Source organism: Stappia sediminis (assembly GCF_009826895.1).
Classification (GTDB): Bacteria; Pseudomonadota; Alphaproteobacteria; order Rhizobiales; family Stappiaceae; genus Hongsoonwoonella; species Hongsoonwoonella sediminis.
Map to the genome: position 1 here is coordinate 167,428 of NZ_WUMV01000001.1, position 56,412 is coordinate 223,839.

A 56,412-nucleotide genomic window follows, 5' to 3' on the forward strand; every position below is an offset into this window, starting at 1 on the left:
AAAGGTTGAGCGGGCGCGATCGGGATTTTTTTCGTTTTGGCGGCGGCGATTTTTCGCGCCGCTGGAGAAACCGCCTGATCGAGAGCGGAGCGGCGGGCTTCGCGCGCCAAGCGGGTACATGACGCCGATCGCGAATCGGCGGAGCCGGAGACAAACATGGTAGCCAAGGCAACTCAGGCGGAAGAAACCCAGGAAACACCATCTGAAAATTCAGACGGTCCGCTGCTGGACCTTTCGGATGCCGCGGTAAAGCGGATGATAAAGCTCGCCAAGAAGCGCGGCTATGTGACCTATGACGAGTTGAACGAGGTTCTCCCTTCCGAGGAAGTGACCTCCGAGCAGATCGAGGACACCATGGCGATGCTTTCCGACATGGGCATCAACGTGGTGGAAGCCGAGGAGGCGGAGGAAGCCGCTTCCGAGGAAGAAAGCGAGGGTGGCGATCTCGTCGCCGCAAGCAGCGGCGCCGTTGCCAAGACGACCACGGCGCGCGAGCCGACGGACCGCACGGACGATCCCGTGCGCATGTACCTGCGCGAGATGGGATCGGTGGAGCTTCTGTCGCGCGAGGGCGAGATAGCGATCGCCAAGCGCATCGAGGCCGGCCGCGAGGCGATGATCGCGGGCCTTTGCGAAAGCCCGCTCACCTTCCAGGCGATCATCATCTGGCGCGACGAGTTGAACGACGGCAAGATCTTGCTGCGCGACATCATCGACCTTGAGGCGACCTACGCCGGGCCCGACGCCAAGGCCGGGCCGGCGGCGGCCAACGACGATGAGGAAGAAGAGGAAGAGGCCTCGGCGAAGCCGCAGGGCGACGACGAATCCGGAGAATCCTCCACCGATGGCGAAGATGGTGAGGATGACGACGACGAATTCGAGGCCAACGTCTCGCTTTCGGCGATGGAAGCGGAGCTGAAGCCGCAGGTTCTCGAAACCTTCGACCGTATCGCGGATGAGTACAAGAAGCTGCGCCGCCTGCAGGATCAGTTGGTCGAGAACAAGCTCGCCAACAAGACGCTGTCGCCTTCCCAGGAGCGCCGTTACAAGAAGCTCAAGGAAGACATCATCGTCGATGTGAAGAGCCTTTCGCTCAACCAGCATCGTATCGACGCGCTTGTCGAGCAGCTCTACGAGATCAACAAGAAGCTCATGGGCTATGAGGGGCGGCTCGTCCGCCTTGCCGAACGCCATGGTGTCGACCGGCTCGATTTCCTCAAGCAGTACCAGGGCAACGAGCTTGACCCGAACTGGATCCGCAAGGTCGCCAATCTTTCCACACGCGGCTGGAAGGCGTTCGTGGCGGGCGATAAGGACCAGATCCGGGACCTGCGCCAGGAAATCCAGACGCTTGCCGCCGAAACGGGCCTTGAGACCGCGGAATTCCGCCGCATCGTCTCCATGGTGCAAAAGGGCGAGCGTGAAGCGCGCATCGCCAAGAAGGAGATGGTGGAGGCGAACCTTCGCCTGGTTATTTCCATCGCCAAGAAATACACCAACCGCGGCCTGCAGTTTCTCGATCTCATTCAGGAAGGCAACATCGGCCTGATGAAGGCGGTCGACAAGTTCGAATATCGCCGCGGCTACAAGTTCTCCACCTATGCCACATGGTGGATCCGGCAGGCGATCACCCGCTCTATTGCCGATCAGGCGCGCACGATCCGCATTCCGGTGCATATGATCGAGACGATCAACAAGATCGTGCGTACGTCGCGCCAGATGCTGCATGAGATCGGCCGCGAGCCGACGCCGGAGGAGCTGGCCGAAAAGCTGCAGATGCCGCTTGAGAAGGTCCGCAAGGTCCTGAAGATCGCCAAGGAGCCGATCTCTCTCGAAACGCCGATCGGCGACGAGGAGGATTCGCACCTCGGAGATTTCATCGAGGACAAGAACGCGGTCCTGCCGATCGATGCGGCTATCCAGTCGAACCTGCGCGAGACGACGACGCGGGTTCTCGCCTCGCTCACCCCGCGCGAGGAGCGCGTGCTGCGCATGCGTTTCGGCATCGGCATGAACACCGATCACACGCTGGAAGAGGTTGGCCAGCAGTTTTCGGTCACGCGCGAGCGTATCCGCCAGATCGAGGCGAAGGCGCTTCGCAAGCTGAAGCATCCGTCTCGCAGCCGCAAGCTGCGCAGCTTCCTCGACAGCTGAGGCGGCACGAAGCGGAAATCATCGAAAGCCCGGCCGTTTTGGCCGGGCTTTTTCTTATGGTAGCGTACTGTCTTTCCCGCATTGCCGGTCATTGCTCCAAGGCGCATAGTTTTCGGGGCGATTTGGGGGCGATGACGGTGCTGGCCAGGACACCTTTGGTGCGCGTGCCGCGCCAAGGGAGGTGTGTCGTGACCATCTACATCGTTTTCGTCAGCTGGACCGATCAGGGGATCAAGAACGTCAAGGATTCTCCCGGGCGGCTCGACGCGGCCAAGAAGATGCTGTCCGACATGGGCGGAAACTTCCGCGAGTTCTATCTCACGATGGGCGAATTCGACATGATGGCGATCTGCGAGGCACCCGACGATGCGGTGATCGCGCGCATGGTGCTTATGCTCGGCCAGACCGGAAACATCCGCACGCGAACGGTGAAGGCATTCCCGGAATCTGCCTATCGCGAGATCATCAACTCGCTCGGGTAACACTTCTTAGCCGGCTCTGCGCAACTTAGGCAGTGCGAACGCCAGAGGTATCGCAAGTGCCGCGAAGCCTGCCATGACGAGGAACACCGGCGGACCCGAGGCTATTGCGGCTTCGCGTGTCACGAGTTCGCCGGTTCCAGGTTCGCTCAGGCCGAATTGCAGCGCGAAGAGGCTGGTGATCGCGGCGCCTATGGCGACGCCTGCGGATGTCAGCGTCGGGATGATGCCCGCCGCGCGATCGCGCTCGGCCCCTTCCGTGGCATAGATGATGGATTTGCTGAGGAAGAGGTAGCTCATCCCGAATCCCGCGCCGCAGGCGATCGAACCGACAGCGAAGAGCGGAAACGACTGCATGAAAAGTGCCCACGCGACGGTGGCAAGTCCGATAGCCGAGGATATCGTGCCGAGGCGAATGAACCGGCGTTGCGCATCCGGATCGCTGACGCCCGCGACGAGCCACGCCGCAATCGTCCAGGAAAAGGCGGTCAGCGTCGAGGCATAGCTCGCCTGTGTCACGCTCAGGCCCCAGAGCGACTGTCCGATGCCGGTGTAATAGACGCCCCGGATCGCGTTGGACGACGACATGATGAGCCTGATCCAGACGCTGAGGCCGAGAATGCCGGCGAGGCGGAAGGCCCCCTTCGGCACGAAGGGAAGGGCGGACCGCCCGTCCAGATAAAGCGTGAAGACGATAAGGCCTAATCCCGCTGCCAGCACCGTCACGATGGCTTTCGGGTCGCTCATCTCTCCTATGAAACTGATGAGCGTGACCGCGATGGCGATCATTAACAGACGGGGGATCGCGGCTGCCTTGGCCTTGTCTGAAATCTCGGCTTTTTCGCGAGTGGCGCTTGGGATCACGGCGAGAGCCAGCATAAGAAGAAGCGCTGTCAGCGGAACATTGGCGAGAAAGGCCGCCCGCCAGGACCATGTCTCGATCAGGATACCAGCCATGAGCGGGCCAGCTCCTGCCGCGAGCGCCCAAACGGCGGAAAGCAGCGAATAGACGGCCGGTACGGCGCGCTCCTCGAAAAGGTCCGGGATTACGATGTAACAGAGCGCCATGATCATGCCTTCGCCGAAGCCCTGCACAAATCTTCCGGCCAAAAGGCCGGGGATCGATAAGGCAAGCCCGGCTACCAGCGACCCCGCGAGAAGCAGGAGCGTCGCGAATATGAAAAGCGGCTTCGCGCCGAGCCGCGCCTTCAATGTGCCCGTCATCGTTCCGGCCACGATCGCCGCCACCTGAAACAGCGTGAAGACCCAGAACGCCCGCTCCTGGCCGCCAAGTTCGCGGATGATGTCGGGAAGGGCTGCGGCCGTGACGAAACCGTTCACCGCGTGCGAACCGACACCGAGGATAAGCGTAAGGCTCGCAAGCCATCGCGCCTGGCCGGTGAGGTCGAAAAAAATACCGGCATATCGCCGCCGGAGGGTGGAATGGCGCGTATCGGAGAAGGACATTTCGCTTACCTCATAAAAAAAGTATTTTCTTTCTATATTCGCCTGATTTTGACAAGGCAACACTTTTTAAATATGTCTGAAATCGCATGGCACGAACGAATGGCCGGGAGCCGCGAACGATGGCGATCGAAACGGACCGGACGAGCGGTTTGATCCTGCAGACGCTGAAGGCGCGCGGGTCGCTCACCGCCGCAAGTCTTGCCGGAAGGCTTTCGGTGACGCCGGTGGCCGTTCGTCAGCATCTCGACCGCCTTCTGGCGGAAGGTCTCGTTCGCTACGAGGACCGCCGCGAGACGGTTGGCCGGCCGAAGCGCTACTGGGCGCTTTCCGAAAAGGGCCACAACCGTTTTCCGGACAATCATGAGGGTCTGACGCTGGAGATGCTCGATGCCGTCCGCTCGGTCTTTGGCGAAGAGGGGCTCGAAAAGCTCATTTGCGAGCGCGAAGCGCGCATGCGTGAGGTTTATGGGCAGGCGCTCACCAGTGCCGGCGGGCTGAAGGCGCAGCTCGAAAAGCTTGCCGAACGGCGCACGCAGGAAGGCTACATGGCCGAGGTCGAAGCGCTTCCCGAAGGCGGTTTCCGTCTTGTCGAGAACCACTGCCCGATCTGCTCGGCGGCCCGCAAATGCCAGGGGTTCTGCCGTTCCGAGCTGGCGCTGTTCCGCATGCTTCTCGGGCCGGATGTGACGGTCGAGCGTGAGGAACACATCATTGCAGGTGCACGGCGCTGCGCCTACTTGATTTTGCCCGTGAAAGAACCCGCCACCTCTGCTTTGGCGGAATGACGTCTCGATCATTCATCGCTTGCAGCTTCTTGCGTCTTGGATACGGTCTTCGCGAAATACCTTGCGAATCGTGAAAGGAAGTCCTCATGCGGGTGATCGTCGTCGGTGCCGGAATTGCGGGCCTTTCCACGGCCTGGTCGCTTGCCAAGCGCGGTGCCGAGGTCACGCTTTTCGAGCAGGGGCCCGTGCCCAACCCTTTGAGCGCTTCGGGAGACCAGCATCGCATCATTCGCCGTGCCTATGGCGGACAAGGCGGCTATCAGCGCCGGATCGACGAGGCCTATGAGGCCTGGGACGAGATGTGGGCAGACCTCGGCGAGAAACATCTTGTCGACACCGGCTTCCTGCTTGTCTCCCAGACGGAAGGGGACGAGGCGGAGGAATACCGCGACGGGCTTGTCGCCGGCGGCTATCCGTTCGAGGAACTGGGGCCCGAAGAGGCCGCGCGCCGCTTTCCCTTTCTTGATGCTGGCACGATCCGCTTTGCCGCCGTCAGCCCGGAAGGCGGGGTGTTGCTCTGCCAGAAGATCGCGGCATCCATGAAGCGCTGGTTGCTTGAAAACGGCGTCGATCTCCGTGAGAACGCGAAGGTCGCGGCGGTCGATGTCGCCGGTTCGGTCTGGCTTGAAAATGATGAGGAAATTACGGCGGACCATGTCGTCGTGACGGCGGGCGCCTGGGTTCTCGGGCTCATGCCGGAGCTGGCCTCCGAACTCACGACGTATCGCACGGCGGTCGCTTACTTAACGCCACCTGAAGACCTGCGGGAAGCCTGGGAAAACGCGCCGGTCATTCTCGATGTGGGTGGCACGGTGGATGGATACGTGCTTCCGCCGGTTGCCGGCACGGGGCTCAAGGTCGGGGCGGGCATTCACAAGTACGAAAGCGCGCCGGATGAAAATCGCGTCGCGCTGGAAGGCGAGGGCGAGCAAATCCGCGATTATTTCGGCCCGCCGTTCGCCCGTATTGCCGAATATAGCGTCAGCGATGTCGTCACCTGCGCCTATACCTTCACGGAAGACGAGCATTATTTCGCGAAAAGCGAAGGCAGGCTGACGGTCGTTTCAGCCTGCTCCGGCCATGGTTACAAGTTCGGCGCGGCGGTCGGCCGGCGTATCGCTGGAGGGGTGCTTTCCGGCGATACGGATGCCATGCGTATCTGGCTCGAGGCGCGGGACTGAGGCGGGCCCGGCCGATAGACTGCCTCAGGGGATCGGCCGGATCATGCGCTTCATCACGCCGTCGCGCAGGATGACCTGGTGCCAGAGTGCGGCAAGCACGTGGATGGCGATCAGCACGATGAAGGCCGGCTTCATGGCTTCGTGGATTTCGCCCGCCTCGGGCAGAAGGTAATAGGCGATCGCGCCTGTTATGGGGGCCGCGAACAAAAGCACGTAGAACAGGAAATGCGCTGCCTTCATTACGAGAACGGCATATGCCGGTTCCTTTTCCGGTGCCGGCGGAACGCCGTGGCGGATGCGCAGGCCAAGACGCGCAATCATCAGGGCCAGAATTGCAAAGCCGGCCCAGATATGGGCGTTCGCAAGGAAAAGGTCGATCGCGTCGACCGCGCGGCCTCTGGCAAGCGCCCTTTCGGCATGCGCGATGGATTCACCGAAAACCAGCTGGAAGACGACAAGGGCGGCAATCAGCCAATGAAGGGTGATTTGCGCAAGGCTGTAGTTCGATGGGGAAGACGTCGACATGATGAACCTCTCGTCCGGCATGATGCCGCCACCGAATTCAGGTGGCGCATCATGCTAGCGAGGCATTGTCGCGGGTTTTTGTCGGAATTGTCGCAAAATGTATTCCGCCGCCGCGTTCAGTCCGTGGTTAGGCCTTCCTCCACCGCGTCGAGAATGAACTTCGGCAGTGCGAAGGCGGCCTGGTGTACTTCCGGTGTGTAGTAGCGGGTCTCGAAGCCGGCTTTCTCGAAGCGCTGTTTAAGCGTTTCGAGCGGCACCTTGCGAAGGTTTGGGTCGTCACTTGCGAAGCCGAGCGCCATGTGCCCGCCGAAATAGGTCGGGATAGCGGCGATATAGGCAGTCGCATCCTTGTAGATTTTCGAAAGATGCCTGATCGAGGAGACGAGTTCGGCCCTTTGCAGGAAGGGCACGCCGTTCTGCGTGACGAGAACGCCGCCGGGCTTCAGGCAACGGTGGACGCCGCGGTAGAATTCCTCGGTGAAGAGGACGGCGCCCGGCCCCTCCGGATCGGTGGAATCGATCATCACGACATCGAAGCGCCGGTCCGTTTCCCGCACGAAACGCGCACCGTCGGCGATCGCAAGGTCGAAGCGGCCGTCTTCGAAAACGGGAGCGTTGAACTCGGAAAAGTGCTCGCGTGAGAATTCGACGACGGAAGCGTCGATCTCGACTTGCGTCAGGCGTTTGACGCCTTGATGCTTCAAGGCTTCTTCGGCCATGCCGCAGTCGCCCCCGCCGATGATGAGAACCTCCTCGGCGTTGCCATGCGCAAGGATCGGCACATGCGCCATCATCTCATGGTAGATGAACTCGTCACCCGTCGTGACCTGGGTGATGTTATCGAGCATCAGGACCTTGCCGAAAACCGGGTTTTCGAAAAGCACCAGTTCCTGGTGTTCGGTGCGCTCCTGATAGAGGATGTCCCGGCATTCATAGCTCACCTGAACGCCGGGATAGAGCGTTTCGTTGAAATGCAGCCCGTTCTTCATGCGATTTCCCGCGCCACTTTTTCGCCGCGCAGGATTTCGCTCACTTCCGTGCGTGCGGGCGCAAAGGCGCGCTTGAGCACCTCGACGCATCGCTCGGGTTTCGCGTCTCCGCACATGAAGACGTCGAAGGCCGCATAGCCTGCTTCCGGCCACGTGTGCACGGAAATGTGGCTTTCGGCGAGCACCGCCACCCCGCTGACGCCCATCGGCTGGAACGGATGCAGGTGGATGTGAAGAAGCGTGGCGCCGGCCTTCTCGACGCATTCCTTCAACGTCTCCTTGATATAGGGGAGATCGTCGAGTTTCGTCGCGTCGTAGAGGTCGATGATGAGATGCGCGCCGGCGCACTTCACCCCTTTTTTCTCGATGAAGTGGTCCAGCCGATCCTCAGTGAAAATCGCTGCGATCGCGGTGTCGCTGTTATCTTCCGTCTGGGTGGTGCTTCTTGGCCCGCTGGAATCGATCTCGTCGATCCCGGCGTCGCGAGCCGCCAAGTCCATCCCCAATTGGAAGAGGCCGTCGTCAGACATGGCGGTCTCCCCAACCAGCAGATGAAACCTGAACTTTCAGGCGGTCTCCGGCCAGTGTGGCACATCCGGCCGGAATGAAAAACTCCGGTATATCCGCAAGTCCGGATATCGGAACAAATCTTGCAAACATTGGCGAAGCGCGCTAATGCGAACCGTGCGTATAACGTCCATGAAAAGCGGACTCAATGATAAATTTCCTTGTCGGAAGATGGTTAGACGCCGAATAAAAACCAGATCGCCAGCACTGCCGTTACACCGGCAATGATGTTGAGCGGCAGCCCAATCTTCACGAAATCGAGGAAACGGTAGTTGCCGGCACCATACACGAGCGTATTCGTCTGGTAGCCGATGGGTGTTGCGAAGCTGGCGCTCGCGCCGAACATGATCGCCATGACGAAGGAGCGCGCATCGAGCCCGAGTTGCTGCGCGAGGCCTATCGCTATGGGCGTGAAGACGACGGCAACCGCATTGTTCGTCACGAGCTCGGTCAGGAGCGAAGCCAGCAGGTAGACGGCCGCGAGGATCACCAGAGGGTGCGCGTTCTCGATCGCCGGCAGAACGCTCTCGACGATCAGGTTTACGGCGCCGGCGTCTTCAAGGCCGCGCCCGACGGCGAGCATGGCGAAGATCAGGATCAGGACGCGCCCGTCGATCGCCTGGAACGCCTCGTCTGAATCGATGCAGCGCGTCAGCAGGATGAAGGCGACGCCGATCATCGAAAGACCCGCGATCGGCATGACGTTGAGCGCGGCCAGAATGACGACGGCAGCGAGCGTCGCGATCGCTATCGGGGCCTTCCGCCGCCGGTAGGGCCGTTCCGTCGGTGCGCTCAGGCCTACAAATGTGCCTGCGGCGGCAAGCCGCCGCAGGCCTTCCGCCGGCCCGGAAAGGACTAGTGTATCGCCGGACCTCAGCCGGATGTTTTCGATAGGGATGCCGGCGGGCAGCACCCTGTGGCGGTGCACGGCGAGGACGGCCGCGCCGAAGCGCATCGGAAGGGCAAGCTGGCGTATCGTGCGCTCGTTGACGGATCGGTCCGGCCCCACCAGCGCCTCGACGATTTGGGGCTCTTCGTCTTCCCGTGGCGGGGCCAGCATGAGCCTCGGCTCGCCGATGATGACGTTTTCATCCTGGGAAAGCGTGAGGATTTCCGCCGCCGGCGCGCTGATCGATATCCGGTCGCCCGCTTTCAGTTCCTGTTTGGCGTATGCGGGAGCCAGCGCCCCGTTCTTGCCGATCATGCCGTGCACGGTAACGGAAGCGGGCGTTAGCGCGGCCGTTGAGCCCAGTTCCTTGCCGATATAGTCCGAATCCGCGGGGATCATGATTTCGGATGAAAACGCCACCGCATCGTCGGAGGCTTCGAAGTCGCCGATGCCGGCGCGGTCGGGCAGGAGCCTGCGCCCGATACCGAGCAGATAGACCATGCCGACGATCGCGACGACGATGCCGACCGGCGCGATCTCGAAAATGCCGAAATGTTTCATCCCTTGCGACTGCGCCACGCCGTCGACCAGAAGGTTCGTCGAGGTGCCGATAAGCGTGCAGGTGCCGCCAAGAATGCCGGCGAAGGAAAGCGGGATCAGGTGGCGGGACGGCAGCTCGCCCATTTCGCCTGCAAGCTTGATGACGACGGGAATGAGCACGATCACCATCGGCGTATTGTTGACGAAGCCGGAGAAGACGAGCGTTCCGAACAGCAGCGCCGTCATGGCGAGCGCCTTTCGCCCACCCAGTTTCTTCGTCAAAAGGCCGCTTACGGCCTCCAGCGTTCCCGTTCGCACCAGCGCGCCGGACAGGATGAACATCGCGGCAATTGTTATGGGGGCGGCGTTCGAAAAGACGTTGAGCGCTTCGCCTACGTTCAGGAGGCCGAGCGCAAGCATGATCGCCGCTCCGCCGATGGCGATCACCTCGGGCGGAAACCGTTCGCTGGCGAAGCCAACGAAAACCAGCAGAAGAACCGCGAGCGACACATAAGCCTGATTTTCGGCGACGAATTGCAGCATCCGGATACTATGATCAAATCGCTTGCGGATTTCGACATTTGTCTTGACGCTTGAGCTTCCGAAAATCGGCGGCAATCAAGCCGATGCCATTGCAATACACGGCTAATCGTGTGTCTCACCCGATAACGGCGTCAGCTGCATCGACTGACGCTGCCGGAATTCATCGAACCAGCGCGTAAGCCCGGGGCTGTCCCGAAACAACGGCAGATCGCGAAATTCGAGCCAGTCCAATGTGGTCGCGAGCGCGATGTGGCCGATGTTCAGGTCACTTTCGGACAGGTTTTCCCGTTCCAGCCAGCGGTAGCTTTCCTTGAGCTTGAGCTCATAGCCCTCTTGAAGCTGAGGGTAGCGAAGCTGCTCCGGTCGCCGGGTGCTTTCCCAGCGAACGGCTATGCCCGCCTGCGCCATCTCCTGCGCCAGCGCCTGCAGGCGAAGGGCAGCCCATCGTTCTTCCGGGTCGGTGGGGATGAGTGGGCGGCCGTCGTGCAGCGTGTCGAAGAATGCGCAGATGACATCGGAATCGAACAAGGCGGAACGGCCGGGCCTCAGGAGCACCGGCACCTTGCCAAGAGGGTTCTCTGCGAAGACCTCGGCATTTGCGTTTGTCGGGCTCGTTTCGTGATGCTCGACCGTCAGTTGGTCTGAAATTCCGGTCTCATGGGCGAATACAAGGGCCTTTCGGGCAAATGGAGAATGCGTCTGATACAGTAATTTCATCAAGGCTCTGCTTATTGCGCTGGAAGGTGCCGTCGTGGGATTTGGGGGGAGCGACGGAACGATGTGTGTTCCCGATATCCTGTGGTCTGCCTAACGCAAAATGGGCGCTCGAACTGCATGGTCACGCTATCGTGACCCGTAAGGCTTTCGAGCGGCCCCATGGCGATGGCCGTTGTCGCCATGGGGCATGTATCGATCGTTCGTCTCTTCCCTGGCGGAGCGGCTCCCCCTGACCTTTTTGTCTTTATTGATCGAGTTCCCAGGTGACGTTGACTTGCACGCTCAGCTCGCTTTCGCCCGCTTCCACGGGCGGTGCGGCGTCGGACACGGCCTCCGCCCTTGCCAGCGCGAAGCCCTTCGGGCGAACGGGGTAGGAGTTCTCGTTGATCGAAAGCACCTTGCCCAGTTTCACTCCGGCGGCCTCGGTGTAGATCTTCGCCTTGCGGATCGCATCGGCCATGGCTTCCTGTCGCGCTTCGTCGCGGCGCTTGTCGCCGTCGCTGACGATGAAGGAGATGCCGTTCACCTGGTTCGCGCCGTCCTTGACCACCGCATCCAGCAGGCCGCCCAGTTTCTCAAGATCGCGCACGCGAATGCTCACGCCGTTCGTCACCCGGTAGCCGACGATTTCCAGTGTCTCGTTCCCGTTCGTCTTCTTGATGCGCTCATAGCGCGGCGAGACGGAAAAGCCCGACGTCTGGATATCCCGCGCTTCGATGCCGGCCGCCTTTATCGTCTTGACGACTTCGCTCATCGCCTCGGAGTTGCCGGCAAGCGCCTCGGCCGCCGTCTTTCCGTCCGTCACGACGCCGCTCGTCACCATCGCCACGTCGGGGGCTGCCGAAACGCTGCCCTCGCCGGAGATGCTGATCGTCGCCGGCTGCTCCTTTTCCTGGGCCGCAAGCGGTGTCGCAAGCATTACGGCGGCGGCGATGGCTAGCCCCAGGGCGCGAAGGATATCGGACGGGCGTGGATGCGTTTTCATCAATCGGACCTTTTGTTTTCAATACGTTGGGTGGAAACAGTCGTGGGTGAATGCGGCGGATCGGTGGCGCTTACGCTTTGGGGTGATTCTCCGTTGAACCGGCGATGTCGGCATGTTCGTGCAATGCCAGCGGTTCGCCGACTTCGCCATCGGCCGAAAGCAGGATCGCGATTGGCCGGGTGGCGGGAAACTGCGCGCAGACGATAAGCCCGAGCACTGTCAGCGGCACGCAAAGCACCATGCCCGTCACGCCCCATAGCGTGCCCCAGAAGGCAAGCGACAGCATGATGACAAGGCCGGAAAGGTTGAGGCTCGTGCCCATCAGCCGCGGCTCCAGGATGTTGCCTATCGAAAACTGTATCAGGCCGAGCCCGCCCGCGATGATCAGGAATTGGCTCAGGTCCTTGAAATAGACGAGCGCCAGCATGCTCGGGAAGATCACGCTGATGAGCGAGCCGATTGTCGGTATGTAGTTCAAAAGAAACGCGATGAAGCCGAATAGCGCCGCATAGGGCAGGCCGATGAAGCTCAGGAGCGCGCTCGTCAGAAGGCCCGTCATGACACTGACGGCGGTCTTTATGTTGACGTAGTGGCGCACGGATTTGCCGACCGCCGCGCGGATCGCAAAGGCGACCTCGGCCCTTTCCTTGGACGTGAAAAGCCGCATGAGCTTGCGGTCGAAGGTCGATTGCTCCATCAGCAGGAAAAGCACGTAGATGAAGACGAGCGATGCCGAGCCCGCCACCGTCGTGATGATGCTGGCACCGGCGGATATCAGTTTGCTTACGATCCCGCTGGGAAGAAGGTCCTGCAATTCCACCTGGTCCTGCAGTTGAAGGCTCGCCATGAGTTCGTTGAAGACCTGTTCCAGCCTTGTCTGGTAAAGCGGCGCATCCCCTGCAAGTTCCGTGAGGTTTGCTGTGACCAGGTCGAACACGAAGCTTGATACGCCGAAGATCGTTAGAAGGGCGGCGGGCAGCGCCACCCAGCCGGGAAGCCTGAACGGTCCGAGCGGCAGTTTCTTGAAGCCTAGCGCGACCGTGTTGATCAGATACCAGGCGACCAGCGCGATGACGAAGGGAAGCAGCAGCGAGCGCCCCACGTGAAGCAGCCAGCCGATCAGCGTCACCGTCAAAAGCGCAAGCGAAACGGTTGCAAGCGAACGCGGCATGTCCGAATCCCGTTGTCTCCTATTCCCTTTCGTAAACTCCCTCGCATCCGATTGCCACCGAAACGGGTGGAAACGCCTCGATCTCCCTCTTTCGCTGGAAAAGCACGGGGCATGATCAAGCGCGCGCTTGCCACCTGTCGCCCGGCTGGTGTACGAAGCGCAGTGAAGGGCCTGTAGCTCAACTGGTTAGAGCCGTCCGCTCATAACGGATTGGTTGGGGGTTCGAGTCCCTCCGGGCCCACCATTTTTCTTTTTCTGTTTTTCCATTCGTTCCGGTCCGCCCCTTCTCAGGAAAGGCGATCTGCGAAATATGGTTGCCCTGCTTCGCAAGTCTCAGCTGGTTTTCAAATTAGCATCACTTAAAAAGACTAGTGAAGTGTCCAAATTTATCAAATTATGCGCCGCGCGTGACAATTTTTATTTGATCTTGTATAGTGCTTAAGTTTTGGCGCGACATTGAAGTAGGTTTCTATGTCTTATTTTAATTTATTGAAGTTTCTTGCTCTTCAGCTTGTGATTTTGTTGGCGCTTAGCTTCCCAGTAAGTGCTTGTGATCCCAATGAGAATTGTAGCAGATGTCTGATTAGTAATCCGTTTGGAGGTTGCACCTTGCGCGGAAACGACCCTGTATGTGAAGCAAGAAAGAAGACATGTCAGGTTGGGGGAGGTGCTGTAACTGGAGCGATATTTTCCGGGCCATTGCGTCAGGGTGGCATTGTTCCCCGAGAAACAGTAAAAAAATGCCTTGAGAGGCCACGAGATTGTTCGAATGAAATAATTGCGAGAGGGGGATATAGTTTTGTTCGCCCGATCATAGACCAATACATTTCTGATTTGCGAAGGCAAGCATCGGGTAAATACTTCAGAATTTCACCTAAATTAAAGAATGATCTTTCTAGATATTTTCGATTTGACTTAAGTTTAGTGAAAATTGCATTTGATATTAATACACGGCATGGGCAACATATCACGATTGGGTACGAAATATACTTTACAAATCGAATCGATTTCGCAACCTGTGCAGGCTTTCAGCTTCTGGCGCATGAACTTGAACATGTCGATCAATACCGTCGTAGAGGCGGGATTGAGCCGTTTATGTCCGAATATGTTATGAAATCCGTGGGGCAAGTGTTGTCACGTCGTTCATTTAACGTGCACGACTATATCGACATCGAGAGCTCCGCCATCTCAAAAGGTAGCAGTGTGGGCTGTCCCAACTTAGTCAGAGGATCTCCGCCTCACTTAATGCCTGGAGCAGTAAGACCACCGCAAATGGGGCAAACTTGCTCGACGCCATGGGGGCGTTGCTTGATGAACGTAGTGGCGCCATTCGGGTCGCAATGTTTTTGCGCCACGAACGGTGGGCCTATCGGCGGTGTCGTACCCTAAATCGGTAGATCGATTGGATTTCCTACGTTCAATAAAAAGTCTTTTATAATACTTTTTCGCCCGGAAGCTGTAGAGGCATGTATGCCAATTTGAGAATAATGGCATTGAATTTAAAGTTATTTTGGGGTGATCAACAATGAATAGAGATATTTTTTCATATCCAATAAAATAGAGATCAATTGTCTGACTGCAAGACCGCGTGGAAAGACAGATTGATGTCTCCCTCTACTCCAAGGCTTTACTCCGAAGAATCTATATCTATCTGAAATATATAGATCTCTTATGGTGTGTGTCTTTTCCCTCCGGGCCCACCATTTTTCCAGAATATTGATTCCCAGCCCGAATTTCAGCGTATCTGCGTTTCGCCTCGCTCCGCCTAGAGCCCCGCGACCCGCTCCACGAACCACACGGCGGAAACCGAGCCGACGGCATAGGTCATGATCGTTTTCGGCAAGGGTGTCGGGCTGGTAAAAATCAGCTTCAGGCCGGCGATCGTGAGCAGCGTGAAGGCGATGAAGATCAGCTGGCCGGCTTCCACGCCAAGGTTGAAGGTCAGGAGCGCGAGCGGCACGTCGTTTTGCGGCAGGCCGATATCGCGCAGCGCGCCGCCGAAACCGAAGCCGTGAAGCAAGCCGAACAGAAACGCGATGACCCATGGATAGCGGCTTGAAAGGTCGACCCGGCCGTTTTCCTTGCGCAGGATTTCCGCCGCGACGAAAACGATGCTGAGCGCGATAAGCGCTTCCACCGGCCCCTGCGGCGCATGGGCGAGCCCGAGCGTCGCAAATGCAAGGGTGATCGAATGGGCGAGGGTAAAGGCCGTGACCGTCTCCACCAGCTTGCGGGTGTTGTCTATGAACAAAAGCAGCGCCAGAACGAACAGGAGATGATCGAACCCGAGCAGAATGTGCTCCACGCCTAGCAGGAAATACGTGCGCGCGGTATCGGTCGAAGTTGGCGATGCTTCCACCGTCACTTGCGGGTAGTCGGGCATGAGGCGTGCGGATTGCACGCTTCCGTCGAGATGCGCGATCCGGACGAGAACATCCGTGAAGGTCGAGGCCAGGCCGTCGATCGCAACCCTCCGGCCCGCCAGCCCCCCTTCGCAGGCGACACTCCATCGGCTCAGGACCGCAACACCGTCGTTTGAGATGACGGGAGCCGCCGTCTCCCTGCAATTCTCGGGAAGGCGAACATTGAGCGAGAGGCGGAATTCGCCGCGCGCCGGCACCTTCCAGAGCACGTCGTATATGCCGGGCCTGGCCTCGGTGATTTCCAGAAATGCGGGGCGAAGCTCATGCGCCAGGACGCTTGACTGAGCGAACCCGGCGAAGGCCAGAAATATCAGGAGGAAGAGGCGCATCACCGTGCTGCCGCGCTTTTCGGCGGCACGTCGTCTTCGCGCGGCGCGGGCCATGTGACCTTCACTTCGTATCTCTCTTTCAGGTCCAGATAGCGCTCCTCGGCGATGCGGCGGCGTTTTTCCGCCTCCCATTCACGCAGGACGGCGTCACGAATTTCATCGATCGCCGGGTCGCGTGCGGCCTCGCGGTCGTCGATGTGAACGAGATGCAGGCCGTAGGTCGATCGCCAGGGGCCGGTCCATTGCCCGGCATCGGCCTTGAAAAGTTCCCCGGTGAATTCCTTGCCGAAGGTGTTCTCGATCTGCTCCACGGAGACCAGCGGTACCGTTTGCGGCAATAGGGTCGGATCGCCAAGGCGTCCCACATCGATCTCGCCTTCGGCCGAGCGCAACGCGTCGAGCAGGGCGTTTGCATCGGCTTCGGCCTCGCCGCCGCGCTTTTGCGGGTTGAGGAAGATCTGGCGGAAGGCGATGCGCTCCGAGCGGCGGAATTTTTCGCGATTGTCTTCAAGGTATTTCGCGAGCTCTTCCTCGCTCGGCGAAAGGTCCGATGCGTTCGGCTCGATCAGGAATTCCATTTTCTGCTGCAGCCGCCTGCGGAAGACGGTGTCGTCCTGGTCGAGCCCCAGCTTGCGCCCCTCGCGGTAGAAGATCTCCTCCTTCACGTAGGCGTCGATCAAGCCTTGCATTTCGTCGCGCGTCGGCGGGCGTTGCCAGGTTCTGGAAAAGGATTCGTAAAGCTGGGCGATCCGCCCCGGTCCGACTTCGATAGTCTGGCGGTCGCCACCGGTCTCGCCGCTGTTGACGAATGAATAGAGCCCGAAAACCGCGATGCCGATCAAGAGGAACTGGGCGAGCGGCTCGGCAAGAATGCGGCGGACGATCTTCATGCCAGGGTTGCGCTTCCTTTGCATTTGAATTCATTCGCAAAGAGGCACTATAGCCCGCTATTGCCCTCGCGGGATATTGGGATTTTGCGGACGGTTTTGCGAAATTTCCGGCGACCGGTTCAATTCCCGGTCGGGAACAGGAACGTCACGGCGAACCTCGCGCCCAGGCCTTCCGGTCCGCCTGGTGCGCTGTCCGCCCAGTAGCGCACGCCCGCCTGGAAGCTGACGGGCTGCTCGCCGAACCTGACGAGTTTGGCGACCATGGCGTTGATCGGGATCGACCATTCGTTGTTCGTCCAGTCGTAGGTGGATTCCGAATTCAGCGTGAAGGTCCAGGCAGTCGGTGTGGTGTAGGACAGGAAGGGCTGCAGGAACGTGGAGTTGACGTCGGAGCGGGAGCTGTCGCCCGCGAACGACCAGATGTGGTTGGCCAGCATGCCGTAGGTCCATGGCCCGCTTTGCTTGAGGATGACGCCCGTTGGGCCGGCGCCCCATTTCTCCGTGCTCAACAGGCTGTCGGTGCCTGTCGGCAGAAGGAAGACGGGACCAAGGCCCCAGATGATGCCGCCGGGTCCCGGGTCCTTAGGCGAAAGGAACAGGCTTTGGGTCGTGTCGCTCAGCCCGAACTGCGTGCCGGAATTGCCCGCGATATCGTCCTGCCAGACGACGGGCACGATGGTGCGGGAAATGAGGTTCCATTTCTCGTTCAGCGAAATCGGGATCACCGGCTGGATGTTGAGCGTGACATTGTCTCCGTCCGCCGGGCCGTAGCCCGTGTTGTAGTTGAACTGGAAGGGCACGCTGATCAGCGAAGCGACCGGATTGGAGAGTTTCTTGGCGAGGTCCGCATCCTGCGCCCGTGCGTAATTGCTTGAAACTATAAGAACTGTTGCAATTCCCAGGAGGAATAATCTGGCGGCCTTGAGCATCAGCGGTATTCCTCTCTCTCTCTCTCTCTCAAGAATTTGTGCCGATGCGTAAGTTTTGTGGATTTGAAGAAGGATTTAAATGGGTAAGGCCTTCGACGTTCAGTCTGGAGACTGATAAATCGCATGTGTGGCAATTTCGCCGAGAAATGCGGAAGTAAAAGTTGAAGCTTAATCGCAATATCGTTCGGTCTGCCGGGGGCTGGCGCAGTCGCCCTCTGTCGGTCTATAGTCCATTCATATGCATGTAATCGAGGCATGATCCGGAATCATGTTGAGGGGAAATGGACCTGCCGGAACCGAAATCCGACATATCGGCCGTGCGAGAGGCTGAAGCCGAGAGCCTGCCGGCGACACTTGGCGAAATCGGGCTGGATCGTTTCGCGCCCTACCTGATGAACCGGGTGATGGGCCGCTGGAATGCGGACATACAGAAGGAGCTTCGCGAGTTCGGCCTGACGACCGCGCAAATGCGCGCGCTTGCCGTTTTGTCGGTTATTCCGGGTCTCACGATCATGGAGCTTTCCGTCTACACGGTCACCGAACAGTCGACCATGAGCCGCACGCTCGACGGTCTGGAATCGCAAGGCTACGTGCGACGCATAGCCCGCGCAGACGACGCCCGCGCGCGGGAGATTTTCCTGACCGATGCGGGTGCTGCCGCCTTTGCCCGTGTCTGGCCGCTCATGCGCGATGCCTATGAGAAGATGCTGGCCGGCATCGGCGAGGAGGAGCGAGAGGCGTTTCTCGGCACCTTGCGCAAGATCATGCGCAATGTGCGCAAGCACAATCTTTGACGGCCCTTACAGGTCGCGATTGACGGTGCGGATGTTTTAAGCTTGAATATATGCATATGGATGTAATTTGACGACAGCCTGATTTACGCAAGGGAGAGGCAATTGGCCGAAAGGTCGTTCGCGAAGGAAGTGGAGCATTTGCGCTTGCGCGCCGGCGAGGAGTTCCACGGCGAAGGCATCCTTGCGATCACCAAGGCGCTGCTTCAGTGCGGCGTCGGTTACGTCGGCGGTTATCAGGGCGCGCCGATCTCGCATCTGATGGATGTCTTGTCTGACGCAGAGGAATTGCTTGGCGAATACGGCGTGCGTTTCGAGGCGAGCGCGTCGGAGGCGACTGCCGCCGCGACGCTTGCTGCATCGGTGCATTATCCCATTCGCGGTGCGGTCACCTTCAAATCGACGGTCGGCCTGAACGTCGCTTCCGATGCGCTTGCAAATCTGGCTTCGGGCGGGGTCACTGGCGGTGCGTTGCTGATCATCGGCGAGGATTACGGCGAAGGTTCCTCCATCATGCAGGAACGCAGCCACGCCTTTGCCATGAAGTCCCAGGTCTGGCTTCTGGATCCGCGCCCGAACCTGCCCTCGATCGTCAAGGCCGTGGAAGACGGCTTCGAGCTTAGCGAGGCCTCCAACACGCCGGTCATGCTCCAGGTTCGCATTCGTGCGTGCCATGTCACTGGCTCCTTCCCGGCGAAGGATAACAAGCGCCCGCCGATGACGGTGGCGGAAGCCCAGAACGCGCCCCGGCGCGACACGCAGCGCGTCGTCCTGCCGCCTGCGTCTTACCAACACGAGCAGGAGAAGATCGCGAAGCGCTGGCCGGCTGCGGAAAGCTTCATTCGTGAGCGTGGGCTGAACGAGCGTTTCGGCCCGGAAAAGGCTCCCGTCGGCATCGTCCTTCAAGGCGGCATGTACAACGGCGTCATCCGCGCGCTGCAGCGTCTCGGCCTTGCCGACATCCACGGCGAGACGAGCGTTCCCCTTTATGTCCTTAACGTTACCTATCCGCTGATCGAAAGCGAATTCCTTGAATTCTGCGAGGGCAAGCGGTCGGTTCTGGTGGTGGAAGAGGGCCAGCCGGATCATATCGCGCAAACCTTCGGCGCGATGCTTCACAAGGCTGGCTCGTCCGTGAAGCTTGCGGGCAAGGATTTCCTGCCGATGGCCGGCGAATACACTGGCCGTGTGATGCTGGAAGGGATCGGCAAGTTCCTCCATGCCCACGGGGCCGAGCTTCTGCCGGATGCCGCCCGCGCGCCCAACGAGCCGCAGTCGTCAAAGCCCGATACGCCGGATCTGTCAGGCGTCGTGCCGCCGCGCCCGCCGGGCTTTTGCACGGGCTGTCCCGAACGGCCGATCTTCGCCGCCACCAAGCTCGTCGAGCAGGAACTCGGTTCCCACCACATAGCGGGTGACATCGGCTGCCATCTCTTCGCCTCGCTGCCGCCGTTCGAGATCGGCTCGTCGACGATGGGATATGGCCTCGGCCCGGCTTCCGCATCCGCCTTCAACGCGGCGGGCGCGAAACGCACGATCTCCTTCATCGGCGATGGCGGCTTCTGGCACAACGGGTTGAATTCCTCCATCGGCAACGCGGTCTACAACAAGGCAGACGGCGTCATCGTCGTCGTCGACAACAATTACTCTGCCGCCACCGGCGGGCAGGACATACTGTCGACCCGCGCGCCGAACGCAAGCCGCTCCACGGGCCATTCCATCGTCGATGCGGTGAAGGGGCTTGGCGTTAAATGGGTGCGCCACATCGACCGCACATATGACGTGCCGAAAATGCGCGACACGTTGCGCGAGGCGCTGACAACAGAGACGGAAGGCCCCAAGGTCATCGTCGCCTCGTCGGAATGCATGTTGAACCGGCAGCGGCGCGAAAAGCCGATTGCGACGAAAGCGATCAAGTTGGGAGAGCGTGTCGTCAGGCCGCGCTTCGGCGTGGATGAGGATGTCTGCACGGGCGATCATGCCTGCATGCGGCTTTCGGGGTGTCCTTCGCTCACGGTGAAGCATCTCGACGATCCGTTGAGGGACGATCCGGTCGCCCATATCGATGAATCTTGCGTCGGCTGCGGCAACTGCGGCGAAGTGGCCGATGCCGCCGTGCTTTGTCCCTCTTTCTACCGGGCCGATGTGGTTCACAACCCGCGCGGGTTCGAGCGTTGGTTGTCGGGCTTTCGCTCCCGCATCATCGCCCGGCTTCAGGCGCGCCGGGCCAGGCGGCGCCTGACTTTCGATGAGGTGTCGGCATGACCGCGCGCCCAGGCGAAATTCATTCCCAGATGGCTGGTGTCATCAAGATCGCCGTGCTTGCGCTGGGCGGGCAGGGCGGCGGCGTGCTGTCTACGTGGATCGCCGATCTCGCGCGGCGTCGCGGCTGGCTCGCGCAGGTCACTTCCGTTGCCGGTGTCGCGCAGCGCACGGGCGCGACGATCTACTATATCGAGGCAGCGCCGGATAAGGGCCGCGCGCCCGTTTTCGCGCTGTCTCCGGCGGAAGGCGATGTCGATATCCTGCTCGCCGCCGAGCTTATGGAGGCCGGACGCGCCATCCAGCGCGGTTTCGTCACGCCGGACCGCACGGTGTTGATCGCCTCCTCGCACCGGGCTTATGCCACGGCTGAAAAGACGGTGCCGGGTGATGGGCTCGCCTCGTCGGAAGAGGTTGCGACGGCGGCGGCCATCGCCGCGAAGGAGCTTGTGCTCTTCGACATGCAGAAGATCGCCGAGGGTGCGGGCAGTGTGATTTCGGCAAGCCTCTTCGGCGCGCTCGGCGGTTCCGGCGCGCTGCCGTTCCCGCGTTCGGAGTTCGAGGCGACGATCCGCGCAAGCGGGCGCGGTGTGGAGGCGAGCCTCAGCGCCTTTGCCGATGCCTGGGCGCGGGCGGAAGAAGGCGAGACTTCGAAACAGGGCGAGGGCGCTCCCGGCACCCCGCGTGTTGGCGAACCTCAAGGCCCCGCGAAGGCGCTGGAGGAATGGCGCAGGCTTGAAGCGCGCGCCGCCGCGCTGCCGGAGCCTGCGCGGGATATGGCCCAAGCGGGTTTGAGGAAGGTCGTGGATTTTCTCGATCCCGCCTATGGCGCGGAATATCTCGACCGTCTCGATCGGGTGCTTGCGATCGACAGCGCCAATCGCGATTGGGCGCTGACGGACATGGCAGCGAAGTATCTCGCCAACGCCATGGTCTATGACGATGTCATCCGCGTCGCGGACCTGAAGACACGGGCTTCCCGCTTTTCGCGCATTCGCGGCGAGATGCACGTCAGCGGCGAGCACGTCCTGCATCTCACGGAATTCATGCATCCGCGCGCGGAAGAGGCGATAGGCGTTCTGCCGGCCAAATGGGCGCGTTGGATCGAGGCACGGCCTCGTCTCTTCGCCTGGATTGACCGGCGCATCAACTGCGGGCGCCGCGTGCGGACGGACGGTCTCTTCTGGTTCGGCGCGCTTTACCTGCTTGCGGGCTTGCGTCGGTATCGCCGCTCGCTCCGCCGTCACGAGATCGAGCTGGAACATCTTGAGCGCTGGTACGCACTAGCTCTCGACACGGCGAAACGCGACTATGCGCTGGGCGTGGAAATTCTCGCCTGCCGCCGGTTGATCAAAGGATATAGCGACACTCATTCGCGCGGGACCTCGAAGTTCGACCGCGTGCTTTCGGCGCTCGAAATGCTTGATGGCCGGGCGGATGCGGCGGACTGGCTTCGCCGCCTGCGCGAAGCCGCTCTCCAGGATGAAAAGGGGGAAGCCCTGGAAGGGGCGTTGAAAACAGTGAAATCCTTCGCGTGAGGAGCGCGAACCGGAAAACCGCAAACGGGAGGACATGAAATGAAACGCATTCTGCTCGCCGCCGCCATAGCGGCTATTACCGCCTCGCCTGTATTGGCCGAGGAAGTCACGCTTCGCGGCGTCAGCGCCTTTGCGGCGGGCACCACCTTTTCGCGCCCCTTCGAGGCTTTCGTCGATTGGGTCAATGATAACGGCAAGGGCGTGGTGCAGATCGAACTTGTCGGCGGGCCGGAAGCCGTGCCGCCGTTCGAGCTCGGCAACGCCGTATCGACCGGTGTCGTCGATATCGCCAACAACACGACCGCCTATTATCCGAACCTGCTTGCCTGGGGCGATGCGCTGCATCTTGCCACCAACACCGTGCAGGAACAGCGTGAAAACGGCTGTTTCGACCTCATCGACCAGCGCCACCAGCAGGATATGAACGTGAAGTTCCTGGCCCGCACCGGTGACCACATCGAGTTCCATCTTTATCTGACGAAGCCCATCGACAAGCCAGACCTTTCGGGCCTCACGATCCGCACCACGCCGGTCTACCGCGCCATGTTCGAAAAGCTCGGCGCAACGCTCGTTCGCACGGCTCCGGGCGAGGTCTATACCGCGCTGGAACGCGGCGCGATCGATGGATACGGCTGGCCGGTCCAGGGCGTGACCGATCTCGGCTGGGACGAGCAGACCAAATACCGCATCGATCCCGGCTTCTATCAGGTCGACGTGAATTTCCTCGTCAATCTCGACAAGTGGAACGAACTGACGGACGAGCAGCGCGCCGTTCTTGAGGAGGGCGCGAAGTGGATCGAGGCGAAGAACGCCGAGAACGTCGACATCAATGCGAAGGAAGCCGGAAAACAGGCCGAGGCGGGTATCGAGACCATTGAATTTTCGGATGCCGACCGCGATCTGTGGCTTGAAACCGCACAGACCGAAGGCTGGGCCGCGGTGACGGCGGTCGATGCGGACTTGTCCGAAAAGCTTCAGGCCTGCCTCGTCAAGTAAGGTCCGGCAATGAACCGCTTCGACCAATGGTTCGATCGGCTCCTGGTCGCGCTCGCCGCTTTGGCGGGCGCGATCTTCGCGAGCATAGCGATCCTCATCCCCGTGAATGTCGTCCTGCGCAATGCGTTCGGCACGTCGATCTACGGTCTTCTGGATGCGATCGAATACGGCCTTCTCGCCGCAACCTTCCTGGCCGCTCCCTGGGTATTGGCGAACAACGCCCATGTGACGGTCGACCTTCTGACCGGAAGCCTCAGGCCCGGAGCGCGCCGCATCGCCGATATCGCCGTAAACCTGCTCGGCGCGGCTGTCTCGGCTGTCTTCCTCTGGTACGCGCTTGAGGCGCTGGACCTCTCCTTCACGCGCGGATCCATGATCCGTACCGCCTTCGTCATTCCGGAGTGGTGGACGCTCACCGTCGCTCCCTTGTCGATGGCGCTCATCTTCATCGAATTCCTGCGCAAGCTCGCGCGACCGGCATCGGCTGAGCGTGCCGCGACCGGCCTTTAGGACAACTCGCATATGGAATGGCAACTCGCGCTTGCGCTGATGCTTGGCGGTCTCGGTGCCCTGCTTCTTCTTGGCCTGCCGGTGGCTTTCGCCTTTCTTGCCGTTACCCTTGTGGGCGCGTTCGAGGTTCTGGGCGGCGAGCGCGGCCTCGTTCAGCTTGCGCGCAACGCCGCGCAGTCGATTGCCAATTTCCAGCTCGCGCCGATCCCGCTTTTCATCCTCATGGGCGAGCTTTTGTTCCAGACCGGCGTCGCCCATCGCGCCATTGACGCCGTAGAACGCATCGTCACCCGCATTCCCGGCAGGCTCAGCGTCGTCACCGTCTTCGGCGGCACGATCTTCGCCGCCCTTTCCGGCTCCACCATCGCCAATACGGCCATGCTCGGCTCCACCCTTTTGCCGGGCATGCTCAAGCGCGGCTATCATCCGTCGATGGCCATGGGGCCGATCATGGCTTCCGGCGCCATCGCCATGCTGATCCCGCCCTCGGCATTGGCCGTTCTTGTCGGCAGCCTCGCCGGCATTTCCATCGCTGGCCTGCTCGTTGCCGGCGTTATTCCGGCACTTCTGCTTGCCGTGCTTTTCGTCGTGTGGATTGTCGGGCGCAGCATCGCCAACCCCAAGCTTGCCCCGCCGGACGATCTTCCCGAGATGACGCTTGCCGAGCGCTGGCGTCCGTTCTTCATCTATGTCGCGCCGCTCTCTATCCTCTTCGCCGTCGTCATCGGCAGCCTGCTTGCCGGCATCGCAACGCCCACGGAATCGGCGGCCCTTGGCTGCCTCGCCTCGCTCGGCGTGGGTGCCGCCTATCGTTCGCTCAGCTGGGAGGGGTTGAAGAAGGCGATCATGGAGACGGTCACGCTTTCGGTGATGATCCTCTTCATCATCGCCGCCAGCCAGACGTTCTCGCAGGTGCTTTCCTTTTCGGGCGCAACCGGCGGCCTCATCCGCACGATCTCAGCCTTCGAGCTTGGACCGACCGAGGTGCTGGTCGGCATGATCCTGCTTCTCCTCCTGCTCGGCTGCTTCGTCGATCAGGTCTCCATGCTCATGGTCACCGTGCCGGTCTTCGTGCCGCTTGCCGAAAGTGTCGGCATCAACGATCTCGTGCTCGGCGTCGTCTACCTGCTGACGATGGAAATCGGCCTGCTCACTCCGCCCTTCGGCCTTTTGTTGTTCGTCATGCGCGGTGTCGCGCCTCCGGGCATCGGCATGCGCCAGATTTACGCTGCCATACTACCATTCGTAGTCATCAAGCTAGCCGTTCTCGCAGCCATCGTCTGGCTGCCGGGCTTGGGTACCTGGCTGCCCGCCCAGATCGCCCGGTAGGCCTCCGCCTTTCGGGACAATGGCGACTTCTGCCTTTGGGCGTTGATCGCAATTTCAAGGGAGGATGGAACATGAGGAAGCTCGCACTTCTAACAGGCCTCGCGGCATTGCTCGCCTCGGGTGTGGCATTTGCGCAGAGCGATGAGGATCGCGCGTTGCTCCAGCGTTCGCTCGAACAGACCCCCACAGCGCCTTGGGCGGATGGCGATCAGGCGGGCATGGCCAACACGCAAGGGCCCGGCACCTGGCTGCGTTGCGCGGCTCATCTCACGAAGCCGGGTGCAAAGGTCTATGAGCTCAGCCACCTTCGCTCCAACGACATGCCGATGTCGCCCTTCGGCGCGCCGCTTGCCTATGAGTACCGCCCGACGGTCGGCATTCCCGGAACCCGCCATGCCTTCAACGGCGAGAATGTTAAGTCCGGCGAACCGGGCGCTCAGGGCACGCAGATGGATGCGCTCGGCCATTTCGCCTACCTCGGTGAGCCGTGGACGGGCGAGGGCGATTTTCCGGCTGATGGCGCGACATATTACGGCGGGCGTCCGCAGTCGGAGGTGAAGCCCACTCCGGACAGCCCGCTTTTGAAGCTCGGCATCGAGCATGCCCAGCCGGTCGTCACCTCCGCCGTGCTGCTGGACGCTGCGGCGCATCTGAACGGCGGTAAGCCGCTCGAACCTGGCACGCTCGTCACCGCCGCCGATATCGAGGCGATGCTGGAAGCGCAGGGGCTTTCCTGGCGCGGGATCGTGCCGGGCGACGTCGTCTTCATCCATACCGGCTGGGGCGCGCTCTGGGACGATGCGGAAGCATCCAAGCGTTATTACACCATGGGGCCGGGGCTCGCGCGTGACGCCGCGGAAATGCTGGCTGAGAAAAACGTCGTGCTGATCGCCCTCGACAATCCCTTCACCGATCCGGTCGCCGATGGCCAGCTTCAGGGCAAGGCCGCCCCACCGCAGGGTATGGAGGAGGGGCTTCCCTTCGTCATCCACCATCTGAACCTTGCGGTGAACGGCATCCACAACATCCAGAACGTTCGACTGAAGGAGATCGCCGCCGACAAGGTCTGGACCTCCTGCGCGATCATCCTGCCGCTTCGCTCCAAAGGCGCATCGGGTTCGCCGGTCCGGCCCGTGGCGATCGGCGCGCCTCAGGGCGGCTGAGCGATACTGCGCATGCATTGCAGCCCGGCCGGAGGGCGCTTCGGTCGGGCGCGAGCCTTAGTTGCTGGAAGACAGGCAGGAATTCAATGGACTAAGGAGACAGTATGCAACCGCCGCCCTTTCTTTGATACGGGCGGTTGCATTTCCAGTCTTTGCCGAGAAAATCGATATGGGCATTCGCGGGTACGGCGATCCTTGTGCAGGCGCCAAGATGTTCGCGAAATCCGTGTTCGCACTCCCAGCCTTTGCTGTCGCCCGATTGCGAAAGATAACCGTTCTGGGGAACCGATATGGCTTCGCATTTGTCCTCGACCGCCCGGTATCCTCGCTCGCAAGTCCAGCCCGATCCGTAGGTGTCATTCGAAAGATATGCATGCTCGGGCACCTTGATTAATTCGCATCCATCGCCAACGGGGCGATACCCTCTGTCGCATTCCCATCCGTCGCCGTAGGATCGGGCGTTCAAATAGCCGTTTTCAGGAATTTTGATCGCGACGCAGCCGCTGTTTGTAGCTTGATAGCCCCTACGACATTTCCAGCCGAGACCGTGATAGCTGTCTTCCAGGTAGGCGTTTTCCGGAACCTTGATGGTCGCGCAGGCCGTGCCTTCTTGTCGAAAGCCGAAATTGCACTCCCAGCCGCCGTCGTAGCGATTGCCTGTCAGATAAGCGTTTTCGGGCGCCGTTATCGCCAAGCACTTTCCTTTGTCCTCGATGTAGCCGTCATCGCACTCCCATCCTTGCCCGTAATCTTTGGTATGTGCGTTTTGAGGTATTTCTGCCGCAAAGGCGCCCAATGAGGCGGAAAAAATGAGCGCAAATGCTATTGCCAAAATCATGCATAAAGTTTTTTTGAAATTATTTATTAGATTAAGTTTTGGAAAAAGGGCGTCATAATTAGGCATTTTTTGTATCAGAAACATATTATTTCTTCCTTTTTGGCGCCATTTGTCAATATTACGTTACAATAAATATCAGGCAATATCTATAATTACGTTTATTTCTGCTGGCTCGCAGAACGTCCGCTGCTTCCGTTCGTAATGTCCGTGAATGCGTCAATTCAAAACGCTCACAGAGGGAAGATCGTCTTTCCTGGGCGAACATTGACGGGAAGGCTCCCGCCCCGATCATTTCGATGGGTTAACCCCTGGAGCGCGTGGTTTTTTATCGCAAATTTGGCGTTCGGCCTGCAGGAATTAAAAGGCGTTCGAATTATCCCGCCCGGAATTATCGGTTGCCCGGGTTGCCGTGAAATTGACCTTTCTCGACGCCGGTTGCTGCTATCCTTGCCGGTGATCCGCAATGCGCCGAAAGGCGTAGGAAATTGCGATCAACCGGGAAATCGAACATGCTGGTACGGCTTGCCATGGTGCTATCACTGTTCTTCGGCGCTTCTTCGGTGAACGCGGCGGATACCGGCAGATCCGCGCATGACTTCACCTTCACCGCCATCGAAGGCCACGAATTGCCGCTTTCAGGCTATGCCGGCAAGGCCGTTCTTGTCGTCAACACAGCAAGTTTCTGCGGTTTTACCCATCAGTATTCGGATCTTCAGGCCCTTTGGGAAAAATACCGCGACCGTGGCCTCGTCGTCCTCGGCGTTCCGTCCAATGACTTCGGCAGCCAGGAGCCGGGAAGCGAGACGGAGATCAAGCAATTCTGCGAGGTCAATTTCTCGATCGACTTTCCCTTGACGGAAAAGGAAGTCGTGAAAGGCGACGGTGCTCATCCGTTCTACGTCTGGGCGCGGGAAGCGCTTGGCGCGAAAGCCGCACCCCGCTGGAACTTTCACAAGTACCTCGTCGGCCCGGACGGCGCTCTCGTGGCGTGGTTTCCGACGACGGTCAGCCCGTCGTCGAAGCGCGTGACGAAGGCGATCGAGGATCAACTGTCGAAAATCGGCTCCGACAAATCCGGTTCCTGACGCAGCGGTTTCTTACCGGAACAGCATCACCGGGATCTTGCACGAGCGGACCATCTCCGTCGTCGTGGAGCCGATGATCAGGCTGCGCATGCGCGAATGGCCGTATGCGCCCATCACCAGAATGCCGATGTCGTCGGAATCGACCGTCGCCGCGATCGCCGTTTCCGGCGTTCCCTGCACGATGCCGGAGCGAACTTCATAGCCGCCGGCTTCCAGCACGGTGCGTGCGTCGTCGAGTTTCTTTCGTGTTTCCGCCGTCTCCGTGCCGACCATGAGAAGCCGGCATTCCAGGCCCGCGAACAGCGGGCTGCGCGAAACATGATCGACCGCCTTCATGCTGCTCGTCCCGCCGTCGAAGGCGATCAGGAAGCGCTTGATCGGCTTGAACGCGCGGGACGCCACGAAGACCGGCTTTTTCGACGCACGGGCGACCCGCTCAAGGTTGGAGCCGAGGTGCAGCTTGGCGAAATCGGCTGCTTCGCCGCGCTTGCCGATCACCACCATTTCGGCATTCTTTTCAAACTCGCTCACGGTCTCGACGATGTCGCCGATCCTGAGTTTCGCCGAAACCTTGTTGATGCCGTCGGCCTCGATGATTTCCTTGGCATCTTCGAGGATCGCGCGGCCGCGCTTTTGGGCGAGCTTGGCCTTCTGCTCGTCCAGCGCGCTCAACTCCTCCAGAAGGGCGGTGCGCGCGCCAAGCGTGATATTGCCGCTCAGGTTCGTCGGCGCGCTCGCCGTTTCGCGGCGCCCGATGACATGCAGAAGGTCCACGGCTGCGGAGGTGCGCCCGGCAATCCATGCGGCATGATCGCACACGCTCTTCGAATAGACGGAGCCGTCGACAAGGGCGATCAGCCGTTTTTCGGTGTTTTCAGTGCTCATCAGTGCCCCATCAGCTTTTCGAGTGCGCCGGGCTTGTCGTGAATGGCGAGCTGATCGACGATCGTCTCGCTTGCCTTGTTGAGCCCTACGATCTTCACCTCCGCCCCTTCGCGGCGGAACTTCAGCACGATCATGTCGAGCGCTGCGACGCTCGAAATATCCCAGATGTGCGCGCGGCTCACGTCGATCGTGACCTTCTCCAGCGCCTCCTTGAAGTCGAAGCCGGCGGCGAAATCATCGGCGGAAGCAAAGAAGATCTGCCCTTCCACGACATAGGTGCGCGCCGTTCCGTCTTCCGAAAGCGTCGAGGTGACGCGGAAAATCTGTGCGATCTTCCAGGCAAAAAAGATGCCGGAAAGGAGCACGCCGGCAAGCACGCCGATTGCGAGATTATGCGTGAAGACCACCGAGACGACGGTCGCCAGCATCACCAGAGACGAAGAACGCGGATGATCCTTGAGGTTCTTGATGGACGACCAGCTGAAGGTGCCGACGGACACCATGATCATGATCGCGACGAGGGCCGCCATCGGGATCTGCTTCACCCATTCGCCAAGGACGACGATCATGAAGAGCAGGAAGATGCCGGCGCAGAAGGTGGAAAGCCGCCCGCGCCCGCCGGATTTCACGTTGATCATGGACTGGCCGATCATCGCACAGCCGGCCATGCCGCCGATGAAGGCGGTCGCCGTATTGGCGACGCCCTGGCCGATGCACTCCTGGTTCCGGTCGCTGGGCGTATCCGTGAGATCGTCGACGATCTGCGCCGTCATCAGCGATTCCAGCAGGCCCACCGCCGCGACGGCCGCCGAATAGGGAAGGATGATCATCAGCGTCTCGAGGTTGAGCGGGATATCCGGAATGAGAAAAACAGGCAGTGTGGAGGGCAACTCGCCCATATCGCCGACGGTGCGCAGATCGAGTCCGAGCGCAATCGACACCGTGGTCAGCACGATAATGCAGATCAGCGGGGAGGGGATGGATTTCGTGACGAACGGGAAAAGATAAATGATTGCAAGGCCTGCAGCGACCATAACATAGGTAAGAGACGGCACGCCGATGAGTTCTGGAAGCTGCGCCATGAAGATCAGGATCGCCAGCGCGTTCACGAAACCCGTCATCACCGAGCGCGAGACGAAGCGCATCACGTAGCCGAGCTTCAAGAGGCCCGCGCCGATCTGAATGAACCCGGCAAGCACGGTCGCCGCCAGCAGGTACTGCAGCCCGTATTCCTTTACGAGCGTGACCATCAGCACGGCGGTCGCGGCCGTTGCGGCGGAAATCATTCCGGGTCGTCCGCCTGTAATTGCCGTGATCACGGCAATCGAGAAGGAGGCGTAGAGCCCGACCTTCGGGTCGACACCGGCGATGATCGAAAAGGCGATGGCTTCGGGAATGAGGGCAAGTGCTACGACGAGACCGGCAAGGACATCCGCGCGGATGTTGCCGAACCACTGCTGGCGATAGGCATCGATTGAGAACATGAACCGTCCAGGATCAAAACATGGTACGGCGCGGATCGGGCAGGGCAATCCGCGCGGCGAACTGAAGATTGTCAGGGTTTCCGGCGGATAAGCGGCCGGAATAGCCACCCGGAATTTCACCGGGACCGGATGAGATGCATGGGGAATACTACGGATTTATACCGCAATGCAACATGAGGGGCGCGTAAATCTCGTGCAATTCGGAGTGAAAATTTGTGCTGTCGGGGCCGATTTGCTTGGAGGATTGCGAGGTATTTTGTCGTCAGTGAATTTGAAGTGCCGCGATATGCTCATGCACGCGGTCCGCGCCGACTTCGCAAACCCGGATCAGGTGATCGAACCGCGCGGTCAGCGCCCGGATCTGATCCACCGAGTGAACCACCATATACATGCTGCCGAGGTAGATGGCCGCCCGCTTGGGCCCGAAGATCGTCAGCGGCGCGCAAAAGTGCTGCCGCCCGTCATAAAGAAACAGCCGGAACGTCGGGTAGAGCTCCTCCAGCAGGTCCGCCATATAAAGAAGCTGCGCCTCGCGTTCGCCGCGCGACAGGCCACCCCATATACCGGACCCTGACGCGAGGTCTTCAAGCCGCTGGCGGGGCATGACCACTTCCATGTCCGTTTCGGGCCGGCGCGAATAGTCGAGCTGGCTTTTCGTCTGGTCCGACTTCGCGTCGAGAAGGGCGGGCTGCGCCTCGCCGAACTCGTACCGCAACAGCGCGTCGGTGCGCAGGAGATCGGGCACCGTCGCCGGCACGTAGCGGATCTTGTAGCCGATCGCCTCCCTGTGCCATTCGGCAAGTTTGGGCTCGTGCGCCCCGTTTCCCGAAAGCTCGATGCCGACCTGCGGCGCGACTTCGCCAAGCGCGTTTTCGCTCTGGCTCAAGCCCAAGAGCCAGTCCACGCTCACGCTCTCGGTTATGGCGATTGCGCTCAGCGTTTCCGCGCGCGGCAGGCGCGTGCCGTCCTTGTCGAGGAACTGGCTGAGTGCCGAACGGTCGAGGCCGCATCGCTTCGCAAATCCCGAAAGCGTAAGCGACTGGCGTTCCAGAAGCTGAATGAGGCGCGCTCGGAAGCTTTCCGCGATCTGGCGTTTGTCAGGAGCAGGGCGAGCCATTGTACGTCAATCCCGACCTTATGCGTTTAACAGCAGTATTTTTGTTTTATCCGTATTTGCTGCGCAAACACAGCAAATTTGGCGTTTGGTTGCGCAATGACTCGTTGTGACGTAACGGAATTTTATGGCGACTTCAATCGTGAAGCGATTGGAGATGCGGAATGATTCGAATGATCGCGCGGTATATCGAATGGCCGACCTTCGTGCTGATCCTGGGGTGTTACGCGGCCTGGTTCTGGCTGGCCCTGGGCGGTGGGCAGGGTCTTCCCGCGCCATTGTGGGTGGTGGCGACCGGTCTTTTCACGACGCTCCACTGGTCGCTGATGCATGAGGCCGTCCATGGTCATCCGACCCGCATCGGGTTCGTGAACGCGGCCTTGGTCGCCATTCCGATCGGATGGATTTTTCCCTATGGCCGGTTTCGCGACACGCATCTTGCCCATCACGCGACCGGCGAGCTGACCGATCCGTTCGACGATCCGGAAAGCTGGTATCTTGCGGGTGCAAGCTGGCAGGGGCTTTGCCGCCCTTTGAAGGCGGTCCTTGCCTTCAACAATACGCTGGCCGGCAGGCTCACGTTCGGGCCTGCCATTGCGACATTTAGGTTCGTCCTGTCGGATATCCGGTTGATTTTGAAACGCGATGACCGGGCCCGTCAGGCCCGAAGATCCTGGTGCTTCCACCTGATCGCGCTCTGCCTGCTGGCATTGGCGCTGAGCGAAGGTTCTGGCTTGCCGTTCTGGCAATTTGCAGCAGCCACCTATCTCGGGTTCTCAATCTTGCTGATACGCACTTTCGCGGAACATCAGGCGGCGGAACGGGCGGGAGAGCGTACCGTCGTCATCGAGGATCATGGGCCGCTTGCCTGGCTCTTCCTCTTCAACAACTTTCATGCGGCCCATCACTTGCGCCCTGGCCTTGCCTGGTATCGCCTGCCGTCATTCTACCGGCGTCATCGCGACGATTTGCTGGTTCGAAACGGCGGTTATGCCTTTCCGACATATCTCGCGCTGCTGCGAAGGTATTTCCTGCGGCCCAAGGAACCTGTGCCGCATCCCTTCGCGCGCCGATACGAAGGTTGACACGCAAAAAAGGCCGGCGAGGGGCCGGCCTTCGTGTATTCGATCTACGATCGCTACTCAGGTTGCTGGTATTGGGCAATCCGCTCAAGCGCGTCATGGGCCTGATCGAGGGAAGGTGACGATTCCGCAGCGGTCGTGTCGGATGCATTGTCACTCAGCGCGGTCGGCCGCCGTTTTCCCCGTTGCCGGCGAACGTGACCGCTTGGCGACCCGTTAGAAAGAGCATCCTTGTCACCCGACCAATGGTCGACCCACAGCAAAGACCAGCTCATCACAAACCCCCTTGTCGCTTCGCTCGATCAGCCGGTTCCAGGACGCAAATCCGGGAAGTTCGGGCCGTTCACTGTCAAAACGTGGAAACATCCTGCGCCCGCAAAGGCACAGGATGCTCCAGGTGTGCTGCCGCCTATTTTATAGGCCGCCTCCGTGTCGATCCCATGACCTTATGCGATCAGCTTCGCGGATGCTGTTGAACAGTTAGTGATCGCAAAAACGTTACCTGACGGAAGAGATGCAGCCGCCCGCTGCGCAAGATGCTGCCGATTCAAACGGTTAAATCCACATCTGCCGGCGCTATCGTACGGGTAAGATCTTTCAGCAGCGGTTCGGGCGCTGCGGTCCGAGGTCGATGTCGCATTCGCTCGTCAGTGCGCCGACCGCCGCGCCGCCGAGCGCTCCGACCGCCGCACCCGCCAGAATGGGGCCGCCCGCCGCCGCAACGACGCCGGCTCCCGCGAGGCCGCCTATACCGGCGCCCGACGCGCCGCGTTCGAAGCGACTGGAACCGCAAGCGGCAAGCGCAAGGGCGAGGCCGCAGATGGCGAGCGTATTCAGGATTGGCTTTGCACGCATGTCGTACTCCTTCAAGCCGCGCCCCCCGTTTCGAGGGCGAAGGTGTACGAAATCCTTAAATCATTGGTAAAAGTCCGGGTATCGGCCGGCAAATTTCCGGAGGTGGCGAAAGGGTATCACTTCGCTCTTCTATTGATACGCGCGGGGCGTTCGACTAAGACTGCGCGCCAGTTTCCCGCAATCTGGAATCCACGGAGCACCAAGTCCCGAAATGGCGCGCCAGTTCATCTATCACATGCACGGTCTGACGAAGACCTACTCCGGGGGCAAGAAGGTCCTCAATAACATCAACCTGTCGTTTTATCCGGATGCCAAGATCGGCATTCTCGGCCCCAACGGCGCCGGCAAGTCGACGCTCTTGCGCATCATGGCCGGCCTCGACAAGGAATTCACCGGCGAGGCGTGGGCCGCCGAGGGCGCCAAGGTCGGCTATCTGCCGCAGGAGCCGCAGCTCGACGGTTCCAAGACGGTTCTTGAAAACGTCATGGAAGGTGTCGCCGAGAAAAAGGCGATCATCGACCGCTATAACGAGCTGATGATGAACTACTCCGACGAAACGGCGGAGGAGGGCGCCAAGCTCCAGGACATCATCGACAGCCAGAACCTCTGGGACCTCGAGGCCCAGGTGGAAGTGGCGATGGAAGCGCTGCGCTGTCCGCCGGGCGACTGGGGCGTCGACAATCTGTCGGGTGGCGAAAGGCGCCGCGTCGCGCTTTGCAAGCTCCTGCTTGCCGAGCCGGATCTCTTGCTTCTCGACGAACCGACCAACCACCTCGACGCCGAAACGGTCCACTGGCTTGAAAAGCACCTGCGCGAATACAAGGGTTCGGTGCTGATCATCACCCACGACCGCTACTTCCTCGACAACGTCACGGGCTGGATCCTGGAACTCGACCGCGGCAACGGCATTCCCTACGAGGGCAATTACACCGCCTATCTGGAAGCCAAGTCCAAGCGCATGGAACAGGAATCGCGCGAGGATGCCGCCCGCCAGCGTGCCCTCTCCCGCGAAAAGGAATGGATGGGCATGAGCCCGCGTGCGCGCCAGACCAAGTCGAAGGCGCGTATCCGGGCCTACGACGAGCTTTTAAAGAAGAACGAGGAGCGTCTGCAATCGTCGAACGCGCAGATCGTCATTCCGGCCGGGCCGCGCCTCGGCCAGAACGTGATCGACGTCGACAATGTCACCAAGGCCTATGGCGACAAGCTTCTGTTCGACGATCTCACCTTCAAGCTGCCACCGGGCGGCATCGTTGGCGTGATCGGGCCGAACGGGGCCGGCAAGACGACGCTTTTCCGCATGCTTACCGGGCAGGAGAAGCCCGATGAGGGGGCGATCGAGATCGGGGAAAGCGTAAAGCTTGGCTATGTGGACCAGTCGCGCGACAAGCTCGACCCGAACAAAACCGTCTGGGAAGAGATTTCCGACGGCAACGAGGTGATCTACCTCGGCAAAAGGGAAGTCAACTCGCGCGCCTACTGCTCGTCCTTCAACTTCAAGGGCGGCGACCAGCAGCAGAAGGTTGGGTCGCTTTCCGGCGGCCAGCGCAACCGCGTTCATCTCGCCAAGGTGCTGAAGTCGGGCGCGAACGTCCTCCTCCTCGACGAGCCGACCAACGACCTCGATACCGAAACGCTGGCGGCACTCGAGGAAGCGCTGGAAGATTTCGCCGGCTGCTGCGTGGTCATCAGCCACGACCGCATGTTCCTTGACCGGCTTGCGACGCATATCCTGTCGTTCGAGGGCGACAGCCACGTGGAGTGGTTCGAAGGCAACTTCGAGGACTACGAGGCCGACAAGGTCCGCCGCCTCGGCCCGGATGCCGCAAACCCGAAGCGGATCAAATACAAGCCACTGACGCGGTAAGCCGATCAAGATAAACGGCGGGCACGGCCCGCCGTTTTTATTCGGTCTTCTACAAGGGTTCTACTTGCCGCCGCTGGCTTGCTCGGCGAGTTTCTTGCGGTATTCGGCGGTCGGCAGCCCTCCGACGCCCCAATTGTCCATTTCCACTTCATCGATGACGACGACTGTGGTGGCGGGGTTCTTGTCTAGAACCTTCACCAGAAGGTCCGTCGCGCCCTTGATAAGCGCTTTCTTCTGTTCCGCTGTCACGCCTTCCCGGGTGACCTTGATATTTACAAAAGGCATGGAGTTTCTCCGTTGCGAATTGCCGCCGGCATGTTCGCCGGAAGCTTCGCAGCGAAGCTAGAAAGGCCCAAGTCGTGTTTGAAGAGTAAGGTAGCCGGTCGGGCGATTTTCCGGTTTCGGTACGGTAACGTGTGCAATCCGGAAATAGACGCTGCTTTCAGCCGATTTCGCCGGCATCGAGGCCGGCGTCGTTGGGGTCTACGCGCCGGCCCGAGCCCCAGTCGGTCAATATGTCGTTCATAGCATCGATTACGAAGAAACGGGCGGAATCCCGATCGTAGCCTTCTTCCAGCAGGGCTTCGTATTCGGTATGGGCATGACGCACGCGCGCGGTCGTCGCCTGCCAGAGAGCGATCGATGGTGGAAGATGCCGCAAGTGCCGCGATTGCGCTACTTCCAGGATGGCTTCGGCGTCGAGCAGCGGCACGCGCGGCAGGAGTTGGTTGAGTGCCTTGCGCATTTCCCGTTGGCGCTTGGTCCCGGAGCTCATTTTCATGTCGCAGAAAGAATTCGAGGTTCTGGAAAGTTATCCCGGGATCAGGGTCTCGACCCTAGGTTTTCAGGCCAATCGGCGCAACAGGAGAGTGAGGTCGACGCGATTGGCGACATTGAGCTTTGCGTAGATCGTCTTGCGATGGGAGCGCAGCGTATTGGTGGAAATGCCGAGCGAATTCGCAATTTCGGCTTCAGTCAAGGGAGTTGCCATGAGCCGCGCGATATCGGCCTCCCTTTTCGTAAGGTCGAACACATGCTGAAGCCGCGCCATCGGGCCGATCGCGGTTTCGTTCAGGTCCACGGCTGTCACGAGAAAACGGTCCTCTCCGGAAATCTTCTGGATTTCCATATGAATTGGCCGCCGCCCGGTGCTCGGGCATTCTATGATGAACTCCTCCTGAGAGCCGGTCGATTTCGCACAAAGCTGCCGCAGTGTGTCGGAAAACCGGCTCTGTCCGTTCTTCTCGGCAAATTCGATGAAATTGTCCCTCAAACGCAGGTCGGTCCCGCATTTGAGCAGCCGATCGGCGTATTCGTTTGCTTCGATCAGGTGGGCGTCGCCGTCAACGACGAATGCGGCACGTTCGTAGCGGTCGTTCAGTTCGAGCAAAGGCGCATGATCCTGCGTTCCGCCTTGCCGGCTTTTGACGTCGATGTCTGTCATCTTCATGCTTTCGAACGGCTTTTCCGCGGAGGGCGCTTCCTTGGCGCCAGTCATCGGGACAGCCTTCTCAGGGCGCAGATCTTTCTGTTTCAAACCCCGGCAGCGTCGGGAACTGTGGAGCGGATAGTATGAAAAGTTGTACCGGAAGTTGTCCGATACTTGTGAATCTAGCGTTATTTCATGAAAAAGCAATATAAATAGATTTAATATTCGCAGATATGAGTTCATATAATAGTAATATTTAATTTTGCAAGTAAATTTTTTGAGATTGCGAAAGGGAAGGGAATGAAAGTCAAAATGTCATTTTTTTGTCGCGCGAGCGAAAATCTGTTGATTTGCGTTGTGCCTCCCATTCGGGAGCTCTCAAGCGCTTCTCCTTGCATCTCTTTATCGTTTGCAGCGCCATTCCGGCCTTATTTATAAGTCCGTGACCTAAGATGCAGTGGATTGGCGGATGCTTTCGCCGAGCGCCGCGAAATCGTGCTTTCGCGGCGAAGACTTACGCCAAACCAGACCAACCGTGCGTTCCGGCTGCGGGTCCTTGAAGCGAAGCAGGGCTACCCTCTCGTCGCGCACCTCGACGGAAGCGCAGAGTTCCGGAAGCAAGGTGACGCCGTAGCCCGCGGCGACCATCTGCATGACCGTGGACAGGCTTGTGGCTCCGAAGGTCGATTCGCCTGACGGCTTGAGCCCGTGACAGTAGTTGAGCGCCTGGTCGCGCAGGCAGTGGCCTTCTTCGAGCAGAAGCAGATTCCTGGCCTCGATCGATGCGGCATCCACCCGGATGCGCTCGTCCAGCTCGGGTTCGGCATGCACCGCCAGCAGAAAACGGTCGGCAAAAAGGCTTTCGCATTCGAACTCCTTTTCATCGACGGGCAGGGCAATGAGGATAACGTCCAGTTCGCCGTGGCGAAGCTCGCTTATGAGCGTATCCGTCATGGTTTCCCGGACCCTGAGGTCAAGATCAGGGTAGTTGCGCATCAGGCTTGGCAGAATGCGTGGCAGCAGATAGGGCGCGATGGAAGGTATGATGCCGAGGCGCAGCGGCCCGCCGAGAACACGTGCGGCATGGCGCCCATAGTCTTCCAGATCCCGGATTTCGGAAAGGATGGAGGCAGCGCGCCTGGCAACCTCGCTTCCTTCGCGCGTAAGTCTGGTCGAATGGACGGAGCGCTCCACGAGCTGGATGCCGAGATCGGCTTCAAGCTCCTTTATCTGCATGGAAAGTGCGGGTTGGGAAATCGCCACGTCTTCCGCCGCCCGGCCAAAATGCATGTGGCGTGCCAGAGCATCGAAGTAGCGAAGCTGTCTGAATGTGAGCATAGACGATCAGATAATCTTATCGTTTCGCATATTCAATGGCATTGAGGTTAATGGATCGGCGTTGCCGCCCATTGGAGAGAGCTGATCGGCCTCTCGGCTGCGGCGCTTCCTCTCCCAATGTGCTGACGTGCCAAGCTTTTTGAGCTCGAATACATTGAGTAAATTTCAGCGGTTCCAGTCTCTGTCAAGCATATGTTTTGGTGCAGAGTTCGATGGGCGATATCGAGGAATTATTCCAGGATATTGCCAGTTTTACCGGTGTATCTACTTTTTATTTTCTTTTATATTTGATTTAATTAAATTTATCATCAAATGATATATGTATTTCTATTGAAATTCGCGTGTGGATATTACTGATTTATTTAAGTCGCTCGGTGTATGAATGGATTGTATCGATGTTCGATAAGGGTGACGCCATGTCGAGAGCGCTGGAAACAGAGCTGGTTAATTTTGAAGCGCTTGCGCAAAACGGCGACAAGTCGCGGGGCAATGAGCTGGCGAGACACGTCGCCATGCTTTTCTCGTTAACCTCCGAAAACTGTTCCGAAGAACAGATGGAGATTTATGATTCCGTGCTGACGCGCCTTGCCGGCATGGTCGAGGAGGAGGCTCGCTGCTTCATCGCCGAAAGGCTTTGCAAGCTTCGCCGGGCGCCTGAGTCGACGATCAAGACGCTCGCCTCGGACACCTTCAAGGTCGCGGAATCGGTCTTGCGCCATTCCACGGTGTTGCGTGATCCGGACCTAGTCGAGATCGCTCGCGGCAAGGGCGAGGATTATCAGATAGCGATCGCGACGCGGGAAGTTCTTTCGGAGATCGTTACCGACGTTCTGATCGAAGAAGGCGGTTCGACCGTAAAGCGCAAGGTTGCGGAGAATGAGGGAGCCGCCGTCTCGGAGGCCGGCCTCAACAAGCTCATGGAGGCCGCTCGCGAGGACGAAGACCTTCAGCTTGCCATCGGCTCGCGCACGGACCTTGCCGAACAGAACATCCTGGCGCTCGTGGAGATCGCCAGCGAAAGGGTGCGTGCGCGCCTGATCGAAAACGACGACACCGCGGGCGTGAGCCGGCTGCCGCAAGCGACACGGCTTGCCGCGCAACGCATGTCGAATGAATACTGGCTTGCGCGATATGACTTCGAAACGGCGACCGGCCGCGTTGGCGCACTTGCGCGCGGGGAAGGTTTGAGCGAAGCGGTTCTGCGCCGGTTTTCGGCAGAGGACCGCTTTCCGGAAGCGGTTGCCACCTTTGCGCTCATTTGCGATATCGGTCTTGAAGAAGCCAAGCACTGGCTTGTGCGCCTCGATACCGATCCCTTCCTTATCGCTGCCAAGGCGAACGGCTTTTCTCCGATGACAATTCAGGCGCTTCTGAAGATCGGCCCCTGGCGTCACCGCCTTGGCAACGAGGCACGCCGCGACGCGCTTGCCCGCTATGAAAGCATACAGGCAACCACAGCGCGGCGGATGCTCGACCAGTGGCAGGGACGCATCGCCGTTTAGGCCGGTTCGTCAATGCCGAACCTCGACCATCGCTAAGCTCTTGTTGTTCATGCCTCTTGCCAACTCGGGCCTCCCTTGCGGAGGCCCTTTTTATTGTTCGCTGCTCGTTGCGCGCTGCGAAAACGTAAGTGCTTGATCCGGGTGGAATTCCGCCGTCAAATGTAATTTACGTAACGTTATATTTGATTTGGCATGCGATGCCATTCACGGTCAGCACTGGAGGCGGGGCGTAATGAATTGGTTGTTGAAAGGTGCCTGCGCCCTGCTTGCGGCGGCGGGTATTGTATTTGTCCTGTTTCTGCTCCCTCAACCAGGACAAGCTCAATCGGCCGAGACGCCCGCAGCCGTGGCCGCTCAGCCCGCTTCCCCTTCCGTTGAAAAGGCAGCCGCTACTCAAAACGCTCCGGGCGAGGCGGTTGCCGCTGACGCCATGGAAGCAACAATGTCCAAGGCCTTCAGGGCACGTACGGCTGCCGCGAACGTCTTGATGGGCCTTGATGGCGCCTGGGACCGTTCTTACGCCAAATTGGCCGAACTCGGAGGCGGAAACGCAGACTGGCTTTGGACGGCGCTTTTCGTACTCGTCGGTGCGGTCGTGGCCGGCATCGCCGCCTTGAAGCTTTTCGAACGGTGGGCAAGCCATCGGTTTTTGCGCAACTTCGATCCGGCGCCGGGAACGCGGGCCGATCAACTCGGCTATCTTTTCACCCGCGCCATCGTGATGCTCGGTGGCGTGCTCGCCTTCGCCGCCGTCGGCATCCTTGTCGTGCTTGCCTTCGATGTAGGTCACCCCGGAATTCGCGTGACGGGTTTTCAAGGGCTTCGGGCGGTTGCAACGGTCCTTCTGCTCAGGCTCGTCTTCAAGGGCATCACTTCGCCGGACAACTCGGCATATCGCGTCGTAGGCTTGTCCGACCGGGAAGCAAGCGGGCTCTATCGAAGCCTGATTTCGGTCGCGGCCGTGGCCTACGTCGTTTTCGCGGTCTGCGTCTGGATGTTCAAGCTGGGCCTCGACGAGAATGCCCACAAGGTTCTGGTGATCGCATCCACGCTGTTCACCTGCCTTGCGCTCAGTGTAGTAGCCGTCGTCTATTCGCCGGCCATATCGCGCGTGCTCGGCAGGAACGAAGGAGATCTGCCCCTGTGGCGCCGGGCGGTCCTGCGGTTGTGGCTGCCGCTTACGGTCGTGTATTTCCTCTTTGCCTTTTTCTCTTCGACCGTCAGGACCCTTCTCGATCTGCCGGCGGCGACAGGGCTTGTCGGCGCGCCGATCATGGCGCTTCTCCTGGGGTTCGTGCTTTACGGCCTGATGGTTTATGCGATCGAAGGCTGGTTCCTGCCACGCCGCGACAGTGTGTCGGCGCAGCAGGTGATAATAGAAGATCTGGAGCGTGCCGCGACGACGGAAGGGGAAGAGATCGATCCCCATGCCCTTGCCGCGCAGGCCGAAGCGGAGGCCATGGAGCGGGAAGTCGCGCGCGCGCCCTATCGCGCCCTGCTCGACCACGCGGGCGCAATCATCGCCTTCGCCGCCGCGATTGCCTATTTGCTGTTCACCTGGGGCGTGCCGCTAACCGGCAACCGGTTCATTCTGAGCAATCTGTTCGAAGTGCTCCTCGTCGTCTTCGCCGGCTACATGGCCTACAGGTCCGTGCAGGTCGCCGTCGACCAGCGGATAAAGCTTGAAAAAGGCGAAGAGGAGCCTTCCGGTGAAGAGATGGAAATCGGCGGCAAGGGCGAAAGCCGGCTTGCGACGCTTCTGCCGATTTTCCGTAACTTCCTGCTGATCACCATCGTCGTCATCGTCGGCATGATTGCGCTATCCGAACTTGGCGTGAACATCGCACCGCTTTTCGCCGGTGCCGGTGTTGTCGGTCTTGCGGTCGGCTTCGGTGCACAGACGCTGATCCGCGATATCTTTTCAGGCGCTTTCTTCCTCATCGACGATGCCTTCCGCAAGGGCGAATACATCGATATCGGCTCGGTAAAAGGTACGGTGGAGAAAATCTCCATCCGCTCCATGCAGCTTCGCCACCACCGCGGCCCGCTCAACACGGTGCCCTTCGGCGAAATCCAGTATGTGACCAACTATTCGCGCGACTGGGCGATCATGAAGCTGGCATTCCGCGTCACCTACGACACGGACGTGGAAAAGATGCGCAAGCTCATCAAGAAGTTCGGCCAGGAATTGCTGCAGAATCCCGATTACGGGCCTAAGTTCCTGCAGCCCGTGAAATCGCAGGGTGTTACCGCGCTCGAGGACTCCGCCATGATCGTGCGCGTCAAGTTCATGACGCGCCCCGGTGATCAGTTCGAGCTTCGCAAAGTGGTATACGCCGGTATTCGCGACCTTTGCGCGCGCGAGGGCATAAAATTCGCTCACCGCGAGGTTACGGTGCGTGTCGCCCATGAAGACGAGGAAGAGGATGAGGCGAACGGCAACGGCGACGAAAAACAGTTGACCGAGGCGGAGAAGAAAGCGATCGGTGCCGCCGTGCTGCCGATTGTCGAAGAACAGGCGGCCCGGGAAAAATCTCCCGGAACCGCCGATACCCGGTAAGTGAAGCCTTGCGCGCTCAGGCGCTTGCGGCCTCTTGCGGCGGCGGGGGAAGGGTGGCCTTCGCGCTCTCGCGCGCGGCAAGTCGGTCGTGCAATGCAAGGAGATTGGGCGAAGCGTTCAACATTTCGCCGGATTCGGGCATTTGCCGCAGATAGTGCAGCATCGTGAAGAGGTTCCAGTCGGCGAAACCGGGCGCAGAGCCGGCGAAATAACCTGTGGCGGCGAGCGCTGTGTCGACTGCCTGGAACAAGGGGCGCATCTCTTCGACAGCGGTATCGATCGCTGCGCGGTCCAGCGCGCCGTTTTCGCTTTTCGGGAAAATATAGGCGAAGAGATAGCGGCGGATGAACAGTGGATCGAGAACCGTATTCGTCAGCGATATCCATTGTTCGGCCTTTGCGGCTTCCACCGGATCGGCGGGAAACAGCTTCGGACCATCGAATACGGTGTCGATATATCCGGCGATCGCCCGCGACTCCGCCAGTTCCACATCGCCATGCCGCATGACCGGGATGCGGCCTGCCGGCGAAATACGGTTGACGGGCTCGCTGTGGGGCGCGGCCGGGACAAGCGTGTAGGTCACGCCCTTTTCCAATGCGGCAATACGCACGGCCCGCACGTAAGTCGAAATCGGCAAGCCGATGATTTCCAGTTCAGCCATGGTCAAATTCCTTCAATACAGGTGAATGGGCCGCAACAACGGTGGGCGAAGTTCAGGCGAACATGCGCTCCAGCTTGTTGAACGAGGAGGTCCAGCCCTTTTGGTGGTTGTCGCGGTGCTCGGCTTCCTTGAAGACCTTCTGCACAAGCGTCATCAGCGTCTTGTTCCCCTTGGCGGCGAAGGCGACCTCGACCTCCGTCTCGTGCCCCCGCGATCCGTCGTCCTGCATCCAGGCCCAGGTGAAGACCAGGCGGTTCGGGCGGTCGATAGCCTTGTAGACGCCGCTTACGTGGTGGCGGCTTCCCTCAGGCGACAGCATTACCGTGGACCAGGCGCCTCCTTCGCGCACGTCCATCTTGAGTTCAGGGGCGGTGAAGCCTTCCGGACCCCACCACTTGGCAAGGGTTTGCGGGTTGATCCAGGCATCGAAAGCGGAATTTGGATCGGTATTGAGCGTGCGGGTAAGCGTGAGCGTGCGAGCTTCTATCGTGTCAGCGGCCATGATTATCCTCCTCGTTCTTTGATTTTCCGTTTGGCTCTTCGGCCTCGGCGGGCGGAAACAGTTTCTCCAACCGGTCGAAAGAGGTTTCCCAGAAGCGGCGGTAATGTTCGATCCAGCTTGCAAGGTCATTCATCGTGTCGTTACGCACGCGCAGAAACCGGAATTGACGGTCAACCCTGCGCTCGATGACGCCGGCTTTTTCCAGAACCGAGATGTGGCGGGATATGGCCGGCTTCGAGATGGAGAAGGGAGCCGCGATCTCACCGGCGGAAACCTCGCCTTCCTTCATCAGCCGTTCCACGATCGCAAGCCGCACCGGATCGCCGAGTGCGTCGAAAACGTCGGGCAGGGAATTTCGCGTTTCGGGCATGTGACCATCATCATTAATTAGCTGAATCGTTAAATAACAAATTAGTTAAATAAATGCAAGCCGCGGATTTCTGCCTTCGCTCGCCGCGGCTTCATGTGCGATCGGGCCCGCCGCCGTTCACAGCGTTCTTCGCGTGCCGGACGCCAAGTGGGCTCAAGCCGCTTGCAAATCAGGCTATGTACGTATAAAGATATCTTTATATCCACTTTCCTTGCTGTGGGCGCTATGACTGACGAAACCGTTCTGGGCCTCGAACAACTGCTTTCCGGTCTCAAGACCGTGGGAGAGCCGACAAGGCTCAGGCTTATCGCGCTGCTTGCCGAAAGCGAGCTGACCGTGAAGGATGCCACGGCCATTTTGGGGCAGAGCCAGCCGCGGATATCCCGGCACCTGAAGCTTTTGACCGAAGCGGGCCTCGTGCAGCGTTTTCCCGAAGGGTCCTGGGTTTTCTATCGGCTCGGCGACGGCGCGATGGGCGCCCTAGCCCGCGACCTGCTCAACAGGCTCGATGGGGAAGAGCCGATCCTGACGGCGGACCGGATGCGCCTCGATGCGATCCGCAAGGCCAAGGCGGAGGAAGCCGCGCGCTACTTCGCGGACCGGGCCAAGACCTGGGACCAGGAGCGTTCCATGCACGTACCGGAAGAGGCCGTGGAGGACGCGCTCAAGGATATGCTGGGTAAAAAGCCTTTTGACGCCATGCTCGACCTCGGGACGGGGACGGGCCGGCTTCTGGAGGTATTTCGCGATCAATACGCACGCGCGCTTGGCGTCGACGCCAGCCACGACATGCTTTCGGTTGCGCGCGCCAACCTCGCGAAGGCCGGTATCGGCGAGGCGCAGGTGCGCCATGGCGATGTCTATGCGCTCACCGTTGCACGCGAAAGCTACGACGTCGTGTGTATTCACCAGGTGCTTCACTTCCTCGACGATCCGCGTCGCGCCATCGGTGAAGCTGCGCGGGTGCTGCGGCCGGGCGGGCGGCTTTTGATCGTTGATTTCGCCCCGCACGATTTCGAATTCCTGCGCGAGGCGCATGCGCACAGGCGCCTTGGTTTCACCCATGAACAGATGGCGCGCTGGCTGGAAGAGGCCGGTCTCGACGTGGTCGAGGTCCGTGACCTGACCGCGGAGGATCACAACGAGGGAATGCTGACGGTTTCCGTCTGGCTCGCCCGCGATCCGCGCATCATCACCGATTTGCCACAGAAAAATACGACCCGGGAGGTCGCATAAATGACGCTTAGCCATTCGATCCGCCGCTTTCAGCTCGGCGAGAAGAGCGACATATCCGTTTCCTTCGAGTTTTTTCCGCCGAAGAACGACAAGATGGAAGCTTCGCTCTGGTCGGCGATCGAGCGCCTTGAACCGCTCGCCCCGAATTTCGTTTCCGTGACCTACGGCGCGGGCGGCTCTACTCGCGAGCGCACCCACCGCACGGTTGCGCGCCTTGTCAACGAGACGGGCCTTCACCCGGCCGCGCATCTGACGTGCGTGGGCGCGTCGCGCGGGGAGATCGATGCGGTCGTGCGCGACTACCGAGATCTTGGCGTGAAGCATATCGTGGCGCTGCGCGGTGACCCGCTGGAGGGCATCGGCGCGATCTACAAGCCGCGCGAGGACGGTTACGCATATGCGTGCGATCTCGTGGAAGGGATCCGCAGGATCGGCGATTTCGAGATTTCCGTCGCCGCATATCCGGAGCGCCACCCCGAAAGCCCGGACTGGAGCTTCGAGATCGACAATCTCAAGCGCAAGGTGGATGCGGGCGCAACGCGCGTCATCACCCAGTACTTCTTCGACAACGACCAGTTCGAGGAATTCCTGAACCGGGTGCGCGCCGCCGGCATAAACGTGCCGGTCGTGCCGGGCATTCTGCCGATCACCAATTTCGAACAGACGGTGGTTTTCTCCGCCAAATGCGGGACCTCGATACCGGACTGGCTGACGCGCCGCTTCAAGGGTCTGGAAACGGATCCCGAGACCCGCAAGCTCGTCTCATCCGCCGTCGTCGGCGAGCAGGTGCTTGATCTCGTCGACCGCGGCGTCAACGAATTCCATTTCTACACGATGAACCGGGCGGAGCTGACGTTCGCGATCTGCCACATGCTCGGCGTGCGTCCCGTCGCACCTGAAAAACAAGCTGCCTGAAGAGAAGAAAATGGTTGATAGATCACCGGTATTCGACCGCCTCGAGGAGGCGGCCGCAAAACGCATTCTCGTTCTCGATGGCGCCATGGGCACGATGATCCAGGATTTGCGCCTGGACGAGGACGGCTTTCGCGGCGAGCGTTTCAAGGATTGGGAATTGCCGCTCAAGGGCAATAACGATCTTCTGAACCTCACGAAAGGAGATGCGATCCGGGATATCCACCTTGCCTACCTCGAGGCCGGTGCCGATATCGCAGAAACGAACACATTCTCCTCCACGACGATCGCCCAGGCCGACTACGCCTGCGAGGCATTCGCCTATGAACTCAACCGCGAGGGCGCGCGGCTGGCACGGGAAGCCTGCGACATCATGGAAGAGCGCGATCCCTCGCGCCCGCGGTTCGTGGCGGGCGCGCTTGGGCCGACGAACCGCACGGCCTCCATCTCGCCGGATGTGAACAATCCCGGTTTCCGGGCCGTTACCTTCGACGATCTGCGTAAGGCCTATGCCGAGGCCGCGCGCGGCCTTATCGACGGCGGTGCCGATATCCTGCTTGTCGAGACGATCTTCGACACGCTGAACGCCAAGGCAGCTCTCTTTGCCATTGACGAGGTGTTCGAGGAAAAGGGCGTGAAGCTGCCGGTCATGATTTCCGGCACGATCACCGATCTTTCCGGGCGCACGCTTTCCGGCCAGACGCCGGAGGCGTTCTGGGCGTCCGTCTCGCACGCCAGGCCGTTTTCGGTCGGCCTTAACTGCGCGCTGGGCGCAAAGGAAATGCGCTCCCATATCGATGAACTGTCGCGCGTTGCCGGCACGAATATCTGTGCCTATCCGAATGCGGGGCTGCCCAACGAGTTCGGCGAATACGACGAAAGCCCCGAAGCGACGGCGGGGTTCCTCGGAGAATTCGCCAAAAGCGGCCTCGTCAATGTCGTTGGCGGCTGTTGCGGCACGACGCCGGACCATATTCGCGCCATTGCCGAAGCGGTGAAGCCACATGCGCCGCGCAAGATCCCCGAAATCGAGCGGCATATGCGCCTGTCCGGCCTTGAGCCTTTCGTGGTGACGCCGGAAACGAATTTCGTGAATGTCGGCGAGCGCACAAACGTTACGGGCTCGGCCCGCTTCCGCAAGCTCATCAAGACCGACGACTATACGGCCGCGCTTGAGGTCGCCCGCCAGCAGGTGGAGAACGGCGCGCAGATCATCGACGTCAATATGGACGAGGGCCTGCTCGATTCCGAACAGGCCATGGTCACCTTCCTGAACCTCGTTGCCGCGGAGCCCGATATCGCGCGCGTTCCGATCATGGTCGACAGTTCCAAGTGGAGCGTGATCGAAGCCGGCCTCAAGTGCATTCAGGGCAAGGGCGTGGTCAATTCGATCTCGCTCAAGGAAGGCGAGGAGCAGTTTCTGGAGCACGCACGGCTCGTGCGCCGGTATGGTGCGGCGGTCGTCGTCATGGCCTTCGACGAGAAGGGCCAGGCCGATACGCTGGAGCGCAAGATCGAGATCGTCGAACGCTCCTACGATATTCTGGTCAACACGGTCGGTATTCCGCCGGAAGACATCATCTTCGATCCGAATATCTTTGCGGTCGCGACCGGCATCGCGGACCACGACAATTACGGCGTCGATTTCATCGAGGCCACGCGATATATCCGCCAGAACCTGCCTCATGCGCATATTTCCGGTGGCGTCTCGAACCTGTCGTTTTCCTTCCGGGGCAACGAGGGCGTTCGCGAGGCAATGCATTCCGTCTTCCTCTATCACGCCATTCGCGCGGGAATGGACATGGGCATCGTCAACGCCGGCCAGCTCGCGATCTACGACGACCTCGATGCCGAGCTTCGCGAACTTTGCGAGGATGTCGTCCTGAACCGCCGTGAGGATGCGACCGACCGGCTGCTGGAGGCGGCCGAACGCTACCGGGAAGGTGGCGGCGAAAAGAAGACCGCCGATCTCACGTGGCGTACGTGGGAGGTCGAGAAGCGGCTCGAGCATGCTCTCGTCAACGGCATCACCGACTATATCGACGAGGATACCGAAGAAGCCCGCCAGCGCGCCGACAAGCCTCTGGAGGTGATCGAGGGGCCGCTGATGGCCGGCATGAACGTGGTTGGCGATCTCTTCGGATCGGGAAAGATGTTCCTGCCGCAAGTGGTGAAGTCCGCCCGCGTCATGAAAAAGGCCGTGGCCTACCTGCTTCCCTATATGGAGGAGGAGAAGAGGAAAAGCGGCCAGTCCGGGAGGTCTTCCGCCGGCAAGGTCCTGCTTGCCACTGTGAAGGGCGACGTGCACGACATCGGCAAGAATATCGTCGGCGTCGTTCTCCAGTGCAACAACTTTGAGGTAATCGACCTCGGCGTGATGGTCCCGTCCGCCAAGATCCTGGAGACTGCGAAAAGGGAAGAGGTCGATATCATCGGCCTTTCCGGCCTCATTACGCCATCGCTCGATGAAATGTGCCACGTCGCCGCCGAAATGGAGCGTGAAGGCTTCGACATGCCGCTCCTGATCGGCGGCGCGACGACGAGCAGCATCCACACCGCGGTCAAGATCCACCCGAATTACGACCGCGGGCAGGCGATCTACGTCACCGACGCAAGCCGCGCGGTAGGCGTTGCATCGAAGCTGATGAGCAAGACGCAGCGCCAGCCGTACTTTAGCGAAGTGCGGGATGAATACGCCAGGATCGCCGATAACCACGCCCGCTCGCGCGGCGCCTCTCGGCGCCTGAGCCTTGAAAAGGCGCGTGAAAACCGCTTCACGACCTCTTTCGAGGCCTATCAGCCCGTCAGGCCCTCGTTCCTCGGGACGAAGGTCGTCGACGATATTTCGCTTGAGGAGCTTGTCGAGACGATCGACTGGACGCCGTTCTTTTCGACCTGGGAAATCAAGGGCAGCTATCCGGGCGTTCTGACCGACAATCGATATGGTCCGGCGGCCAGGGCGCTATTTGACGACGCACGACGGATGCTGGACGAGATCGTGAAGGACAAGCTGCTGCGGCCGAAGGGCGTCGTCGGCTTCTGGCCGGCAACCGGGCGCGGCGACGATATCGTCGTCTTCAAGAATGAAGAGCGTCAGGAAATTGCCGCGACTTTCTATACATTGCGCCAGCAGATGGCACGCTCGTCGAGCAAGCGCGCCAACCTTGCGCTCGCAGACTTCGTTGCGCCGGATTACCTCGGCATTGCGGATTATATCGGCGGATTTGCCGTTACGTCCGGCCACGGCGAGGCGGAGATTGCCGCGCACTACGAGAAGGCGGGCGACGACTACGGCAAGATCCTGAGCCAGGCGCTTGCCGATCGGCTGGCGGAGGCCTTTGCAGAAAAGCTTCACCAGCGCGTGCGCAAGGAGCTTTGGGGCTATGCGCCGGATGAGGCGCTGTCGAACGAGGAACTGATAGGCGAAGCCTATCAGGGTATCCGCCCCGCGCCGGGTTACCCCGCCCAGCCGGACCATACGGAAAAGGAGACGCTTTTCCGAATGCTCGACGCGGAAGCCGCGACCGGCATAAAGCTCACGGAAAGTTATGCCATGTGGCCGGGTTCCTCGGTGTCCGGGCTCTATTTCGCACATCCCGACAGCCACTATTTCGGCGTCGGCAAGATCGAGCGCGATCAGGTGGAAGACTACGCAAGGCGCAAGGGTTGGGAACTCGACATTGCCGAACGCTGGCTTGCGCCGATCCTCAACTACGATCCGCGCAGGCTTGAGGCGGCAGAATAGCAACTACCAGTCCGCTGCGGCGCCGGACTGCTCTCCGGTGCCGCGGCGGTGAATGCATTGTTCATGAAATCGAGCCTAATCATTCTTTCAGGCCTGATTATCTTTTCCTGCAGTTGAACAAATGCGAGGTGCGCCGCACCCCGATGCAGGAGAGATACGATGGAAAAGCCCCTCAAGATTCTGCAGGTTGAATCCTCCGCCCGGAAAACCGATTCCGTGACACGCAGACTTTCACAGGACCTGATCGGCAGGCTTGCCGCCAATCGTCCGGTGAACGTCGTCAGGCGCGACGTATCCCCGGGCCTGCCGGTGATTGACGAAGCCTGGGTGGCCGCGAATTTCACCGATCCGGCGGAGCGAAACGGCGAACAGAAGGCCAGGCTTGCCCTGTCCGATGAACTGGTGGCCGAGTTGAAGGAAGCGGATATCCTCGTGATCGGCGCCCCGGTCTATAATTTCGGGATCCCGGCCTCTCTCAAAGCCTGGGTCGACCTTATCGCCCGCGCGCGGGAGACCTTCAGATACACGCAAAGCGGCCCAGAAGGCCTGCTCAAAGGAAAGAAGGCCTATGTGGTTCTCGCTTCGGGCGGAACGGAGGTCGGCTCGCAGATCGACTTCGCAAGTGGTTATCTGCGCCATATCCTCGGTTTTGTGGGGATCGACGACGTCGAGATGATCGCCGCGGACCGACTGATGGCCTCGGCGGATACCGCGATCGCAATGGCTGAGGCGGCGCTCGACGACATGGAAGAGCGCTTCAAGGCCGCAGCCTGATGTTGCAAGTGTTGACTGGAAAGCATGGCCGGGAAAAAACGGGCCGGGAAACGTAGCAAAATATTTCGCCGGTGGAATCTTGGATGAATTCCATCGGCGAATTGGCGCGATCAGTTCCCGGCTGTTGCCGGAAACCGCAATTTGCGACGGTTGTCCCGCCTGTTTTTAGACAACTCCGAGAACGATGCCTGTGACGAATAAAAACGCGATCAGGAACACGATAAGGTTCAGATTGCGGACGTTGGTCATTCTATGGCCTCCCGCTCTTCAGGCGTTTGTGAGTGTATGTGAGGTGCCGATCCGCGAAAAGGTAAAAAAGTTGTTGCAGCGCCGAAGACCACCGCAGTGAAAAAACAACGTTGCGTCAATCTTGCGTAGCTATCGTAACGATATCAGTGTGTAAGAGATTTTGGAGAAATATGTATGATTAAATCGGACCGGCTCCGGTTGCCGCTCCCGTGAAGGTCGATACCTCGGCCAAGGCGAGAATCTCCGGTCATTAACTACCGGGCAATACCTCTTCGCGACAATTCCGGGAAGAAAACAACTTGTGGTGAGGGTCCAGGATGGATCTGGCGCAACTGAATGACCTTGCACGCGATAGCTCCGAAGACGGGCGCGATGCTTTGGTTTCTGCATTGACCGATCTGTTCCTCGCGTCCGGAGGCGAAGAATCGGAACGCGTGAGCGAACTGTATGGCGACATCGTCTGCCAGGTGTTCGACCAATTGCAGACCGATGCGAGGCAGTCGCTCGCCGATCGGGTATCCGATCATCCGGAAGCCCCGCGCGACCTCATGCGCCGGCTTGCCCATGACGTCATCGACGTTGCGCGTCCCGTGCTGCAACGCGCCGTCGTTCTTTCTTCCGACGATCTCGTCGATGTCGCGCGACAGCGCTCGCAGGAGCATCTGTCCGAGATTGCGAAGCGCGATGGTATCGATGCCGAAGTTTCCAAGGCGGTGGCCAAGCGGGGCCAACTTGAGGTTCTGCTGACGATCCTGAAAAACGCCGGCGCAAGCATTGACGATGAAGGGTTCAGGCACATCGCCAACCGTGCCCGCCAGGTGCCGAAACTGCAGGAAGCCCTGGTGGAGCGAACGGACCTGACGCGGGCGGCTGCCGATGCGCTGGTTCCTTTCCTGACGCGCGAACTGGAGAACCGCGTACGTGAACGCGGCAATAACGAGACCGTCCTGAAAGCCCTTGAAGAGCGCCCGCGCCACAAGGTCAATGTCCATTTGCACGACCTTGGCGACAAACCCTCAAAGGTGCAGCTTCTCATCGAGAGTGTGGTGGCCGGTAAAACGAAGATCGACGAGGCGGTCGAGATTTTCACCACCCGCGACCGGCCGATCGATCTCGGCAACATGATCTCCAAGGTCGTGGGAGTGCCCGAGAATTCGGTGCTCAGGATTATCTTCAGGGAGGAAGACGCGCCTCTCGTCATCCTCTGCCGCGCCGCCGGCGTGTCGGACAAGGCGTATGAGAAAATCATCGCGATGCGCGCGAAACGCCTGAAGATGACGTCTTCCGCCATTTCCGACGCGTTGCAGCGCTATCGGTCGATGACGAGCGAACTGGCGGCCCGCTCGCTGGAAACGATAAGGCCGAAACTCGCTTCCTGAAGGGTGAAGGAGCGCACTGGCCGTCAACCTTGTTTCCGCAGCAAGCCTTCCAGCCAAAGGGCGGCAAGCAGCGTCTTTCGGTCTTCGCCGTAAGGCCCGACGATCTGGACGCCTAGCGGCAAGTGGTTCGCCGACATCAGGCCGGGCACGTTGACGCAGGGAACGCCCATCAACGTCCACAGCCTGTTGAAGATGGAGGAGCCCGTGGAGCCGAGGCCAGAAGGTGCTGCACCGGGTGCGGACGGTGTCAGGATGACATCGAATTCCTTGAAAAGACCGGCGAGGTTCTGCCGCGCCTTCCGGGCGGTATCCTGAGCAATGTCATAATTATCAGGCGGAATTTCGCGGCCCGCCGCCAGCGTTTCCCGCAGCACCTGACTTAGTGAAACGTTATGGCGGTCGAATTCGAAGCCGAGAGCGAGTGCCGCCTCGTAGTCCTGGATCACCTGATGGGCGGCGAATGCGTCTGAAAAGATGCCCGGAAGCTCGACTGTGCTGACCTTCGCTCCCGCCTTTTCGGCAAGCCGTGCCGCGGTTTCGACCGCCTGGCGCATTTCGCCGCTCGCCTCCTTCCAAAGGTGACTATGGACGACGGCGATATGCGGTGCGGCGGGAGAGGCGCCGTCAACCCGCCAGTTCCGGCCGGAAAGCGCTGCCGCGCCGAACGCAGCGTCTTCAACGCCCTTGCCGAAGACGCCGATGGTGTCGAGGCTCCAGGAAAAGATCTTCAATCCTTCGCGCGGCAAGCGGCCGAAGGTTGGCTTGAAGCCCGCGATTCCGCAGAAACTGGCGGGTCTGACGACCGAACCACCGGTTTGTGTGCCGAGGCTCAAGGGAAAGAACCCGGCGGCAATTCCCGCCGCCGAACCGGAGGAAGAGCCGCCGGGAGTGTGAAGCGGGTTCCAGGGGTTCCGCGTCGGTCCCGGTTCGAAAAAAGCGAATTCGGTCGTCACCGTCTTGCCGATTATCCCCGCGCCGAGACGCCGCGCGAGCGCGACGACGGCGGCGTCGGCAGCGGGCGTGCGACCCTCGTAGATCTGCGAGCCATAGGCCGTCGGCATGTCGGCGGTGTCGAGATTGTCTTTGACGGCAAGCGGCAGCCCCATAAGCGGACCGTGACCGTTTTCAGCCGCTTTCCGTGCCTGATCCAGCGCCTGATGGGTGAAGGCGGAGATCGTTTCCTCACGCTCGGCAATCGCCGCCGCGCAAGTTTCGAAAACCGCTCTGACGGACGTTGTGCCGGCTTCGATTTCCCGGGCGAGTTTGACGGCTGAGAGCATGTTATCCTCCGGCTGAAGCGCCAAGATTGACCAGGAATTGCAGGAACGCAAGCGCGCAGGATGCGGCGTCGAAAAAGGTGCAATTGATGGAAAATCGGAGGATTTGGAGGGTAATCAGGGTGACTTTCGTTGCCTTGCCGCGCAATTGCGATTGATGGGCATCAAGGCGCGGGTAACGATTGGGAGCGAGGATAACCCGGCTCGAACGAAGGGGGATAACGATGCGAGCGATGGTCCTGGAGCGGGCAGGGCAGCCACTCAAGATGACGCAACGGGAAATGCCGTCACCCGGACCGGGTCAGCTGCTGATCGAAATTTCGGCCTGCGGCGTGTGCCGGACGGACCTTCACGTGGTTGACGGCGAGCTGCCGGATCCGAAACTGCCGATCGTGCCCGGTCACGAAATCGTCGGCCGGATTATCGAACCCGGAAGCGGCGTTGCCGGGTTTTCGAAAGGCGAGCGCGTCGGCGTTCCATGGCTCGGCCACACATGCGGAACTTGCGCCTATTGCCGGCGGCATCAGGAAAACCTGTGCGACCGGCCGGGCTTCACCGGCTATACGATCGATGGTGGCTACGCGAGCCACTGCGTGGCCGATGCCGACTATACCTTCAAGCTGCCCGAGGGCTTTTCGGATTCGCAAGCTGCGCCCTTGCTCTGCGCCGGGCTGATCGGCCACCGCTCGCTGAAAATGGCAGGCGACGCCGTGAAACTCGGCATCTACGGTTTTGGCGCCGCGGCCCACATCGTGGCGCAAGTCGCGAAGTATGAAGGCCGCGAGGTCTATGCCTTCACGAGGCCGGGTGACCGTCAGGCCCAGGATTTCGCAAGATCGCTGGGTGCTGTCTGGGCCGGCGGCTCGGACGAAAATGCACCGGAGGAACTGGACGCAGCGATCATCTTCGCTCCCGTTGGCGCACTGGTGCCGCTGGCGCTGAAAGCGGTGCGAAAGGGTGCCACGGTGGTGTGCGGCGGCATCCACATGTCGGATATTCCGGGCTTTCCTTATGCGGACCTGTGGGGCGAGCGGGTGATCCGCTCTGTCGCGAACCTGACGCGGAACGATGCGATCGAGTTCCTCGACATCGCGCTGAAGGCGGGCGTGACGACCCATGTCACCGAATACCCTCTGGAACAGGCGAACGAAGCGCTTGCGGACCTGCGAGAAGGACGCCTGAGCGGGGCCGCAGTGCTGATCACCTGAAAAATTCCCTCAGCCCGCCGCGCGGCGGAGCGTCGCCGTCATGATACCGGCGGCGACGAGGACGCTGCCGCCAAGCCGGTTCATTGTCCTGAGTGTGGAAGGCTTGCGCACCCGCTCGCGCACGGAAGAGGCCAGATGGGCGTAAAGCGCGGCATTGACCATGCCGAGAACGACGAAGGTGGTGCCGAGAATGAAGAACTGCGGCACGACCGGGCTTTCCGGTACGATGAAATGCGGCAGGAAGGCCACGAAGAACGCAATCCCCTTGGGGTTGAGCGCGGTGACGGCGAAGGTGTGAAGGAAGACCTTGCGGCTACTAGCCGTCTTCGTCTCAACCGTTTCAAGCGCATGGGGCTTTGCCCGCCACATCTGAACGCCGAGATAAATGATATAAAGCGCGCCGACCCACTTCAGGACCGTGAAAAGCGTGGCGGAGGCGGCAAGCACGGCGCCAAGGCCCATGAGGGACGCTCCGGCGGCGACAGCATCACCCACGCCGACGCCGGCAACGCTTGCCGCCGCCGACTTGCGCCCCTGCGCCAGCGCGTAGCTGACGACGAGCATCACCGTCGGCCCCGGAACGGCAAGCAGGATGATGGTGGCGACGATATAGGCGGAAAAAATCTCAAGCGTCATGGGACAATGGCCTTGTGGCGAAGATGTATTTCGCAAGCAAACGACCGCTACCTCTTATCATCCCGTATGCTTTGCACAAAGGCCTGTGCGTTCACGAAGTGGAGCGAGGTTTGTGAATGCAAAGGTCTGTTATCTCTCCATCGCTCCGCTATCCCTTGCCGGCAATGGGGTGGCGTCCGGCGCTGGATTGAGCAAAGTTGGGACAAACAGCGACTCGCGCACCGTAAACCGGTTGGCATGCGGGCGAAACTGCGGAGAGGCGGCATATGCATCGGGTCGGGATCATTCCCTTCGACACGCGCGACCAGTTGATCGCGGTTCTTTTCGTCACCTCGCAGACGCGGGGACGGTGGATTCTGCCCAAGGGCCTGCTGAAGCCCGGCGAAAGCCACATCGAGGCGTGCCACCGGGAAGGCTTCGAGGAGGCGGGCGTGCAGGGTTCCGTGCTGGAGGATTTTCCGATCACCGTGCCTGTTACCAAACAGGCGCAGTCGGGGAAGGTGACGGTGCCCGTCACCTATTACCCGTTTCTGGTGAGCGAACAGGCCGAAAACTGGCCGGAGAAGGACAGGCGCCAGCGCCACTGGGCGTTGCTTCAGGATGCCGAGCGCGTGGCGTATCGCGAAGACTATCTGGAAGTCATCAAGCGGTTCGAGGCGCTGAAACCCTGGATCACAGAAGCCGCAGCAGCCAGTAAAGCACCGCTGCCAGAAGAGCCGACGCCGGGACGGTGATGAACCAGGCGGCTGCGATCGACAGGGCAAACCGCCGCCGGACAAGCCGCCTGACAGAGCGGAAGCTTATGCTGTTGAACGCATCTTCCGCGGTCTCGTTCAGCTTGTGACCCGGCCGCAGGGTGCGCTTGTTCGGATTTTCCAGGAACTCGCGCAGGAAACCGACGCCGAAGACGGCGCCGACGGCAATATGCGTCGAACTGACGGGAAGGCCGAACGACGTTGCGATCAGCACCGTTATCGCCGCTGACAGAGCCACGGAAAAGGCCCTCGGCGAATTGAGCCGGGTGATCTTCTGGCCGACGACGCGGATCAGCTTCGGCCCGAAAAGGCCGAGCCCGAAGGATATGCCGACCGCGCCGACGACCATGACCCAAAGCGGGATGGAAACCACGCTCGCGATGCCAGACTGGTCCTGAACGGTGGAGACGATGGCGGCAAGCGGGCCGACCGCATTGGCGACATCGTTCGCCCCATGAGCGAAAGACAGAAGTGCCGCACCCGCGATCAAGGGCGCATCGAACAGGCCGTAAATGTC

51 protein-coding genes, 1 tRNA gene and 1 other annotated feature (1 of these 53 only partly in view) are annotated in these 56,412 nt (G+C 60.2%); of the genes, 25 read left to right on the forward strand and 27 right to left on the reverse strand.

Translation table 11 applies throughout. The annotated features are described in order from the left end of the window. Positions 1-156: 156 nt before the first annotated feature. Entirely contained in the window at positions 157-2,154 is a 1,998-nt protein-coding gene (gene rpoD / locus GR183_RS00810; protein ID WP_160773689.1) for an RNA polymerase sigma factor RpoD, read from the forward strand. Positions 2,155-2,342: 188 nt separating this feature from the next. Then, entirely contained in the window at positions 2,343-2,636 is a 294-nt protein-coding gene (locus GR183_RS00815; protein ID WP_160773690.1) for a GYD domain-containing protein, read from the forward strand. A gap of 6 nt (positions 2,637-2,642) precedes the next feature. Here the strand turns inward: GR183_RS00815 and GR183_RS00820 are convergent, their stop codons facing one another. Then, entirely contained in the window at positions 2,643-4,100 is a 1,458-nt protein-coding gene (locus GR183_RS00820) for an MFS transporter (RefSeq protein WP_160773691.1), read from the reverse strand. A gap of 119 nt (positions 4,101-4,219) precedes the next feature. Here GR183_RS00820 and GR183_RS00825 point away from each other — a divergent pair, with 119 nt between their 5' ends. Together GR183_RS00825 and GR183_RS00830 are read left to right on the forward strand one after the other, a co-directional pair. Then, a complete protein-coding gene (locus GR183_RS00825; protein WP_160773692.1) occupies positions 4,220-4,885 on the forward strand; it encodes a helix-turn-helix transcriptional regulator in 666 nt (221 codons plus the stop codon). 86 nt (positions 4,886-4,971) lie between these two features. Beyond that, positions 4,972-6,066, forward strand: a complete 1,095-nt coding sequence (locus GR183_RS00830; protein ID WP_160773693.1) for an NAD(P)/FAD-dependent oxidoreductase — start codon at positions 4,972-4,974, stop codon at positions 6,064-6,066. A gap of 24 nt (positions 6,067-6,090) precedes the next feature. On the opposite strand, the gene GR183_RS00835 is transcribed toward GR183_RS00830, so the two are convergent. The 7 genes from GR183_RS00835 to GR183_RS00865 all read right to left on the reverse strand — a co-directional run bounded on the left by GR183_RS00835 (position 6,091) and on the right by GR183_RS00865 (position 12,992). Further along, positions 6,091-6,591: a cytochrome b gene (locus GR183_RS00835; protein WP_160773694.1), complete on the reverse strand. Its 501-nt coding sequence runs from the start codon at positions 6,589-6,591 to the stop codon at positions 6,091-6,093. A 116-nt stretch (positions 6,592-6,707) separates the two neighbouring features. Further along, positions 6,708-7,580: a polyamine aminopropyltransferase gene (speE, locus tag GR183_RS00840; RefSeq protein ID WP_160773695.1), complete on the reverse strand. Its 873-nt coding sequence runs from the start codon at positions 7,578-7,580 to the stop codon at positions 6,708-6,710. Further along, the gene (gene speD, locus GR183_RS00845) at positions 7,577-8,110 is read right to left on the reverse strand and encodes an adenosylmethionine decarboxylase (protein WP_160773696.1); all 534 of its coding nucleotides are present in this window, start codon (positions 8,108-8,110) and stop codon (positions 7,577-7,579) included. Before speD ends, speE begins: the two co-directional genes overlap by 4 nt. Positions 8,111-8,322: 212 nt before the next feature. Beyond that, the gene (locus GR183_RS00850) at positions 8,323-10,119 is read right to left on the reverse strand and encodes an SLC13 family permease (protein WP_160773697.1); all 1,797 of its coding nucleotides are present in this window, start codon (positions 10,117-10,119) and stop codon (positions 8,323-8,325) included. A gap of 102 nt (positions 10,120-10,221) precedes the next feature. Then, positions 10,222-10,836 carry a glutathione S-transferase family protein gene (locus tag GR183_RS00855; protein WP_160773698.1) on the reverse strand — a complete coding sequence of 205 codons (615 nt, stop codon included), beginning with the start codon at positions 10,834-10,836 and terminating at the stop codon, positions 10,222-10,224. A gap of 244 nt (positions 10,837-11,080) precedes the next feature. After that, complete coding sequence (locus GR183_RS00860) at positions 11,081-11,821, reverse strand: SIMPL domain-containing protein (protein ID WP_160773699.1); 741 nt, start codon at positions 11,819-11,821, stop codon at positions 11,081-11,083. Positions 11,822-11,891: 70 nt separating this feature from the next. Then, on the reverse strand, positions 11,892-12,992 hold the full coding sequence (locus GR183_RS00865; RefSeq protein ID WP_160773700.1) for an AI-2E family transporter: 1,101 nt from the start codon (positions 12,990-12,992) through the stop codon (positions 11,892-11,894). A gap of 167 nt (positions 12,993-13,159) precedes the next feature. On the opposite strand from GR183_RS00865, the gene GR183_RS00870 reads away from it, so the two are divergent. After that, a tRNA-Ile gene (locus GR183_RS00870) sits at positions 13,160-13,236 on the forward strand. A 227-nt stretch (positions 13,237-13,463) separates the two neighbouring features. Next, positions 13,464-14,381 carry an eCIS core domain-containing protein gene (locus GR183_RS22315; protein ID WP_376765741.1) on the forward strand — a complete coding sequence of 306 codons (918 nt, stop codon included), beginning with the start codon at positions 13,464-13,466 and terminating at the stop codon, positions 14,379-14,381. A gap of 376 nt (positions 14,382-14,757) precedes the next feature. On the opposite strand, the gene GR183_RS00880 is transcribed toward GR183_RS22315, so the two are convergent. From GR183_RS00880 to GR183_RS00890, 3 genes are all read right to left on the reverse strand, one after another. Then, positions 14,758-15,744, reverse strand: coding sequence for a HupE/UreJ family protein (locus tag GR183_RS00880; protein WP_160774170.1), 987 nt, complete (start codon positions 15,742-15,744; stop codon positions 14,758-14,760). After that, entirely contained in the window at positions 15,744-16,634 is an 891-nt protein-coding gene (locus GR183_RS00885) for a peptidylprolyl isomerase (protein WP_160773702.1), read from the reverse strand. Before GR183_RS00885 ends, GR183_RS00880 begins: the two co-directional genes overlap by 1 nt. A gap of 119 nt (positions 16,635-16,753) precedes the next feature. Next, the gene (locus GR183_RS00890; protein ID WP_160773703.1) at positions 16,754-17,563 is read right to left on the reverse strand and encodes a transporter; all 810 of its coding nucleotides are present in this window, start codon (positions 17,561-17,563) and stop codon (positions 16,754-16,756) included. A 281-nt stretch (positions 17,564-17,844) separates the two neighbouring features. Between GR183_RS00890 and GR183_RS00895 the strand changes: the two genes are divergently transcribed. From GR183_RS00895 to GR183_RS00925, 7 genes are all read left to right on the forward strand, one after another. Then, positions 17,845-18,357 (forward strand): MarR family winged helix-turn-helix transcriptional regulator, encoded by a 513-nt coding sequence (locus GR183_RS00895; RefSeq protein WP_160773704.1) that lies wholly within the window; start codon positions 17,845-17,847, stop codon positions 18,355-18,357. A gap of 102 nt (positions 18,358-18,459) precedes the next feature. Beyond that, positions 18,460-20,619: a thiamine pyrophosphate-dependent enzyme gene (locus GR183_RS00900; RefSeq protein WP_160773705.1), complete on the forward strand. Its 2,160-nt coding sequence runs from the start codon at positions 18,460-18,462 to the stop codon at positions 20,617-20,619. Further along, complete coding sequence (locus GR183_RS00905) at positions 20,616-22,154, forward strand: indolepyruvate oxidoreductase subunit beta family protein (RefSeq protein ID WP_160773706.1); 1,539 nt, start codon at positions 20,616-20,618, stop codon at positions 22,152-22,154. The genes GR183_RS00900 and GR183_RS00905 overlap by 4 nt, the downstream gene beginning before the upstream one ends. A gap of 39 nt (positions 22,155-22,193) precedes the next feature. After that, positions 22,194-23,150, forward strand: coding sequence for a TRAP transporter substrate-binding protein DctP (dctP, locus tag GR183_RS00910; RefSeq protein WP_160773707.1), 957 nt, complete (start codon positions 22,194-22,196; stop codon positions 23,148-23,150). Between the two features lie 9 nt (positions 23,151-23,159). Next, positions 23,160-23,660, forward strand: coding sequence for a TRAP transporter small permease (locus GR183_RS00915; protein WP_160773708.1), 501 nt, complete (start codon positions 23,160-23,162; stop codon positions 23,658-23,660). Positions 23,661-23,672: 12 nt separating this feature from the next. Then, on the forward strand, positions 23,673-24,989 hold the full coding sequence (locus GR183_RS00920) for a TRAP transporter large permease (RefSeq protein ID WP_160773709.1): 1,317 nt from the start codon (positions 23,673-23,675) through the stop codon (positions 24,987-24,989). Between the two features lie 71 nt (positions 24,990-25,060). Further along, positions 25,061-26,152, forward strand: a complete 1,092-nt coding sequence (locus GR183_RS00925) for a cyclase family protein (RefSeq protein ID WP_160773710.1) — start codon at positions 25,061-25,063, stop codon at positions 26,150-26,152. Positions 26,153-26,243: 91 nt separating this feature from the next. Here the strand turns inward: GR183_RS00925 and GR183_RS00930 are convergent, their stop codons facing one another. Further along, entirely contained in the window at positions 26,244-27,074 is an 831-nt protein-coding gene (locus GR183_RS00930) for a hypothetical protein (protein WP_160773711.1), read from the reverse strand. A 425-nt stretch (positions 27,075-27,499) separates the two neighbouring features. On the opposite strand from GR183_RS00930, the gene GR183_RS00935 reads away from it, so the two are divergent. Beyond that, on the forward strand, positions 27,500-28,075 hold the full coding sequence (locus GR183_RS00935) for a glutathione peroxidase (protein ID WP_160773712.1): 576 nt from the start codon (positions 27,500-27,502) through the stop codon (positions 28,073-28,075). 12 nt (positions 28,076-28,087) lie between these two features. Here the strand turns inward: GR183_RS00935 and GR183_RS00940 are convergent, their stop codons facing one another. The 3 genes from GR183_RS00940 to GR183_RS00950 form a co-directional block, all read right to left on the reverse strand. Continuing rightward, complete coding sequence (locus tag GR183_RS00940) at positions 28,088-28,960, reverse strand: universal stress protein (RefSeq protein WP_160773713.1); 873 nt, start codon at positions 28,958-28,960, stop codon at positions 28,088-28,090. Further along, complete coding sequence (locus tag GR183_RS00945; RefSeq protein WP_160773714.1) at positions 28,960-30,444, reverse strand: SulP family inorganic anion transporter; 1,485 nt, start codon at positions 30,442-30,444, stop codon at positions 28,960-28,962. Before GR183_RS00945 ends, GR183_RS00940 begins: the two co-directional genes overlap by 1 nt. Positions 30,445-30,518: 74 nt before the next feature. Beyond that, positions 30,519-30,574: a sequence feature (sul1 is cis-regulatory element that is thought to sense ions involved in sulfur or methionine metabolism; They are found in Alphaproteobacteria), on the reverse strand. A 132-nt stretch (positions 30,575-30,706) separates the two neighbouring features. Then, entirely contained in the window at positions 30,707-31,561 is an 855-nt protein-coding gene (locus GR183_RS00950; protein ID WP_160773715.1) for a helix-turn-helix domain-containing protein, read from the reverse strand. Between the two features lie 170 nt (positions 31,562-31,731). Between GR183_RS00950 and GR183_RS00955 the strand changes: the two genes are divergently transcribed. Further along, positions 31,732-32,643, forward strand: coding sequence for a fatty acid desaturase (locus GR183_RS00955; RefSeq protein ID WP_160773716.1), 912 nt, complete (start codon positions 31,732-31,734; stop codon positions 32,641-32,643). Between the two features lie 53 nt (positions 32,644-32,696). Here GR183_RS00955 and GR183_RS00960 read toward each other — a convergent pair whose 3' ends face one another. After that, positions 32,697-32,915, reverse strand: coding sequence for a hypothetical protein (locus GR183_RS00960; RefSeq protein ID WP_160773717.1), 219 nt, complete (start codon positions 32,913-32,915; stop codon positions 32,697-32,699). Between the two features lie 322 nt (positions 32,916-33,237). After that, positions 33,238-33,495, reverse strand: coding sequence for a YMGG-like glycine zipper-containing protein (locus GR183_RS00965; RefSeq protein WP_160773718.1), 258 nt, complete (start codon positions 33,493-33,495; stop codon positions 33,238-33,240). Positions 33,496-33,706: 211 nt separating this feature from the next. Here GR183_RS00965 and ettA point away from each other — a divergent pair, with 211 nt between their 5' ends. Then, positions 33,707-35,362: an energy-dependent translational throttle protein EttA gene (gene ettA, locus GR183_RS00970; RefSeq protein ID WP_160773719.1), complete on the forward strand. Its 1,656-nt coding sequence runs from the start codon at positions 33,707-33,709 to the stop codon at positions 35,360-35,362. A 60-nt stretch (positions 35,363-35,422) separates the two neighbouring features. Here ettA and GR183_RS00975 read toward each other — a convergent pair whose 3' ends face one another. From GR183_RS00975 to GR183_RS00990, 4 genes are all read right to left on the reverse strand, one after another. Beyond that, positions 35,423-35,647, reverse strand: coding sequence for a tautomerase family protein (locus GR183_RS00975; protein WP_160773720.1), 225 nt, complete (start codon positions 35,645-35,647; stop codon positions 35,423-35,425). 157 nt (positions 35,648-35,804) lie between these two features. Continuing rightward, entirely contained in the window at positions 35,805-36,137 is a 333-nt protein-coding gene (locus GR183_RS00980) for a DUF2293 domain-containing protein (RefSeq protein ID WP_160773721.1), read from the reverse strand. 69 nt (positions 36,138-36,206) lie between these two features. Next, positions 36,207-36,860 (reverse strand): helix-turn-helix transcriptional regulator, encoded by a 654-nt coding sequence (locus GR183_RS00985; protein WP_160773722.1) that lies wholly within the window; start codon positions 36,858-36,860, stop codon positions 36,207-36,209. A gap of 378 nt (positions 36,861-37,238) precedes the next feature. Beyond that, the gene (locus GR183_RS00990) at positions 37,239-38,129 is read right to left on the reverse strand and encodes a hydrogen peroxide-inducible genes activator (protein ID WP_160773723.1); all 891 of its coding nucleotides are present in this window, start codon (positions 38,127-38,129) and stop codon (positions 37,239-37,241) included. Positions 38,130-38,524: 395 nt separating this feature from the next. On the opposite strand from GR183_RS00990, the gene GR183_RS00995 reads away from it, so the two are divergent. Next, complete coding sequence (locus GR183_RS00995; RefSeq protein ID WP_208999717.1) at positions 38,525-39,631, forward strand: DUF2336 domain-containing protein; 1,107 nt, start codon at positions 38,525-38,527, stop codon at positions 39,629-39,631. A gap of 442 nt (positions 39,632-40,073) precedes the next feature. Next, complete coding sequence (locus tag GR183_RS01000; protein WP_160773724.1) at positions 40,074-42,191, forward strand: mechanosensitive ion channel family protein; 2,118 nt, start codon at positions 40,074-40,076, stop codon at positions 42,189-42,191. Positions 42,192-42,207: 16 nt separating this feature from the next. On the opposite strand, the gene GR183_RS01005 is transcribed toward GR183_RS01000, so the two are convergent. From GR183_RS01005 to GR183_RS01015, 3 genes are read right to left on the reverse strand one after another with little or no spacing between them, the layout of a single operon-like run. Continuing rightward, a complete protein-coding gene (locus tag GR183_RS01005; RefSeq protein WP_160773725.1) occupies positions 42,208-42,852 on the reverse strand; it encodes a glutathione S-transferase family protein in 645 nt (214 codons plus the stop codon). 52 nt (positions 42,853-42,904) lie between these two features. Further along, on the reverse strand, positions 42,905-43,354 hold the full coding sequence (locus GR183_RS01010) for an SRPBCC family protein (RefSeq protein ID WP_160773726.1): 450 nt from the start codon (positions 43,352-43,354) through the stop codon (positions 42,905-42,907). After that, positions 43,344-43,724, reverse strand: coding sequence for an ArsR/SmtB family transcription factor (locus tag GR183_RS01015; RefSeq protein ID WP_160773727.1), 381 nt, complete (start codon positions 43,722-43,724; stop codon positions 43,344-43,346). Before GR183_RS01015 ends, GR183_RS01010 begins: the two co-directional genes overlap by 11 nt. 225 nt (positions 43,725-43,949) lie before the next feature. Between GR183_RS01015 and GR183_RS01020 the strand changes: the two genes are divergently transcribed. From GR183_RS01020 to GR183_RS01040, 5 genes are all read left to right on the forward strand, one after another. Then, positions 43,950-44,960 (forward strand): ArsR/SmtB family transcription factor, encoded by a 1,011-nt coding sequence (locus tag GR183_RS01020; RefSeq protein WP_160773728.1) that lies wholly within the window; start codon positions 43,950-43,952, stop codon positions 44,958-44,960. Further along, positions 44,961-45,875 (forward strand): methylenetetrahydrofolate reductase [NAD(P)H], encoded by a 915-nt coding sequence (gene metF / locus GR183_RS01025; RefSeq protein ID WP_160773729.1) that lies wholly within the window; start codon positions 44,961-44,963, stop codon positions 45,873-45,875. A gap of 10 nt (positions 45,876-45,885) precedes the next feature. After that, entirely contained in the window at positions 45,886-49,617 is a 3,732-nt protein-coding gene (metH, locus tag GR183_RS01030; RefSeq protein ID WP_160773730.1) for a methionine synthase, read from the forward strand. Positions 49,618-49,776: 159 nt separating this feature from the next. Next, positions 49,777-50,391 (forward strand): FMN-dependent NADH-azoreductase, encoded by a 615-nt coding sequence (locus tag GR183_RS01035; protein WP_160773731.1) that lies wholly within the window; start codon positions 49,777-49,779, stop codon positions 50,389-50,391. 683 nt (positions 50,392-51,074) lie between these two features. After that, positions 51,075-52,019 (forward strand): DUF2336 domain-containing protein, encoded by a 945-nt coding sequence (locus GR183_RS01040; RefSeq protein ID WP_160773732.1) that lies wholly within the window; start codon positions 51,075-51,077, stop codon positions 52,017-52,019. Between the two features lie 23 nt (positions 52,020-52,042). Here the strand turns inward: GR183_RS01040 and GR183_RS01045 are convergent, their stop codons facing one another. Next, on the reverse strand, positions 52,043-53,299 hold the full coding sequence (locus tag GR183_RS01045; RefSeq protein ID WP_160773733.1) for an amidase: 1,257 nt from the start codon (positions 53,297-53,299) through the stop codon (positions 52,043-52,045). Between the two features lie 221 nt (positions 53,300-53,520). Here GR183_RS01045 and GR183_RS01050 point away from each other — a divergent pair, with 221 nt between their 5' ends. Beyond that, complete coding sequence (locus tag GR183_RS01050) at positions 53,521-54,504, forward strand: zinc-dependent alcohol dehydrogenase family protein (protein WP_160773734.1); 984 nt, start codon at positions 53,521-53,523, stop codon at positions 54,502-54,504. A 9-nt stretch (positions 54,505-54,513) separates the two neighbouring features. Here GR183_RS01050 and GR183_RS01055 read toward each other — a convergent pair whose 3' ends face one another. After that, positions 54,514-55,140: a LysE family translocator gene (locus GR183_RS01055; protein ID WP_160773735.1), complete on the reverse strand. Its 627-nt coding sequence runs from the start codon at positions 55,138-55,140 to the stop codon at positions 54,514-54,516. A 266-nt stretch (positions 55,141-55,406) separates the two neighbouring features. Between GR183_RS01055 and GR183_RS01060 the strand changes: the two genes are divergently transcribed. After that, entirely contained in the window at positions 55,407-55,874 is a 468-nt protein-coding gene (locus GR183_RS01060) for an NUDIX hydrolase (protein ID WP_160773736.1), read from the forward strand. Here GR183_RS01060 and GR183_RS01065 read toward each other — a convergent pair. Further along, positions 55,813-56,412, reverse strand: partial view of an inorganic phosphate transporter gene (locus GR183_RS01065; protein ID WP_160773737.1) — the end only. 894 nt of this gene lie beyond the right edge of the window; the window shows 600 of its 1,494 coding nt (coding positions 895-1,494); its start codon lies beyond the right edge, outside the window — the gene reads right to left on this strand; it ends in the stop codon at positions 55,813-55,815. The two genes, GR183_RS01060 and GR183_RS01065, sit on opposite strands and share 62 nt — an antisense overlap.

What these genes read in the sequence shown, in the direction of transcription:
- rpoD (WP_160773689.1), top strand. Translation starts at nt 157, where the DNA reads ATGGTAGCCAAGGCAACTCAGGCGGAAGAAACCCAGGAAACACCATCT.
- GR183_RS00820 (WP_160773691.1), bottom strand. Translation starts at nt 4,100, where the DNA reads ATGTCCTTCTCCGATACGCGCCATTCCACCCTCCGGCGGCGATATGCC.
- GR183_RS00825 (WP_160773692.1), top strand. Translation starts at nt 4,220, where the DNA reads ATGGCGATCGAAACGGACCGGACGAGCGGTTTGATCCTGCAGACGCTG.
- GR183_RS00830 (WP_160773693.1), top strand. Translation starts at nt 4,972, where the DNA reads ATGCGGGTGATCGTCGTCGGTGCCGGAATTGCGGGCCTTTCCACGGCC.
- GR183_RS00835 (WP_160773694.1), bottom strand. Translation starts at nt 6,591, where the DNA reads ATGTCGACGTCTTCCCCATCGAACTACAGCCTTGCGCAAATCACCCTT.
- speE (WP_160773695.1), bottom strand. Translation starts at nt 7,580, where the DNA reads ATGAAGAACGGGCTGCATTTCAACGAAACGCTCTATCCCGGCGTTCAG.
- speD (WP_160773696.1), bottom strand. Translation starts at nt 8,110, where the DNA reads ATGTCTGACGACGGCCTCTTCCAATTGGGGATGGACTTGGCGGCTCGC.
- GR183_RS00850 (WP_160773697.1), bottom strand. Translation starts at nt 10,119, where the DNA reads ATGCTGCAATTCGTCGCCGAAAATCAGGCTTATGTGTCGCTCGCGGTT.
- GR183_RS00855 (WP_160773698.1), bottom strand. Translation starts at nt 10,836, where the DNA reads ATGAAATTACTGTATCAGACGCATTCTCCATTTGCCCGAAAGGCCCTT.
- GR183_RS00860 (WP_160773699.1), bottom strand. Translation starts at nt 11,821, where the DNA reads ATGAAAACGCATCCACGCCCGTCCGATATCCTTCGCGCCCTGGGGCTA.
- GR183_RS00865 (WP_160773700.1), bottom strand. Translation starts at nt 12,992, where the DNA reads ATGCCGCGTTCGCTTGCAACCGTTTCGCTTGCGCTTTTGACGGTGACG.
- GR183_RS22315 (WP_376765741.1), top strand. Translation starts at nt 13,464, where the DNA reads ATGTCTTATTTTAATTTATTGAAGTTTCTTGCTCTTCAGCTTGTGATT.
- GR183_RS00880 (WP_160774170.1), bottom strand. Translation starts at nt 15,744, where the DNA reads ATGCGCCTCTTCCTCCTGATATTTCTGGCCTTCGCCGGGTTCGCTCAG.
- GR183_RS00885 (WP_160773702.1), bottom strand. Translation starts at nt 16,634, where the DNA reads ATGAAGATCGTCCGCCGCATTCTTGCCGAGCCGCTCGCCCAGTTCCTC.
- GR183_RS00890 (WP_160773703.1), bottom strand. Translation starts at nt 17,563, where the DNA reads ATGCTCAAGGCCGCCAGATTATTCCTCCTGGGAATTGCAACAGTTCTT.
- GR183_RS00895 (WP_160773704.1), top strand. Translation starts at nt 17,845, where the DNA reads ATGGACCTGCCGGAACCGAAATCCGACATATCGGCCGTGCGAGAGGCT.
- GR183_RS00905 (WP_160773706.1), top strand. Translation starts at nt 20,616, where the DNA reads ATGACCGCGCGCCCAGGCGAAATTCATTCCCAGATGGCTGGTGTCATC.
- dctP (WP_160773707.1), top strand. Translation starts at nt 22,194, where the DNA reads ATGAAACGCATTCTGCTCGCCGCCGCCATAGCGGCTATTACCGCCTCG.
- GR183_RS00915 (WP_160773708.1), top strand. Translation starts at nt 23,160, where the DNA reads ATGAACCGCTTCGACCAATGGTTCGATCGGCTCCTGGTCGCGCTCGCC.
- GR183_RS00920 (WP_160773709.1), top strand. Translation starts at nt 23,673, where the DNA reads ATGGAATGGCAACTCGCGCTTGCGCTGATGCTTGGCGGTCTCGGTGCC.
- GR183_RS00925 (WP_160773710.1), top strand. Translation starts at nt 25,061, where the DNA reads ATGAGGAAGCTCGCACTTCTAACAGGCCTCGCGGCATTGCTCGCCTCG.
- GR183_RS00930 (WP_160773711.1), bottom strand. Translation starts at nt 27,074, where the DNA reads ATGTTTCTGATACAAAAAATGCCTAATTATGACGCCCTTTTTCCAAAA.
- GR183_RS00935 (WP_160773712.1), top strand. Translation starts at nt 27,500, where the DNA reads ATGCTGGTACGGCTTGCCATGGTGCTATCACTGTTCTTCGGCGCTTCT.
- GR183_RS00940 (WP_160773713.1), bottom strand. Translation starts at nt 28,960, where the DNA reads ATGAGCACTGAAAACACCGAAAAACGGCTGATCGCCCTTGTCGACGGC.
- GR183_RS00945 (WP_160773714.1), bottom strand. Translation starts at nt 30,444, where the DNA reads ATGTTCTCAATCGATGCCTATCGCCAGCAGTGGTTCGGCAACATCCGC.
- GR183_RS00950 (WP_160773715.1), bottom strand. Translation starts at nt 31,561, where the DNA reads ATGGCTCGCCCTGCTCCTGACAAACGCCAGATCGCGGAAAGCTTCCGA.
- GR183_RS00955 (WP_160773716.1), top strand. Translation starts at nt 31,732, where the DNA reads ATGATCGCGCGGTATATCGAATGGCCGACCTTCGTGCTGATCCTGGGG.
- GR183_RS00960 (WP_160773717.1), bottom strand. Translation starts at nt 32,915, where the DNA reads ATGAGCTGGTCTTTGCTGTGGGTCGACCATTGGTCGGGTGACAAGGAT.
- GR183_RS00965 (WP_160773718.1), bottom strand. Translation starts at nt 33,495, where the DNA reads ATGCGTGCAAAGCCAATCCTGAATACGCTCGCCATCTGCGGCCTCGCC.
- ettA (WP_160773719.1), top strand. Translation starts at nt 33,707, where the DNA reads ATGGCGCGCCAGTTCATCTATCACATGCACGGTCTGACGAAGACCTAC.
- GR183_RS00975 (WP_160773720.1), bottom strand. Translation starts at nt 35,647, where the DNA reads ATGCCTTTTGTAAATATCAAGGTCACCCGGGAAGGCGTGACAGCGGAA.
- GR183_RS00980 (WP_160773721.1), bottom strand. Translation starts at nt 36,137, where the DNA reads ATGAGCTCCGGGACCAAGCGCCAACGGGAAATGCGCAAGGCACTCAAC.
- GR183_RS00985 (WP_160773722.1), bottom strand. Translation starts at nt 36,860, where the DNA reads ATGACTGGCGCCAAGGAAGCGCCCTCCGCGGAAAAGCCGTTCGAAAGC.
- GR183_RS00990 (WP_160773723.1), bottom strand. Translation starts at nt 38,129, where the DNA reads ATGCTCACATTCAGACAGCTTCGCTACTTCGATGCTCTGGCACGCCAC.
- GR183_RS00995 (WP_208999717.1), top strand. Translation starts at nt 38,525, where the DNA reads ATGTTCGATAAGGGTGACGCCATGTCGAGAGCGCTGGAAACAGAGCTG.
- GR183_RS01000 (WP_160773724.1), top strand. Translation starts at nt 40,074, where the DNA reads ATGTCCAAGGCCTTCAGGGCACGTACGGCTGCCGCGAACGTCTTGATG.
- GR183_RS01005 (WP_160773725.1), bottom strand. Translation starts at nt 42,852, where the DNA reads ATGGCTGAACTGGAAATCATCGGCTTGCCGATTTCGACTTACGTGCGG.
- GR183_RS01010 (WP_160773726.1), bottom strand. Translation starts at nt 43,354, where the DNA reads ATGGCCGCTGACACGATAGAAGCTCGCACGCTCACGCTTACCCGCACG.
- GR183_RS01015 (WP_160773727.1), bottom strand. Translation starts at nt 43,724, where the DNA reads ATGCCCGAAACGCGAAATTCCCTGCCCGACGTTTTCGACGCACTCGGC.
- GR183_RS01020 (WP_160773728.1), top strand. Translation starts at nt 43,950, where the DNA reads ATGACTGACGAAACCGTTCTGGGCCTCGAACAACTGCTTTCCGGTCTC.
- metF (WP_160773729.1), top strand. Translation starts at nt 44,961, where the DNA reads ATGACGCTTAGCCATTCGATCCGCCGCTTTCAGCTCGGCGAGAAGAGC.
- metH (WP_160773730.1), top strand. Translation starts at nt 45,886, where the DNA reads ATGGTTGATAGATCACCGGTATTCGACCGCCTCGAGGAGGCGGCCGCA.
- GR183_RS01035 (WP_160773731.1), top strand. Translation starts at nt 49,777, where the DNA reads ATGGAAAAGCCCCTCAAGATTCTGCAGGTTGAATCCTCCGCCCGGAAA.
- GR183_RS01045 (WP_160773733.1), bottom strand. Translation starts at nt 53,299, where the DNA reads ATGCTCTCAGCCGTCAAACTCGCCCGGGAAATCGAAGCCGGCACAACG.
- GR183_RS01050 (WP_160773734.1), top strand. Translation starts at nt 53,521, where the DNA reads ATGCGAGCGATGGTCCTGGAGCGGGCAGGGCAGCCACTCAAGATGACG.
- GR183_RS01055 (WP_160773735.1), bottom strand. Translation starts at nt 55,140, where the DNA reads ATGACGCTTGAGATTTTTTCCGCCTATATCGTCGCCACCATCATCCTG.
- GR183_RS01060 (WP_160773736.1), top strand. Translation starts at nt 55,407, where the DNA reads ATGCATCGGGTCGGGATCATTCCCTTCGACACGCGCGACCAGTTGATC.